The organism is Pantoea sp. ICBG 1758, assembly GCF_002928325.1.
Classification (GTDB): domain Bacteria; phylum Pseudomonadota; class Gammaproteobacteria; order Enterobacterales; family Enterobacteriaceae; genus Pantoea; species Pantoea eucrina.
Window position 1 is genome coordinate 1 of sequence record NZ_POWL01000005.1, and the last position, 57,160, is coordinate 57,160.

A 57,160-nucleotide genomic window follows, 5' to 3' on the forward strand; every position below is an offset into this window, starting at 1 on the left:
ACACAGATTGTCTGATAAATTGTTAAAGAGCGGTGCAGCCAGCGCCTTAAGCGTCTGCTGCGAGGTGGCGTATATTACGCTTTCCTCCTCCGGAGTCAACCACTTTTTTCAGCGTTTTCTCCGGCGGAAGTTCTTACCGAATCTTCCTGTCGACGCCGTTTTCCGTAAGCCGGTGTGCCGTGTCGATGGAGGCGCATTATAGGGAGTTCTTCCGGGCTGACAAGCGTTAAATACAAAAAAAGAATCGTTCGCGCTATTTTTCGCCACAACGCTCTATTTCACAACGATTTGCCTGGTAACTGCGCAAATTCATACGCAAATCTGCTCACTGCAGACCAGTCGGTGTACTCGACTTCTTTAGAGGTATCGGTTTCACCACCGGTCATGCGCATAATTAACTGAATCATTACCCGATCAAACCAGCGATAGCGCGGATAACGTAACGCGCCGGCAAACACAGCGCAGCAGTCGGGCTGCCACGGTGACTGCTCAAGAAATTTGCGGGTATAGGCATTGGTTTGCGGGGAACGCTTGTCAGCTTTGCGCGCCGTCAGATTCACGCTAAAAAATCCGCTTACCCGCTGCTGCAGCGACTGCCGGTGCTGCGTGACAAACTTCATCAGCGCCGTATCAAAATGACCATAGCGAATCGAGGCGCCTATCAGTACGCGATCGTACTGCGACCAGTCAATCTGTCTCGTCTCTGCAAGATCCTGCACATCACATAACTGCTGCGGTACCAGAGTCTGAGCAATACGCGCTGCAATTTCGCGGGTTTGTCCGTCGCGGGTGGAATAAAGTATTAATGCTTTCATTACAGGTTCCTGTTTCTCTTATTCACGCCAGAAAGTCGGCGTGAACAGCACCAGCAGCGTAAAGACCTCAAGACGCCCGAACAGCATCGTCAGGATCAATATCCATTTCGCCACATCATTCATGGTTGTGAAGTTGTCTGCGACTACACCCAGCCCCGGCCCAAGGTTGTTCAGCGTTGCCGCAACGGCAGCAAACGCGGAGAAGTCATCAACGCCGGTCGCGATAATTGCCAGCATGCTGAGCAGAAACACCAGCGCATAGGCGGAGAAGAAACCCCATACCGCTTCCAGAATACGCTCCGGCAGCGCCCGGTTGCCAAGCTTAATGGTGTAAACCGCATTAGGGTGCACCAGACGTTTTAGCTCACGTGAACCCTGCTTGAACAATAGCAGAATACGAATAACCTTCAGGCCGCCCCCGGTTGAGCCAGCCATACCACCGATAAATGCTGAGCAGAGCAGCAGCACCGGCAGGAACAGCGGCCAGCGTGCAATGCTATCTGTGGTGAAGCCCGCCGTTGTTGCCCATGACACTACCTGGAAAAAAGCCTGATTCAGCGTTTGCCAGCCGCTGTCATAAACATTATGCAGCCAGAGCACCAGCGTGCAGATCACCACCAGCGTAAACTGCACGCCAATAAACATCCGGAATTCAGGATCGCGCCAGTAAACCTTCAGGTTACGCCCGCTCAGCAGTGAAAAGTGCAGGCCGTAGTTACAGCCGGAAATCAGCAGAAACACCGCAACAATCGTGTTGATCGTCGGGCTGTTAAAATAGCCGATGCTGGCATCGTGCGTGGAGAAACCGCCAATCGCGATGGTAGAAAAGCTGTGCCCGATAGCGTCAAACATCGGCATGCCGGCCAGCCACAGGGCCAGCGCGCAGGCGATGGTCAGCACAACATAAATCAGCCACAGCGTTTTTGCTGTCTCTGCAATACGCGGCCGCATCTTATTGTCCTTCAGCGGCCCGGGCATTTCGGCGCGATAAAGCTGCATGCCACCAACGCCCAGAATCGGCAGTATGGCAACGGCCAGCACGATAATCCCCATACCGCCCAGCCACTGCAGCATCTGCCGGTAAAACAGAATCGCTTTCGGCAGGGAGTCGAGCCCCACCAGCGTCGTTGCACCCGTCGTCGTCAGGCCGGAAAAGGATTCGAAAAAGGCATCGGTCGCGGAGAGGTGAGGCTGCTCGGCAAAGATAAACGGCATTGCACCGACGCTGCCCAGTACCGTCCAGAACAGCACCACAATCAGAAAGCCTTCGCGCGGTTTAAGTTCGGTCTTCTGTTTACGGTTGGGCCACCAGAGCAGCGAACCAATGACAATCGCCATCAGGAACGTCTGACTGAAGGCGCGGCCGGCACCGTCGCGATAAATCAGCGCCACTAAACCCGGTACAATCATGGTTACCGAGAATAAAATAACCAGCAGACCCACAATGCGGGTAATGGCGCGGAAGTGCATTCAGCCGTGTCCTTTGTTCAGTTATCCAGCGGGAGCAGCGCTAGCGCACCCCGGCTGTAGTCAGAGAGGTTTTGCTTAAAGGCCGCTATCTGCGCATGAGGCAGCGCAATGCGCAGCGTGATGCAATCTTCATAGCGGCTCTCTTCGGTAACGCCGTCAAAACGCTGCAGCAGGCGTTCTATATCGCTCATCTGTGCATAATCACAGCGCAGCATAAAAGATTGCATCGGCACTTTGCGCTGACGCGGCAGCTGTTTCAGTCCCTGCTGCACCCCGCCGCCGTAAGCTTTGACCAGCCCGCCGGTCCCCAGCATGATGCCGCCATAATAGCGTACGACTACGGCAGTGATCTCACCAAGGCCGCTCCCCATCAGCTGCGCCAGCATCGGCTTACCTGCCGTGCCGGAGGGTTCGCCATCGTCGGAGAAGCCCAGTAGCTGTGAATCGTCCGGAGCACCGGCAACCCAGGCCCAGCAGTGATGCCGCGCAGCGGGATGCTCGCTTTTGACCCGCTGCACAAACGCCCGCGCCGCTTCAGCACCCGGCGTATGCGCCAGCAGAGTGATAAAGCGGCTTTTTTTGATCATCTCTTCGCTGCTGCTTATCGCCTCAGCCGGAATATCATAAGCGTCCATCAGGCCAGGTGCAGGTCGCGCGTCATGTTCTCAATGCGATTAGGGTGGATCACCACATTATCTTCAATGCGAATTCCGCCATACGGCTTCAGCGCATCAATCGCCTGCCAGTCAAAGTGCTGGGTGTACTTACCCCCGCGTAGCGGCGCCAGCAGCGAATCGATAATATAGAAGCCCGGCTCAATGGTCAGTACCATGCCGGGCTCCAGCACCCGGGTGCAGCGCAGATAAGGGTATTGCGCCGGCGCAGCCAGATGCGTGCCGCGATCGTCCTGCATAAAACCGGCCACATCATGTACCTGCAGCCCGAGGGGATGACCCAGGCCGTGCGGCATGAAAGGTCCGGTGAGATTCTCTGCCACCAGCGCCTCTTCCGTCAGGCCTTTTACCAGACCAAATTTCAGCAACAAACGCGCAATGCGCTGATGCATCTGCAGATGATAATCGGTATAGCGCACGCCCGCTTTCAGCGTAGCGATCAGCGCCAGCTCCTCTTTATTCATTGCCTCCACCAGCTCGGCATAGCGCGTTTTACTTTGCGCCGCATAGCTGCGGGTTAAATCTGCTGCATATCCTGCATACTCAGCGCCGGCGTCAATCAGGAAGCTGTGACGTTTGGCTGGCGGCTGGTGATCGAGCCGGGTGTAGTGCAGCACGGCTGCATGTTCGTTCAGCGCCACAATATTGCCATACGGCACATCCGTATCCCGGTGCCCGGTAGCGGTAAGATAGGCGAGGTTAATATCGAACTCGCTCATGCCGGAGAAAAACGCCTCTTTAGCCGCGCGATGGCCAGCAACCGCCAGCTTCTGCGCCTGACGCAGGCAGGCGAGCTCATAATCCGTTTTGATACTGCGATGATAATGCAGGAAATCGATGACCGCCTGCGGGTTGATCTGCGCGCTGCTGAAGCCCAGCTGCGCAGCACGTTCCGGTACCGGGCCAATGTAGGCGACGTTTTCACGCGATGCTGGCAGCAGCTGTGCAATCTCATCTGCATTTTTCAGCCCGATGACATCAACATCTCCGGTCCAGAAGCTCTCCGGCAGCGGCTCGACGTTATGCCAGTAGTCGACGGGTGAATAGAACCACAGTTTAGGTTTATTGCTGCCGTCGACCCACAGCCAGCAGTTCGGCACCTGCGTGACCGGCACCCAGGCTTTGAACTGCGGATTCACTTTAAACGGATAGGTGTGATCATCCAGAAAAACGGTCTGTAGCTCGCCGGAGTGGATCAGCAGCGCATCCAGTTTGCCGCGCGCCAGAATCTGTTGCGCCCGCTGCTGCAGCGTTTTGATATGCGCCTGATACAGTGTTTTCAGTGAATCCATGAACGAGTCTCCGATGTCGCGAAAGTGGCCGCAGTGTAGCATAGCCGCGCCGCTATTGGCGCGCCAGCCAGCCTGTGATCGCGGTATCAAATAAGCACACTGCCGTTTGCAAAAGAGGGGCAGGCCGCTCACACTCCTGTTCATCTGGTATGACCAGATCACTTTTCGCGGTTTCAGGAGACGGATATGCTCTACCAAGGCGATACCCTTTCATTACACTGGCTCGAAGACGGCGTTGCCGAGCTGGTTTTCGATGCTCCCGGCTCGGTCAATAAACTTGATATTAAAACCGTCGCCAGCCTGGGAGAGGCGCTGAATGTACTGCAGCAGCAGCCCGGTCTGCGCGGTCTGCTGTTAAGCTCCGCCAAACCCGCTTTTATCGTCGGCGCGGATATCACCGAGTTTCTTTCGCTGTTTGATGCCCCTGAAGAGAAACTGAGCGCGTGGCTGACCTTTGCTAACAGCATTTTTAACCGGCTGGAAGATCTGCCGGTGCCGACCATTGCCGCCATTGATGGCTATGCGCTGGGGGGTGGCTGCGAGTGTGTGCTGGCAACCGATCTGCGCGTCGCGACGCCGGAGACGCGTATTGGCCTGCCGGAAACCCGACTCGGCATCATGCCAGGCTTTGGCGGTAGCGTGCGTTTGCCGCGCCTGCTGGGAGCCGACAGCGCGCTGGAGATCATTGCCGCCGGCAAAGATGTGGATGGATTAAGCGCGCTGAAGCTGGGTCTGGTCGATGCCGTGGTCAGCCGCGACAAACTGCGCAGCGCCGCGCTCACTATGCTGCACGACGCCATTACCCAGCAGAGCTGGCAGGCACGCCGGGCGCCGAAGCTGGCGCCGCTGAAGCTGAGTCCGGTTGAAGCCGCGATGAGCTTTACGCTGGCGAAAAGCATGGTGCTGCAGACGGCAGGTAAACACTACCCTGCCCCGCTGACAGCGGTGAAAACAATTGAAGCTGCCGCCGGGCTGACGCGCGATGATGCGCTTAAGCTTGAAACGGCTGCGTTTGTGCCGCTGGCACAGAGCGATGTTGCCCGCGCGCTGGTCGGCATTTTCCTTAACGATCAATATGTCAAAAGCCTGGCGAAAAAACATAGCGCCCGCGCAGAGCTGCCGCAGCAGGCCGCCGTGCTGGGTGCCGGCATCATGGGGGGCGGGATTGCCTGGCAGTCAGCGTGGAAAGGCGTACCCGTTATCCTGAAAGATATCAGTGAAAAAGCGCTGACGCTGGGTATGAATGAAGCCAGCAAGCTGCTGAATAAGCAGCTGGCGCGCGGCAAAATTGATGGTGCGAAACTTGCTGCCGTGCTGACAACTATCCAGCCGGTGCTGGAGTATAGCGGTTTCCGCCGCGCTGATGTGGTGGTAGAAGCGGTAGTGGAGAATCCGGCGGTCAAAGCGAAAGTGCTCGCTGAGACCGAACAGCAGCTGCGGGACGATGCCATTCTCGCCTCGAACACCTCAACCATCCCGATTAGCGAACTGGCGAAAGCGCTGCAGCGTCCGCAAAATTTCTGCGGTATGCACTTTTTCAATCCGGTACCGCGCATGCCGCTGGTGGAAGTGATCCGCGGCGAACAGACCTCAGAAGCGACCATCAGTAAGGTGGTGGCGTGGGCCAGCAAAATGGGAAAAACAGCGGTCGTGGTTAACGATTGTCCCGGTTTCTTTGTTAACCGGGTACTGTTCCCCTATTTTGCGGCTTTCAGCCTGCTGCTGCGCGACGGCGCTGATTATCGCCAGATTGATAAAGTCATGGAGCAGCAGTTTGGCTGGCCAATGGGGCCGGCGTGGCTGCTGGATGTGGTCGGTATCGATACCGCCCATCATGCGCAGCAGGTCATGGCGCAGGGCTTTCCGGCGCGCATGCAGAAAAACTATCGGGATGCCATCGATGTCCTGTTTGATGCGGGCCGGTTTGGGCAGAAAAACGGCCTCGGCTTCTACCGCTGGGAACAGGATAAAAAAGGCAAACCGCAGAAGATACACGATCCGGACGCCGATACGCTGCTGAGCAGCGTCAGTGAACCAGCACGCGCATTCAGCAATGAAGAGATTATCAACCGTATGATGCTGCCGATGCTGCATGAAGTGGTGCGCTGTCTGGAAGAGAAGATTATCGCCTCACCGGCAGAAGCAGATATGGCGCTGGTCTATGGCCTCGGCTTCCCGCCATTCCGCGGCGGCGCTTTCCGCTATCTTGATACGCTCGGTAACAGCAATGTGGTCGACCAGGCCAGACGCTACGCACATCTCGGCGCGCTTTATACGCTGCCGGAGGCGCTGGTGCAGCGTGCGCACGCGCATCAGAGCTGGTACCCCGCCGTTCAACCTATTGATGAAGCGTCGCTGCAGCGCGCCTGAGGAACAGAGATGGAAAATGTCGTCATTATTGATGCCGCACGCACGCCCATGGGCCGCTCTAAAGGCGGCGCCTTTCGTCAGGTGCGGGCGGAAGATCTCTCAGCACATCTGATGCGGGAGCTGCTGAGCCGCAACCCGGCGATCGACCCCGCCTCGCTGGATGATATCATCTGGGGCTGCGTGCAGCAGACGCTGGAGCAGGGATTTAATATTGCGCGCAACGCGGCGCTGCTGGCGGAAATTCCGCACCGCGTGCCCGCCAGCACGGTGAATCGCCTCTGCGGTTCATCTATGCAGGCGCTGCATGATGCTGCCCGGGCCATTATGACCGGCGATGCGCAGACCTGCCTGATTGGCGGCGTTGAGCATATGGGCCATGTCCCGATGAGCCACGGCGTTGATTTCCATCCCGGCCTGAGCCGGACAGTGGCAAAAGCCGCCGGCATGATGGGCCTGACAGCGGAAATGCTGGCGCGCATGCACCATATCAGCCGCGAACAGCAGGATGCGTTTGCTTTCCGTTCGCATCAGCGTGCATGGGCGGCGACGCAGCGCGGCGATTTTGCCCGCGAAATTATTCCCACCTGGGGGCACGACTCCGATGGCGTGCTGAAGCGCTATGAGAGTGATGAGGTCATCCGTCCGGAGACCAGCCTGGAGGGTCTGGCCGCGCTGCGGCCGGCGTTTGATCCGGTGAGCGGCACGGTGACCGCCGGCAGTTCATCCGCGCTTTCTGACGGCGCTGCCGCCATGCTGATCATGAGTGAAAGCCGCGCCCGTGAACTGGGCATCACCCCGCGTGCGCGTATCCGCAGTATGGCGGTAACCGGCTGCGATCCTTCAATTATGGGATACGGCCCGGTTCCCGCCAGCAAAATGGCGCTGAAGCGTGCCGGACTCAGCGCAGCGGATATCGGACTGTTTGAACTTAATGAGGCTTTTGCTGCGCAAACCCTGCCCTGCATCAAAGATTTAGGGCTTATGGCGCAGATGGATGAGAAAGTAAACCTGAATGGCGGGGCGATTGCGCTGGGGCATCCGCTGGGCTGTTCCGGCGCGCGCATCAGTACCACCCTGCTCAACCAGATGACACAGCATGACGTGCAGTTTGGCCTGGCAACCATGTGTATCGGCCTGGGTCAGGGCATCGCCACCGTATTTGAACGTATCTAAAACAGAGACCTGTGAATCGCACGTGTTCCCGCCCTTCCGGGCGGGCTTTTTTACGGCTGCGCCTCAGATAAACGCAAAGGCATCGCCATACATCTGCGCTTCCAGCGCGCCGCGCTCGCTGCAGAAACGCTCACGGGCAATTTTTGCCATCTCAAAGCGTCCGGCGATATAGATGTCATGGCCGCTCAGATCGGCATGATCCTGCATAACGGCGGTCAGTACCGTCCCGCTGCGCCCCTGCCAGCCATCTGCAGGCTGCTCAACCACTGGAATCACCTTGAGATTCGGGTGTTTTACCGCCAGCGCTTCCAGCTCATCCATATCGTAGAGGTGCTGCAGTTCACGTCCGCCCCAGTAAATGGCGATATCACGATCGGGCTGCTGCGCCAGCGCGGTCAGCAGCAGTGAACGCGCGTAGGAAAAGCCGGTGCCGCCGGCGATCAGAATCACCGGGCGCTCGCTCTCTTCCCGCAGCCACGCATCACCATGCGGCATATCAATCGTTACCTGGCGGTCGCTTCTGATGCGATCCATCACGGCCATAGCGTAAAGATTGAGATCGGATGCGCCAATGTGCAGCTCAATAATCTCTTTCTCCATTGGCGTTGAGGCAATGGAGAAAGGACGCTTGTCGCGCTCATCCATTACCACCATCAGATACTGACCGGCGCGAAAGCTAAATTCCGCTTCCGGGATCAGGCGCACGCGATATACGGTGTCGGTAATCGCCTCAACCGAAGTCACTTTGCAGCTTAACGTCGTCATAATTGCCCTTTCTTATGGTTCTCTGCTGCCGTCAGCGCTGCGGCGGTTCGGCAAAGATTGCTAACTCATCCCAGATTGCGTCAATACGCGCGGTGACCGCCGGATCTTTGACGATCGGCGTGCCCCACTCGCGCTGCGTTTCACCCGGCCATTTATTAGTAGCATCCAGCCCCATTTTGGAGCCCAGCCCCGAAACCGGTGAAGCAAAGTCGAGGTAATCGATCGGCGTATTCTCTACCAGTACGGTATCGCGCGCCGGGTCCATGCGGGTGGTAATCGCCCAAATCACATCATTCCAGTCGCGCGCGTTTACGTCGTCGTCACACACAATAACAAATTTGGTGTACATAAACTGACGCAGAAATGACCAGACGCCAAACATCACCCGCTTGGCATGTCCTGCGTACTGTTTTTTAATCGTCACTACCGCCAGGCGGTAGGAGCAGCCTTCAGGCGGCAGATAAAAATCGACAATTTCCGGAAACTGTTTGATTAAGATTGGCACCAGCACTTCATTCAGTGCCACCCCCAGTACCGCAGGCTCATCGGGTGGACGACCGGTATAGGTGGAATGATAGATCGGTTTACGCCGCTGCGTAACGTGCGTAACGGTAAAGACCGGAAAGCTGTCTACTTCATTATAGTAACCGGTATGGTCGCCATAGGGACCTTCCGGCGCCATGTCGCCCGGTTCAATGTAGCCTTCCAGCACAATTTCCGCGCTGGCGGGCACTTCCAGATCGCAGGAGACGCATTTTACCACTTCGGTTTTATTGCCGCGCAGCAGGCCGGCGAAGGCGTACTCCGAGAGCGTATCCGGCACCGGCGTGACCGCGCCCAGTATGGTGGCGGGATCGGCACCCAGCGCCACCGCGACCGGAAAGCGTTCGCCGGGGTGGGCTTTGCACCACTCCTGAAAATCGAGCGCGCCGCCGCGGTGCGACAGCCAGCGCATAATCAGCCGGTTTTTGCCGATAACCTGCTGGCGGTAGATCCCCAGGTTCTGCCGCTCTTTATGCGGTCCGCGCGAAACGGTCAGCCCCCAGGTAATCAGCGGTGCCGCATCGCCAGGCCAGCACTTCATCACCGGAATACGCGACAAATCAACCTCATCGCCGCTGAAGATCTCTTCCTGACAGGGAGCATTGCGCAGACGCTTTGTTGGCATATTCAGCACCTGCTTAAACTGCGGCATTTTGTCAAAGAGATCGCGGAAGCCTTTGGGCGGCTCCGGCTCCTTCAGAAATGCCAGCAGTTTACCGACGTCGCGCAGCGCGCTGACCTCCTCCTGCCCCATACCCATGGCCACGCGCTTTGGCGTGCCAAACAGGTTACACAGCACCGGCATGTCATACCCTTTGGGGTTTTCAAACAGCAGCGCCGGGCCGCCGGCACGCAGCGTGCGGTCGGCGATTTCGGTCATCTCCAGTTCAGGATCAATCTCCTGAGTGATGCGCTTGAGCTCGCCACGCTGTTCCAGCAGCGAAAGAAAATCTCGTAAGTCCTGGTATTTCATGTGGCTTCAGTTTTCCGGCCAGAGTGAATCGGGAAATCGTGCAGATCCGTAATGGTCTGGCAGTCTGATACAGATGCGCCCTGGTCGTCAATTCTCTTGCCGCAAAGCGCACAGATAACGCACTAATCAGAAAATTCGCAGAGAATTTCTCTGGCCGGTACGGTATACGCCAGCCGATGCGCTATAACTCTGACTGCAGGTTTGTTATTCTTGGCATCCATTATTTGGGGGCAGTTATGGAATCCTGGTACTTACTCTATTGCAAACGCGGACAGCTGCTGCGCGCTAAGGAACATCTTGAGCGTCAGGCAGTAACATGCCTCAGTCCAACGATCGCGATGGAGAAACTGGTGCGCGGTAAACGCACCACTGTCAGTGAGCCGCTGTTCCCTAACTATCTGTTTATCGAATTCGATCCGGAAGCGATTCATACCACCACCATCAGCAGCACGCGCGGCGTCAGCCATTTTGTGCGCTTCGGCGCTATGCCCGCCACGGTGCCCTATGAAGTGATTGAAGCACTGCAGACCGATACACCACAGATTGTTCTGGATCCTGAAACGCCGCAGTCGGGCGATGAAGTGCTTATCACCGACGGCACGTTTGAAGGGCTGCGGGCGATTTTTGCCGAGCCCGACGGAGAAACCCGTTCGATCCTGTTGCTGAACCTGCTGAATAAGCAGGTGATGCGCAGTGTGGATAACAAACTGTTTCGTAAGGTTTAAGCCAGCCTGAACAGCTGACGCGCGTTTGCGTCGGCCTGCGCACTCAGCGCCTCCGCCGTCTCTCCGCGCCAGCCCGCCACCTGCTGTACCAGATGAGGCAGAAAACAGGGTTCATTGCGCCGCGAGGCCGGACGGGGCCGCATATCGCGCGGCAGTAAATAAGGCGCGTCCGTCTCCAGCAGTAAACGCTCCGCCGGGATCAGCGGCAGCATCTCACGCAGCGCCATTCCGCGGCGTTCATCACACACCCAGCCGGTAATGCCCACAGAGAGGCCCAGCGCCAGGCAGGCTTCCAGCTCCGCACGCGTGCCGGTAAAGCAGTGCACCACCGCTCCCGCCAGCTTCGGCAGCCACGGCTCCAGCACCGCAACAAAGCGATCGTGCGCTTCGCGGCAGTGTAAAAATACCGGCAGCTGCAGCTCGGCAGCCAGCGCCAGCTGGGCATCGAATGCATACTCCTGCTGCTGATGCGCAGCCAGATTGCGGTTGAAGTCGAGCCCGCACTCCCCTATGGCAACTACCTGTTCGCTCTCTGCCAGGCGGCGCAGCGTACTGGCTGTTTCTGCGGACCACTCACTGGCGTGATGCGGATGGACGCCGGCCGTAGACCAGCAGTAGCCGGGATGCTGCGCTGCCAGCTGTCGTGCCTGCTGGCTCTCCAGCGCGTTAGTGCCGGTAAGCAGCATGCCGGTGACACCTGCTTCGCGCGCGCGCTTAACCACCTGAGCGCGATCTTTTGCGAATTGCGTGCTGGTCAGGTTTACACCGATATCAAACATCTCTTTCCCCAAATAAAAACCGCCCGGCAGGCGGGCGGTTTGTAAAATGCTTTCACCCCGCGCGCAACGGGGCGTCCTGCGTAAACGCGATCAGGAGTCTTCCTCTGCCGCTTTACGCCCTTTACCCACGTAGTAGCGGGAAAAGAATACGCCGACTTCAAACAGGCAGTACATCGGAATAGCGAGCAAAGTTTGGGAAAAAACGTCTGGCGGTGTGAGCAGCATCCCAACAACGAAAGCGCCGACCAGAATATAAGGCCGTTTTTTTCGCAAATCGTCCGGCGTGGTGATCCCGGTCCAGCAGAGCAGTACGATGGCTATTGGCACTTCAAACGCAACGCCAAACGCCATAAACAGCGTCATGACAAAGTCGAGATAGTTCGTAATGTCGGTCGCAATGGTGACGCCCTGCGGCGCAGTTTTGGCAAAAAAGCCAAACGCCAGCGGAAAGACAATAAAGTAGGCAAAAGCCACACCCACGTAGAACAGCAGCGTACTGGAGAAAAGCAGCGGCATAACCAGCCGGCGTTCATGCCGGTAGAGCGCTGGCGCGATAAATGCCCATACCTGATAGAGGATCACCGGGACCGCCAGAAACACCGAGACAATAAGGGTCAGCTTGATCGGCGTAAAAAATGGCGAGGCAACATCTGTGGCAATCATACTGGCGCCGGCCGGCATCTGGCTGATCAGCGGTGCGGCGACCGCGTGATAGATGTCGTTAGCGAAATAGATCAGGCAGAGAAAAATCGCAAACACGGCAATGATGCAGTTCAGCAGACGCTTACGCAGCTCGATCAGATGGCTGATGAGCGGCTGGGTATCTTCAACAGCCATGGTTATCGTTCATCTTTTGCAGAAAGGGGGGTGGGTGAGTGCGCCGCATCAGCCCGATCGCTGACGGTTTCTGCGGCGGCAGGTGCCTGCGCCGGAGCGCTGGCGTGATGCTCCGCCTGCGCCGGCGTGACGGCAGTAGCCGGCGGCACATCAGGTTTAACCGCGGCAGGCTGATGAATCGTATTCGCTTCATCCTCCGCTTTTTCGATATCAATACTCTGCTGAACAGAGCGCTTCATGGAGTCAGCGGTTTTACGCAGCTCTTCCATTGACTGCTTCAGCTCCGGAGAGAGCGTTCCCTTTCCCGCCTCTTCCACTTTCTTCAGGCTGTCCTGCAACTCCTGCAGCTTTAGCTCCTGCGCCAGCTCGTGCTGCACATTAGCCGCCAGCGAGCGAATTGCCCGGATCCAGCCCACTACCGTTTTTACCGCCACCGGCAGACGTTGCGGCCCGAGTACAATCAGGCCGATCACGAACACCAGAACCAGTTCACTAAAGCCAATATCGAACACAGTTACACCTTACTTATCCCGCGGCTGATCTTTATTCACCGGGTCATGCTGTTTATCTGCCAGCGTTTTGGCATTGAAGTCAGCATCCTGCTCTTTAGGCAGATCTTTTTTCTCATCTTCATCACTCATCGCTTTTTTAAAGCCGCGAATGGATGAGCCAAGATCTGAACCGAGGTTGCGCAGTTTATTGGTGCCGAACAGAAGTACAACGATGACGGCAATGATTAACAATTGCCAGATACTGATACCGCCCATGAGATATGCCTCTGAAATACTTAACAAAACGAAAAACTGTAATGTGGCGGGCCGGGAAACCGGCTCCGGCCTGCGACATTACGCGATTTGCACCAGGCAAACAATTAGTTTGTCTTGCGCCAGCCCACCAGCCAGGTCACGATGCCCGCCGCCATTAACAGCGCCGGGAAGAAGTCCCAGTCAGGCCGGCTCAGGAGTACTGCCGTCCCGCTTAACAGCAGCGTGGCCCCCACGCCAAACAGGTAGCGCGACTGGTGATGCCGGGTGCGCTGCGCGTTCAGTTCATTAACCAGTTTATCAACGCTGTGCTGCAATAACTTATGCTGGCGCATGCTGTCGTAAAACAGTTCCGGCAGTTCTGGCAGTTTCTCTGCCCAGAAAGGCGCTTTCTCTTTAACCTTACGTACCAGCGCCGGAAGACCGATCTGATCTTTGATCCACTCTTCCAGAAACGGCTTCGCGGTTTTCCATAAATCGAGCTGCGGATAGAGCTGACGTCCAATCCCTTCAATATAGAGTAGCGTTTTTTGCAGCAGCACCAGCTGCGGCTGCACTTCCATATTAAAGCGGCGCGCCGTGTTGAACAGGTTCAGCAGCACGTGACCAAATGAGATCTCCGCCAGCGGCTTCTCAAAAATCGGTTCGCAGACGGTGCGGATTGCAAACTCAAAATCTTCAACGTTAGTATCGGGCGGCACCCAGCCGGAATCCACGTGGAGTTCCGCTACCTTGCGGTAGTCGCGGTTAAAAAAGGCAATAAAGTTTTCGGCCAGATAGCGCTTATCTTCTTTGTTAAGCGATCCCACAATCCCGCAGTCGATACCGATATATTGCGGATCTTCCGGACGATCGTAACTGACAAAAATGTTGCCCGGATGCATATCGGCGTGAAAGAAGCTGTCGCGAAATACCTGGGTAAAGAAAACCTGCACGCCGCGTTCAGCCAGCAGCTTCATATTGACGCCGTGCTGCTCCAGCGTGGCGACATCGGAGATCGGGATCCCGTAAATCCGCTCCATCACCAGCATGGTTTCGCTGCAGTAATCGGAGTAGACCTCCGGTACGTAGAGCATGCGGCTCTGATCAAAATTACGGCGCAGCTGAATCGCATTGGCCGCTTCCCGCAGCAGATTGAGTTCATCAATCAGCGTTTTTTCGTAATCGCGGACCACTTCCATCGGACGCAGGCGGCGACCATCCGGCAACAGGCGCGGCACCCAGCGTGCCAGCCGGTAGATCAGCTTCATATCCGCTTTGATTACCGGCAGGATATCAGGGCGGATCACTTTGATGACCACTTTGCGGCCGTTAGATTTCAGCGTCGCGGTGTGGACCTGAGCAATAGAGGCAGAGGCGAGCGGTTTGATATCGAAATCGTCAAACCAGGTCTCAACCGGACCGCCAATCGAGCGCTCAATCTGCGCTTTTGCTTTTACGCCGTCAAACGGCGCGACGCGATCCTGCAGGATTGCCAGCTCGTCGGCAATTTTAGGCGGAAACAGATCGCGACGGGTTGAGAGCATCTGACCAAACTTGATCCAGACCGGGCCAAGCTGCTCCATTGCCAGACGCAGGCGCAGGCCCATCTCCGCTTCTTTATGCCGGTTGGGGATCCAGAATACGCAGCGGCGCCACAGCCGCAGCGGCAGCGTGATGCGCATGTGCGGTATGAGTTCATCCAGCCCGTAGGTCAGAAAAATTTTAACGATAAAATATAAGCGCCGAAGTTCTCCGAGCGTCATTTCGCCTCCCGCTGTGCCAGACGCGCCTCAAAGGCGTTTAGTGAACGCTCCATCGCTTCAACCTCTTCTGCAAACCATGCCAGCTCCAGCGCACCCGGCGCCAGCCGCCACTCTTCGGTTACCACTTGGCTGAGATAGTCCTGACGGCGCGTTACCTGCTGCTGCGCAAAAGCCAGCGCCCGCCTGCCGGCCTGACTGATACCCTGTGCCGCAATATCACCGGTCCAGGGTGCCAGATACTCTGCCGGATCGAGTTCAGCCAGATCCATTAATGCGGAGAACTGCTGTACCACCTGCAGATCGCCCTCAACGTTCAGCTCGCCGCTGCGGATCAGGCCGGTGAGCTGCTGGCGATCGCGCAGTTTAGGCAACGTACTCAGGCGCAGGCTGACGCTGCAGTCGCTGCTGTCCTGCCAGTCGCCCAGCACGTCCAGTCGCGTTTCGCTGAAGACCAGCACAAGGGGAAAATCGAGCTCCTGCAGCCGCAGCAGCAGCACCTTACCTGCCAGGCGCTGCCGGGCGACTTTCAGGCTACGATCGCGATAAAGTACACGATTCAGCGCGGTTTCAAGCGCGCCGGTAATAAGAGGGGTTAGCGTCATGGTCACTCAGAACTTAAAGCCACGATGCAGCGCGACAATGCCGCCAGTCATGTTGTGATACGTGCTGTTTTCAAAACCGGCGTCGTTCATCATCGCTTTCAGGGTCTCCTGATCGGGATGCATACGAATAGATTCAGCCAGATAGCGATAGCTCTCTGCGTCATTCGCCACCAGCTGCCCGATACGCGGCAGAATATGGAATGAATAGGCGTCATACGCCTTGCTCAGCGGATCCAGCACCGGCTTAGAAAACTCCAGCACCAGCAGACGACCGCCCGGCTTCAGCACGCGAAACATTGAAGCCAGCGCTTTCTCTTTTTCCGTGACGTTGCGCAGGCCAAACGAGATGGTGATGCAGTCAAAATAGTTATCCGGGAACGGCAGAGCTTCCGCATTCGCCTGCACATAGCTGACGTTGCCGGTGACCCCAAGATTACGCAGCTTTTCACGGCCCATTTTCAGCATCGAGCTGTTAATATCCGCCAGAACCACCTGCCCGGTTTCACCCACCAGACGGGAAAATTTCGCCGTGAGATCGCCCGTGCCGCCTGCCAGGTCGAGCACGCGCTGACCGCGACGCACGCCGCTGCTGTCAATGGTAAAACGCTTCCATACGCGATGGACGCCGAACGACATCAAATCGTTCATCAGGTCATATTTTGCCGCAACGGAATGAAACACGTCCGCGACTTTATCGGCCTTTTCACTTTTTGCTACGGTCTGGAAGCCAAAGTGAGTAGTTTCCTGCTGTGATTCATCTGCCATCGGTTTTACCTGTTCCACAAATAATTCTCTCCGAAGTGTATCAGAGTCGCGCGATCCGAGCACGTTGCCGCCGGTTATTCATTGATACGGCGCACTTCCGCTGCCGTTTCCGCATCATCCTCTGCCCAGCGCTCATCCGCTTCATCCGGCAGCGCCTGCTGCACCAGCTGCGGATTAATGGGCCGCTTAACTTCGACTCCCAGCGACTTAAACGCCTCGCTCTGGGCGATAAGATTGCCGCGCCCTTCTGCCAGCTTTTTCATCGCCTGCTGATAGCTCTGCTGCGCCTTGTCCAGATTATGTCCGATGCCGCTCATGTCATCGACAAACAGCCGCATTTTGTCATAGAGCCGTGCGGCGCGATCGGCAATCCGCTGGGCGTTGCGGCTCTGATGCTCATAGCGCCACAGATTATTGATAGTACGCAGCGCCACCAGCAGCGTAGTCGGACTGACCAGCATGATATTCTGCTGCAGCGCCTCGCTAATCAGCTCAGGCTGCCGATCGATGGCCAGCAAAAACGCCGGCTCCACCGGTATAAACATCAGCACATAATCCAGCGAGCGTAAACCGGGTAATTGTTGATAATCTTTTCGCCCCAGCAGACGAATATGACCGCGCATCGCCGCAACATGGTCCTGAATAGCCAGCTCCCGTGCGGCATCATCCTCAGCGTTAAAGTAGCGCTCATACGCGACCAGCGTCATCTTGGCATCCACCACCACATCTTTGCCCTGCGGCAGCCGGACAATCACGTCGGGCTGCATGCGCCCCTGCTCCAGCGCGATGTTAACCTGGGTTTCATACTCATACCCCTCACGCAGGCCGGACGCTTCCAGTACCCGACTGAGCACCACTTCGCCCCAGTTACCCTGAATCTTGTTGTCGCCTTTCAGCGCTTTGGTCAGGTTTAACGCCTCCTGCGCCATTTGTGCATTGAGCTGCTGCAGCTGGCGGATCTCATACGTTAACGTATGACGCTCACGCGCCTCCTGACCAAAACTCTCATTGACCTGACGGCGAAAGCCATCCAGCTGATCGCGCAGCGGCGCAATCAGGCTGTTAAGACTCTGACGATTTTGCTCATCAACACGGCGACCGCTGTTTTCAAAAATGCGGTTCGCAAGATTCTCAAACTGGGCGCTCAGACGCTGCTCGCTGCTGGTCAGCAGCCGCTGCTTCTCTTCAGCGGCAAAGCGCGTCTCCTCCAGCCGGATAGTCACCTCGCGCAGCTCCGCTTCCTGTGCGCTGTTGACCTCCAGCTGATTACGCAGCTCGCGGCTGAGCTGTTCACTTTCAGCACGCCAGTAATCCAGCTGCTGCAGGCGCTCCTGCGCCCCGCTCAGGGTGCCATGCAGCTGCCGCAGCTCCTGTTCACGCTGCCGGAGCTGCAGCTGCAGCTGTTCCTGTTCGCGCTGCTGACGCTGCTGCGCCGCTTCCAGCAGGCGATGCTCCGCGGTCAGGCTGGCGTGCTGCTGACCGGCACGCAGCTGCGCCAGCAGCCAGCCGATACCCAGACCGGCCAGTGCCAGTACAAGCGTAATAATAAGTTGCTGATCCATGATCCCCCCGCCCCTCGCGATGCTCAGGGGAAAGGTAAAGTTGGCCTGGAGGAATGTCTACTGAAATCTCTGAACGCCAGGCCGCAGGAGGTCAGCAGGCTCTGACCGTGAGTTCGCCCGCTTTCCAGGCATCGATCAGGAAAAACGGCATCGGCAGCACCCATTCACTCTCATTCACCACGCGCGCCGGATAACACCAGCTCTGGCCGCCACAGGCGAGTTCAACCTGCTGCGCACCGTTGCAGGGGGCAGTGGCCTTACCGGTCATGCTGGCATAGCCGGCGTTACTGCCGACATGAAAATGTTCTGTCTGCCAGCGAACGGGGGCGTGAGCGGGCCACGGCTGCGCCTGATGAAAATGAAAAAGATCGTCATGACTGAGCAGGCTGGCACGAACGGTGGGCCACAGCGCCACTTTGAGGAAATATTGATCGGTGAAGCGCTGATTGCCGGTGTAGCGCGCCATAAAGTCGCGCATCTGCTGCGCAAGGTTGCGGACGACGCCGTGACAGCCGCCCCACATTCCGGCCAGCAGCAGTTCGGTATGGGTAAAGTAGTCACGCATATGATGAAACCAGAACGGCGAGTCGAGCCAGGCCTGCACGGCCGCAGCTTCGCGCTCTGACAGCAGCGAGTCGGCGTCGCGAATGATAAAGCGCCTGACCGTGGGGTCATCCATTACCAGAAAGCGCCAGAGCGTAGGCTGAATCTCTTTTTCGTGCGACATATCCACCAGCTGCGCGCCGGCGTGCTGCAGGCGCTGCCAGACATGCTGCGGCACGCTTTCATCCAGATAGACGCGACACTGCCATGCCGGATAGAGCTCGCGCGCCACTTCAACGTTTTTAATCAGCGTTTCGCAGTAGCGCGGCTGGTTGCCATACAGGCTGAACGCAATACTGTTTTCCGCCGGGTTGTGCGGGTTAAACGCCGGCGGCACATCAGCCGGAAACGGGTGCTTTTGTCCGGCAGAAAAGCGCGCATCGGAGTGCATCAGCGAAGCCAGGCCGTAGCGTGCCACCTCATCCGGCTTATCCAGCCAGCCACAGACCTCGGTCAGGCCATCCAGCCAGGTTTCCGAAGCCTGTGCACGCTGTGCGTCAGGCGCCTGGCAGATTTTCTGATAGATTTTGTACGATTTTTTATAGTCGCCGGTGCGCATCAGCGTCAGTGCATAGTCGCTGAGCACCTGCATATGGTTCGGCATTACCCGCAATACCGCTTCACAGCACTGACGCGCCTGCGCGTAGTCGCCGTCGGCCATCGCCTGGCGAAACTGCGTGGCGGCGTGTTCAACGCGCGCCTGCGCAGCAGCGGGATTATTGACAGCGGCGGAACGGGGAGCGGAGAAGGTTTTGCGCATAAAAGGGATCCCAGAGTTCGCTGAATAGGTGCGCATCCTGATTCGTCAGCGGCTGAGTTCCCTGTGAGGCGGGTCCCGCATCCATTGCCAACTGGCGCGCTACAGTAAGCGACGCGCGGCTTCCACCACAATTTTCACAGCGTCGCTCTCGGTCTGCTTCATGGTTGCCGCGTCCGGGATCTCTTTTTGCGTACGGTTCACAATGACGCCAGCCACCATGCCGGCACGCAGTCCCTGACTGGCGCACATGGTTAACAGTGTAGCGGATTCCATCTCATAGTTAAGTACGCCCATCGCCTGCCACTCCTGCATGGAGCCCTGGAAGCGATTGACCACGCGACCAGAGAAGGTGTCGTAACGCTCCTGCCCCGGATAGAAGGTGTCAGAAGAGGCAGTGATGCCGATATGGGTACGCGCGCCGCACTCTTCTGCCGCCGCGACCAGCGCCGTGGTACAGGCAAAATCGGCCACGGCCGGGAATTCCATCGGAGCAAAGTGCAGGCTGGCGCCATCCAGGCGTACTGAGGCGGTCGTCACCAGCACGTCACCAACGTTAATGTGCGGCTGAATGGCACCGGTGGTGCCGACGCGCAGGAAGGTCCGGACGCCGAGCTGCGCCAGCTCCTCTACCGCAATTGAGGTTGAAGGACCACCGATACCGGTTGAGCAGACCACTACCGGCTTGCCGTCGATCTCCGCCAGCCAGGTGGTGAATTCACGATGCGACGCCAGATGCTGCGGATTCTCCATCAGCGCCGCGATTTTTTTCACCCGCTCCGGGTCGCCCGGGACGATCGCCAGCGTAGCGCCTTTCAGGTCAGCTTTAGTGATACCAAGGTGGAAAACGTCAGACTGGGTCATATCAGACTCCTGCTAATTAAGTATTGTGACGCGCACTCTACGTGAGGCAGCGCGACAAATATGTGATATCTCTCACTTCAAATAATGAAAGTTACATTACCAACCGCACTATTTGTGATTTTTGTCACAATATAACGCGCCGTTTCACACATTTATCCGGCATGGTGCTGCGTAAGCTTCAGCGGCAATGTTAATACAGAAGCCGCATCTGAGAATCTGTTCCTTTTACCCTGTAACCATCCGGCCATCATGACCAGGCTATAGTTACCTGATTGCGCACCTGCCAGCACGGAGAGAACCATGAAAACCACAGAAAATATGGCACAAGAATCGACCCCGGGTGGCTTCGCCTCAGCGGCGCAGCCCGCCGCCAGCAGCACAATCATTACCCAAAGCGATGCGATTCAGTGTGGCGAGACCTCAATTCCCAGCCAGGGGGAAAATCTGCCCGCCTGGTACGCACGACCTAAATCATTCAGCGGTACGCTGCCGGTGGTACTGGTGGTTCAGGAGATTTTCGGCGTACATGAGCATATCCGCGATCTGTGTCGCCGCCTGGCACTGGAGGGCTACCTCGCAGTGGCACCGGAACTCTATTTCCGCGAAGGCGATCCGCAGGAGTATCACGATATCCCGACGCTGCTCAGCGAGCTGGTGAGCAAAGTGCCCGACAGCCAGGTGCTTGCCGATCTCGATCATGCGGCAAACTGGGCTGCACGGCACGATGGCGATATTCGTCGTCTGGCGATTACCGGCTTCTGCTGGGGCGGGCGTATCAGCTGGCTGTTTGCCGCACACAATCCTCAGGTGCGTGCCGCAGCGGCGTGGTATGGCCGCCTGGAAGGAGAAAAAACGCTGAAGCAGCAGAAGCATCCGATTGATGTCGCCGTCGATCTGAACGCGCCGGTGCTCGGCCTGTATGGCGGGCAGGATGAGGGTATTCCGCTGGAGAGTATCGATAAAATGCGTCAGGCGCTGCATGCCGCCAATGCCAAAGCGGAAATTGTGGTCTATCCGGATGCCGGTCACGCGTTTAACGCCGATTATCGTCCAGGCTACCATGCAGAATCGGCCCGGGATGGCTGGCAGCGTATGCTGGCGTGGTTCAAACAGTATGGGGTAGCCCCCAGCGCATAACGTTATCCGGGGCGCTGAGGCGCCCTTTTTCATGCACGTTCTGCTTTTGACGCCCGCGTTTGCTGCCTCTGCGCACAGCAGCCCATCCCATTTAGCCATCCAGATGTTTACACCGCCACAATCTGCGGGTAGTGTATAGCTTACCGCGTTATTCGTTTTGTCCCGCTGTGAAGGATTCTCATGATCGAACTCAAACACCTGCGAACGCTGCAGGCGTTACACAACACCGGCTCGCTCGCCGCCGCTGCGGCGCAGCTGCACCAGACGCAGTCTGCCTTATCGCATCAGTTCAGCGATCTGGAGCAGCGCCTTGGCTTCCGGCTGTTTGTGCGTAAAAGCCAGCCGCTGCGCTTTACGCCGCAGGGTGAGATTTTACTGCAGCTGGCAGAGCAGGTACTGCCGCAGATCCAGCAGGCGCTGCAGGCGTGTCATGAGCCACAGCAGCAGGCCACACTGCGCATCGCTATTGAATGCCACAGCTGTATTCAGTGGCTGACGCCTGCGCTGAATAACTTCCGCAAAAGCTGGCCGCAGGTGGTGATGGATTTTAAATCCGGCGTCACCTTTGATCCGCAGCCGGCGCTGCAGCAGGGCGAGCTTGATGTGGTACTGACCTCAGATATTCTGCCGCGCAGCGGGCTGTTTTATACGCCGATGTTTGATTTTGAGATGCGGCTGGTGCTGGCACCCGATCATCCGCTGGCGCAGCGCACGCATATTACGCCGCAGGATTTCGCTGATGAAGTTCTGATGATCTACCCGGTACAGCGCCAGCGGCTGGATGTCTGGCGTCACTTTCTGCAGCCCGCCGGCGTCAGCCCGGCGCTGAAAAGCGTGGATAATACGCTGCTGCTGATTCAGATGGTTTCGGCGCAGATGGGGATCGCCGCCCTGCCGCACTGGGTGGTTGAGAACTTTGAAAAGCAGGGGCTGGTCGTCACCAAAACGCTGGGCGACGGTCTCTGGAGCCGGCTCTACGCCGCCGTACGCGAAGGCGAACAGCGTCAGCCGGTACTGGAAGCCTTTGTGCGCTTTGCCCGCCAGCACGCCTGCGATCACCTGCCGTTTGTGCGCGACGCTTCGCAGCCGGGCGCGGTATTACCCGGCGCATCCTGATGGTCCGGCGCGGCGTGCGCGCGCCGCGCTGTTATCCCCGCCCCGCCTGCACTATAATGCGCCGCCCTTACTGCATACCCGGAGAGTTTCACCATGACCAATAACGATGTTCTGCGCAGCGTGCGCTATATGCTCGATCTGAGCGATAGCAAAGTGGTGGAGATTTTTGCCCTTGCGGGAAGCGATGTGCCGCTGGAGGATGTGCAGGCCTGGCTGAAAAAAGAGGATGACGCCGCGTTTCGCAAACTGCCTGATGTACTGATGGGCTATTTCCTCAACGGCCTGATCTACTACCGGCGCGGTAAAAGCGACGATGCGCCGGCACCCTCTGTTGAACGCCGCATGAGCAATAACATCTTTCTGAAGAAACTGCGTATCGCGTTTGCGCTGAAAACCACTGATATTCCCGACATCCTGCTGAAAGCCAACTTCAAGGTTTCGCAGGGCGAAATCGGCGCTATCTTCCGCAATCCGGATCACAAGAACTACCGCGAATGTGGCGATCAAATCCTGCGTAATTTCCTGAAAGGATTAACGCTTATCCAGCGTCCGGGAACGCCGGCGAAGAAAAGCTGATCGCACGGCGCAGCCTGCAGGCTGCGCCCGCCACGTGCTCAGGCGTGACGCCTGCCGATCACCCAGCGTTTATGCACATAGAGTGAAGCGAAGATCACCGCAGCGCCCGCAATAAAGCTCGGCCAGTGCGGCTTCTCCTGCCAGATCGCCAGATTTACCAGCAGCCCCGCCGGAACATGCATATTGTTCATAATGCCCAGCGTGCCGGCATCCACCTGCGTGGCTCCATAGTTCCACATAAAATAGCCCAGCCCGGATGCGGCAACGCCCAGCCATATCAGCACGCTCCACTGCAGCGTGGTCGTGGGCAGCTTCTGCGGATTGCCCCACAGCGACCAGGCCAGCGCGGCAATCAGCACCGCTCCGAGATAGAACCAGGAGAACGCCGTATGCTGCGGCATGGGCCGCGTCTCCTGCAGCCGTTTGTATCCCACCATGCCGACAGCAAAGCAGAGATTCGCCGCCTGCACCAGCAGCAGACCCAGCCAGAAATGATCGCTGACTTTGTCATAGCGAATAATGGCTGCCCCCGCTACCGCCAGCAGCGCGCTGAAGGCGTAGCCGATGCGCAGCGGACGCCGGCTCAGCAGGTCATAAATCAGCGTAATATAGAGCGGCGTCATCACCGTAAACAGCAGGAACTCAGATACACTCAGGTAGAGATAGGCTTCAAAACTGAGCAGATACATAATGCCGAGCTGCAGCATTCCCACCAGCATATAAAGCAGCAGCGTTGATGCCCGGTAGCCGCGCCAGCGCAAAAACGGCAGAAAAACCAGCGCGGCCAGGCCCAGGCGCATCAACACGGAAAACCAGCTATCCACCTGGCCGGCCAGATATTCGCCGATCAGGCTAAAAGAAAAAGCCCACAATACAGTGGTGATAATAAGTAACAGCACGGCACACCATTCCCCGATAAACAGAGGCGCTAGTGTAATCAAACCTGCATGAACCAGCTGAATAATCTGGTTTACAACTGAGCATATTTTGCCCGCTTGTGACGGACAGCTGGCGATACGCGCTGGTCAGCTGTTACCTCCTGACACAGGCTCTGGTCAGAATGCGCATGAACACCGGCTTAAAACCTGGCAAAATGCGCGAAATCCAACATTTCCTGGTTTTTTTCGCTCCTGATTGTCATAAAACTGTAACATATGTGTCACACGTCACAGTAACGTGCAGCAACCATCTCTATCCTTTGCGCGATATGGAAACACCAGGTTTCCTTTGCGCTTATGCGTATTTCTGCCCCAACCTGCTGGGAAATTCATAACTATTCTGCGCCCCGGAGGGCCACACTCATGCTGAGTATTTTTAAACCTGCACCGCATCGGCCTCAGGTCGCTGACGATCGTGTTGATCCACTGTATCGCCGGCTGCGCTGGCAGATCTTCCTCGGGATCTTCTTCGGCTATGCGGCTTACTATCTGGTACGCAAAAACTTCGCGCTGGCGATGCCCTATCTGGTTGAACAGGGGTTCTCGCGCGGGGATTTAGGGTTTGCCCTCTCCGGCATCTCTATTGCGTACGGCTTTTCCAAATTTATCATGGGTTCTGTTTCCGATCGCTCAAACCCTCGCGTTTTTCTGCCGGCGGGCCTGATTCTTGCCGCCTCGGTCATGCTGTTTATGGGCTTCGTGCCCTGGGCGACCTCCAGCATTATGGTGATGTTTGTGCTGCTGTTCCTGTGTGGCTGGTTCCAGGGAATGGGCTGGCCGCCGTGTGGCCGCACCATGGTGCACTGGTGGTCACAGAAAGAGCGCGGCGGCATTGTTTCCGTGTGGAACTGCGCGCATAACGTCGGAGGCGGTATCCCGCCACTGCTGTTCCTGCTCGGTATGGCGTGGTTTAACGACTGGAAAGCGGCGCTCTATATGCCCGCGTTTGGCGCCATTCTGATCGCGCTGTTTGCGTTTGCCATGATGCGCGATACACCGCAATCATGCGGTCTGCCGCCGATTGAAGCGTGGAAAAATGACTATCCGCCTGATTACAGCGAGGACCATGAGCAGGAGCTGACCGCAAAGCAGATCTTTATGCAGTACATCCTGCCCAATAAGCTTCTGTGGTATATCGCGCTGGCAAACGTCTTTGTCTATCTGCTGCGCTACGGCATCCTCGACTGGTCGCCGACCTATCTGAAAGAGGTGAAACACTTTACGCTGGATAAATCCTCCTGGGCCTACTTCCTGTATGAGTATGCGGGCATTCCCGGTACGCTGCTGTGCGGCTGGATGTCAGACAAAGTGTTCAGAGGCAATCGCGGCGCGACCGGCGTGTTCTTTATGACGCTGGTGACAATCGCTACCGTGATCTACTGGCTTAACCCGCCGGGCAATCCGGGCATCGATATGCTCTGTATGATTGTGATTGGCTTTCTGATCTACGGCCCGGTGATGCTGATTGGCCTGCACGCGCTGGAACTGGCACCGAAGAAGGCCGCCGGCACCGCAGCGGGCTTTACCGGCCTGTTCGGTTATCTGGGTGGCTCCGTGGCAGCCAGCGCTATCGTTGGCTATACCGTTGATTTCTTCGGCTGGGATGGCGGGTTTATGGTGATGATCGCCGGCTCGGTGCTGGCAGTGGTGCTGCTGCTGCTCACCATGATCAACGAACATAAGCATAAGAAACAGCTCGGATAAGCGAGGCGGGCCGGGAGAGACCGGCCCGTTTTTTTACTCCAGAAAGAGTTTACGCAGCGTGTGCGGCACCGCATCGTCCGCATTGCTGCCAATGATCTCCAGCGACGGCAGCGTATCCTTCAGGCGCTGCTGACCGTTGTGCATAATGCACCCTTTACCGGCCATACTCAGCATCTCAACATCATTCATGCCATCGCCGAATGCGATGCACGCTTTCAGCGAATGCCCCAGCTGTTTTGCCACAGCCTCCAGCGCGTGCCCCTTCGACACGCCGCCCGCCATCACTTCCAGACAGGTTGGCAGCGAGAAACTGACGTTAACGCGATCGCCCCAGCGCGCTTCAATCGCCTGCTCCAGCGGCAGCAGACGAGCCGGATCGCTGCAGGTGAAGAAGACTTTGCTGATGCCATCGGTGGGCAATATTCCCGGCTCATAGAGCTGATACATAAACTCCGACTCCTGAAAATAGTCCTGCTCATCGGGATGGTGACGGTTCATAAACCACTCATCATCGCGATAAACATGGGTCAGGATGTTTTCATCCTGATATTTCAGGGCGTAAAGCTCGCTGGCGATATCGCCGTCAAGATTGTGGCTGAAAATCAGCTCGCCTGCGGCGTTATGCACGCGCGCGCCGTTGGAGGTGATCATATACGCCGGAATGCCAAGCTTGTCGCGCATCTGTCCCACGTCGATATGGTGGCGGCCGGTGGCAAAAACAAAATGGATATCACGCGCCACCAGCGCCTGCAGCGTGGTACGGGCAAACGGCGTCAGACGATGTTGCGGCGAGAGCAGCGTGCCATCCAGATCGGATGCAACGATGTGAAACATGGAAACCTCGGGTTGTAATAACGGAAATAACGTCAGCTGAGATGACGGGCAAAAAAATCCACGGTGGCATTGAGCGCTTCGGCGCGCATTGCATCTGATTCAAACAGAATTTCATGTCGCGCGCCTTCAATGACGCGCGGTGCGTTACCGTCACAGGGATGCCCGGCTGCCGCCAGCGCCTGGCAGAAGAGATCCTGTGAACGGTTGTCCACCACATCATCTTCACTCGCCTGCAGCAGCAGCAGCGGCGTGGTGATATTTGCCGCCTGACGCATGATATTGCGTCCGGCCTGCACGCCTTCACGCACCCAGTGATAGGTCGGACCGCCGACGCGAATAGCCGGATCGTCAGCATAAAAGCGCAGATTGCGTCGATAGCGCTCGCGGCTGTGCGTCAGGCGGTTAATGCCAAACGGATGCGCGCGCCAGCGTCCGGTACCAAGGGCGTATCCGTCGCGCAGCGCCGGCCGCTTCTCTGCCCAGTCAAGAATACGGTGCGCCAGAAAGGGCGGCAGCGGCAGCACAATGCCAAACATAGGTGCGCACAGCACCGCCGCATGAAATGCCCGCGGCTGCCGGGCCAGAAACAGCGCGACAATCGCACCGCCCATTGAGTGAGCGAGGACATAGCGCTGCTGATAATGCTGGCTGACAATCTCTTTCAGGTAGAGCGTCTCCAGATCGTCAACATAATCGCTGAACTCCACCACGTGTCCGCGGTGCGAATCTGCCAGCAGCCGCTCAGAGCGCCCCTGCCCGCGATGGTCAATAATCACCACATCGTAGCCGCAGTGAAACAGGTCGTATGCCAGCTCCGGGTATTTGATATAGCTTTCAATACGCCCCGGCACAATCAGGATCACGCGCGTGTGGTGTGGCGCAGTAAAACGTACATAGCGGAGAGTAAGATTGCCCGTTCCGGTGAACTCACACTCTTCCCGCTGCCGCCAGAAGTCGAGCAGCGGACCGGTAGCAAACGCCGCAAAAGCGCGTTCACGCCTGAGCCAGCTCTCTCTGTGATGCTGCATCTGCCCCTCCCGGAGAGTTCAGTTCGCCCTGCTGGTATGCCATAGCGCAGCGCAATTTTCTGGCGTATTGTGTCATACTTCGCTCGCTTCAGGGAATGTCACACATGACGACAGAATGGTGGTTAACCTACCTGCTTACCACAACCATCCTCAGCCTTTCACCAGGCTCAGGCGCTATCAATACCATGAGCACCGGTATCAGCCACGGCTATCGCGGTGCGGCCGTATCGATTACCGGCTTACAGCTCGGACTGGCGGTGCATATTGTGCTGGTGGGGGCCGGACTCGGCGCGCTATTTTCACAGTCGCTGCTGGCGTTTGAGATCCTCAAATGGGCCGGCGCTGCCTATCTGATCTGGCTGGGTATTCAGCAGTGGCGCGCCGCTGGCAGCCTCGACCTGAACGCCGTTGCCAAAGCGATGCCGCGCCGGCACCTGTTTCAGCGCGCGCTGCTGGTGAACCTGACCAACCCTAAAAGTATCGTGTTTCTCGCCGCGCTGTTTCCGCAGTTTATTCTGCCCCATCAGCCGCAGCTGATGCAGTATCTGATTCTCGGCGTGACCACGATTGTGGTCGATATCATCGTGATGATTGGCTACGCCACGCTGGCGACGCGCATTGCGGGCTGGATCAAAGGCCCGAGACAGATGAAGCTGCTGAACCGCATTTTTGGCGGATTGTTTATGGCGGTCGGCGCGCTGTTAGCCAGCGCGCGTAAAATAGCGTAATAAACGGCCGGGTGTGCAGTCAGCCACACCCGGCGCAGCGTCGCCGTTTCAGGCGACCGGGCCTAGCGCGAAATAATCAGGTGAATGCCAAAACCGGCAAACAGCACGCCCGCCATGCCATCCACCCACTTTGCCATGCGCTGATACTTCTCGCGCATCCACGGCAGGGCAAAGATAGCGGCCACCAGCGCAAACCATGCAAAGGTTTCCGCAATAATCAGCAGGAATAGCCCCCAGCGCGTCGCGGCACCGACATCATTACCGACAAACAGCGAAAAGACGCTGCCAAAATAGATAATGGCTTTGGGATTGGACAGGTTTGTCAGCAGCCCTTTCAGAAAGCTCATGCCGCGCTTCGGCAGCTCCACCTCGGGTGCATCACTCTGCGGCTGCTTATGGCGCTGACGCGCCGAGCGCAGCAGCTGCCAGCCCATCCACAGCAGATAGAGCCCGCCGCCCACCATGATAATTTCATGCAGCCATGCCATTTTGGCCAGCAGCAGGTGCAGCCCCATCAGCGCTACGCCCGCCCAGACAACAATGCCCAGCGTAATGCCCAGCACGCCCATCATCGCCTCTTTACGCGAGCGGCTGGCCGCAGTTTGCGACACAAAAAAGAAGTCAGGGCCGGGGCTCATCAGCGCAACCAGGTGCACCAGCGCGACGGTAGCAAATAATATCAGCATGCGTTTAGTCCTTTATTCGTCATTATCAAGATGTTCCCGGATCATCAGCAGGAACGGCTTACCAAAGCGCTCCAGCTTGCGATGCCCTACGCCGTTTACGCTCAGCATATCTGACGCGCTGACCGGCAACTGTTCCGCCATTTCAATCAGCGTGGCGTCATTAAACACCACGTAAGGCGGAATATTCTCTTCATCAGCTATCGCCTTGCGCAGCTTACGCAGCTTGGCAAACAGCTTGCGATCGTAGTTGCCGCCGTACACTTTTGGTGCACTGCTGCGGCTTTTCGCCGTCACGGTACGCGGTACCGCAAGCATCAGCGGTATTTCAGCGCGCAGTACCGGACGCGCGGCCTCGGTGAGCTGCAGCGCAGAGTGCATGGCGATATTTTGTGTCACCATGCCGAGGTGAATGAGCTGACGCAGTACGCTGATCCAGTGCTCCAGGCTCTGCTCGCGCCCCAGGCCATAGATCGGCAGTTTGTCGTGGCCGTTATCGCGAATACGCTGGCTGGCTGAGCCGCGCAATACTTCCACAATGTAGCTCATGCCAAAACGCTGGCCGGTACGGTAAATGCACGACAGCGCTTTCTGCCCGTCAACCAGCCCGTCATAGCGGCGGGGAGGATCGAGGCAGATATCACAGTTGCCGCAGGGCTGCTGACGCCCTTCGCCAAAGTAGTTCAGCAGTACCAGACGCCGGCAGGTTTGCGCTTCCGCAAACGCGCCCATCGCATTGAGCTTGTGACGCTCGATATCCTGCAGCGGCCCCGGGACTTTCTCTTCCAGGCATTTGCGTAGCCAGACCATATCCGCCGGATCGTAAAGCATCATCGCTTCAGCAGGCAGGCCATCGCGGCCGGCGCGGCCGGTCTCCTGATAGTAGGATTCGATGTTGCGCGGGATATCAAAATGCACCACAAAGCGTACGTTGGGTTTGTTGATCCCCATGCCAAACGCCACGGTAGCGACCACAATCTGCAGATCGTCGCGCTGAAACGCTTCCTGCACATGCGCGCGCTGTGCGCTGTCGATGCCGGCGTGATAGGCGCCCACGCTCAGACCACGGCTCTGCAGACGCGCGGCGGTATCTTCCACTTTTGCCCGGCTGTTGCAGTAGATAATGCCGCTTTTGCCGCGCTGCTCCTGTACGTAGCGCAGCAGCTGATCGGTGGGTTTAAACTTCTCCACCAGGGTATAGCGAATGTTAGGACGATCAAAGCTGCTGACCTGAATCAGCGGATCGCGCATCTGCAGCAAATGAACAATGTCGTTACGCGTGGTTTCATCGGCCGTGGCGGTCAGCGCCATCACCGGCAACTGCGGAAAGCGCTGCCTCAGCTGCCCGAGTGCGCCATACTCCGGCCGGAAGTCATGCCCCCACTGCGAAATACAGTGCGCTTCATCGACGGCCAGCATCACCGGATTCCAGTGCTGCAGCCCCTCGAGGAAGTTGTCCATCATCAACCGTTCCGGAGCGATGTAGAGCAGTTTGAGCTTCCCGGTACGGCAATCGGCAAAAACCTGCTGCTGCTGTTCGCGCGTCTGCGTCGAGTTAAGACACGCCGCCGCCACGCCGTTGGCCAGCAGCTGATCAACCTGATCTTTCATCAGTGAAATCAGCGGGGAGACCACCAGTGTCAGCCCGTCCTGCACCAGCGCCGGGATCTGATAACAGATCGATTTGCCGCCGCCGGTCGGCATGACGACCAGACAGTCGCGCCCCGAGAGCGCTGACTCGATAATGGATTGCTGACCCGGACGAAACTGCTGATAGCCGAAGGTGTCATGTAACACCTGCTGCGCCAGCGTTTCCTGATTGTGCACTGCCGAAATTGCCACGGTAATCCTGTTTTACTGATTAGAACAGATCGTTAAGCGTTACGCCCACGCCTAAACGGGTCTGACGGTGGTTATAGTCGATAAGCGATTCGCCATAGCCGCTGAACAGCTGCGTATAAAAGCGAACGTGTTCAGTGAGAGGATAGCTCCAGGCGAAGGTTGCGCCGCCGTAGCCGCTGTTCCAGTTATAGTTGCCTTCCACGCTGAAAATGCTGTCGCCCATCATATAGCCGAGCTTCGCGCGGTAATAACCCATGTATTTGGTAATGTCCGGGTTATCGTCATTGCTGGCGCTTTCCGGCAGACGATACCAGGGCTTGATCTCCGCAAGGAAGTTGCCGTTTTCTGCCATCAGGCGGGCGTAAAGGCGGTTCCAGCTGCGGGAAGTGGGATCGCTGCGACCATTGGACTGATGATTAACGCCCAGCTCCACATCGCGCAGCGTCCAGCCTGCCAGTGAGTAGTCCGTTGCCCAGCCCAGAAACAGCTGTGGCTCATAGTTCGTTTCGCGGAAGGGTGACGACGCGCCGCGATTCGACAGCTGCCACCATGAACGCTGAGTATACGAGGCGGCCAGTACTGAGTTATCACCTAAAATGCCGCGCCACAGCGGAAACGCCAGGCTGAGCTGGAATTTTACTTCATCTTTTTTCGCTTTGTCTGCCCAGTTGTAAGAGGAAATCGCCTCTTTATTCATGTCGCTGGTGTAGGTGTAAAGCAGGTAGTTGTTTTCATAGGGGTAAAGCACAAACGGATTGTCATGCTTTTCCAGCAGATTTGCGATCACGCTCCCCTTCACCGCAGGTGCGTCGTGAATATTTTTAATCGTGGCTTCATCTGCCTGCGCCAGTGCAGGAACGGTTAATGCCGCGGCCAGCATGACGTATTGCTTACGCATAGTGTTCTCCAGTGCGCTGCGTGGGAAGGTTTTCAGGGCGGTGGTACAAAAAGCAGGCCATTCTACACGCAAAGCGGGGCGTTGATCAGCGCCGATTTCTGAAACTGGAAAGCAGCGCGGGAGCAGCATAATATACACAACTTCTTAACATCTTAAGGCCGTAACTATGTCATCTCCGATGCTGACTCAGCAGGACGCACGCCAGCTGATTGGTGAAATTTTTGTTTATCATATGCCGTTTAATCAGGCGCTGGGCCTGGAACTGGAACACCTTGATGCTGATACGGTCCGGCTGGCATTTGCCAATAAAACCATGCTGGTAGGCAACGCCGCACAGCAAATCCTGCATGGCGGCGTGATTGCCTCAGTACTGGATGTTACCGCCGGGCTGGTTTGCGTCAGCCATGCGCTGACGCGGCAGGAGAGCATCAGCGAAGAGGAGCTGCGGCAGCGGCTGGCGCGAATGGGCACTATCGATCTGCGGGTTGATTATCTGCGCCCGGGCCGCGGCGAGCGTTTTATCGCTACCGGCACTCTGCTGCGTGCCGGTAATAAAGTCGCCGTGGCGCGCGTTGAACTGCATAATGAGCAGCACGATTATATCGCTACGGCCACCGCCACCTACCTGATTGGTTAACCCACGCAGCGCAACCGGTGCGCCGCCTTATGGACAATACAATGGACAGCCAGCAAACGCGGGAGGGCATTTTTTATGCGCTCGGCGCTTATTTTATCTGGGGCGTTGCTCCGGCCTACTTCAAACTGGTCAGGGCAGTGCCGCCCGCCGAAATCATGACCCATCGGGTGATCTGGTCCGTGCTGTTTATGCTGATCCTGATCACGCTGAGCCGCAGCTGGAAGCAGGTGCGCCAGGTGGCCGCTCAGCCGAAAAAAGTTCTGCTGCTGGCGCTGACCGCCGTCACCGTCGGCGGCAACTGGCTGCTGTTTATCTGGGCGGTCAATAATCAGCATATGCTGGAGGCGAGCCTCGGCTACTTTATCAATCCGCTGATTAATGTGGTGTTGGGTATGCTGTTTCTGCGTGAGCGCTTTCGCCGTCTGCAGTGGCTGGCGGTTGTGCTGGCGGCGGCGGGCGTACTGGTGCAGCTGTGGCAGTTTGGCTCGCTGCCGGTAATTGCGCTGGGGCTGGCGCTGAGCTTTGCGCTGTATGGTCTGGTGCGGAAAAAGATCCAGGTTGATGCACAAAGCGGCATGCTGATCGAGACGCTGTGGCTGTTCCCGCTGGCGGCGATCTATCTGTTTGGTATTGCCGACAGCGCGACCAGTCATCTCAGCGCCAATCCGCTCAGCCTCAATCTGATGCTGGTGACCGCCGGCGTGCTGACCACCATTCCGCTGATGCTGTTTGCCGCAGCCTGCGCGCGTCTGCGCCTCTCAACCGTGGGCTTTTTCCAGTATCTTGGCCCGACGCTGATGTTTCTGCTGGCGGTACTGTTTTATGGCGAGCGCCTCACCCCCGATAAGCTGGTCACCTTTGGCTTTATCTGGCTGGCGCTGGCGGTGTTTATTTTTGACGCCGTACTCTTCTCAGCCCGCACGCGGATGCGCAAAGCGTGAGATAAAGCGCGCCAGTGCCGGGCCGGTGAGCAGAATGGTAAACAGACGCAGCGTCTGCAGCGCCATAACAAACGCCATATCGACCCGGCTGCCGGCGGCGATAATAGCGACGGTATCCAGCCCGCCCGGGCTGGTAGCCAGATAGGCGGTCATCAGGTCAATATGCAATACCCGCGTCAGCATCCATGCCAGCGCCGCACACAGCACCATCAGCCCGAGGATTGAGGCGAGCATCTGCGGCAGCGTCCGCAGCGCCAGCAGGAAAATCGGGCGCGTAAAGCGCAGTCCGACGCTCCAGCCAATCAGCGCATAGGCCAGCGCCAGCAGCCACTCCGGCACCTGCAACGTCGCGATTTCGCTCCCCTGCAGCGTGGCCCCAGTCAGCGCCGGCAGCAGCAGCGCACCGGAGGGGATCCGCAGGCGCTGCCCGAGCCAGGCACCGGCGATCATCACCACCAGCGTCAGCAAAAAACCGTGGCCGAGCGCCGGAAACCAGATTAGTCCGGTCGCACCGCCGCTGGTATCCAGACCAATACGCGCCACTACCGCCGCCGCCGTGGCGACGAACAGCACGCGCAGATACTGCATAAACGCGACCAGCCGCACGTCAGCCCCGAAATCCCCCGCCATCGCCACCATCGCCGAGGCGCCGCCGGGCGACGATCCCCAGGCACCGGTAGGCCCCGGCAGGTTACTGAAGCGCACCAGCAGAAAACCTGAGAGACCGCTGGCGGCCAGCGTAAGGATCAATACCGCCAGCACCACCGGCCAGTCGTTTAATAAGGGGGTCAGTATGGCGGGCGACAGGCTCTGAGCGATCATGCAGCCCAGCACCGCCTGCGCCAGAATAAACAGCCGCTTATCGATGCGCAGCGTTGCGCCGCTGAGTCCCATTACGGTTCCGGTAATCATCGGGCCAAGCAGCAGCGCAGCAGGCAGGTGAAGCAGCTGGAGAGCAACGCCCAGCGTCAAAGATGCAACCACCAGCAGCATCCATTGTAAGCGGAGAGAGTAGTGTGACATGAGCAAAATCAGACAAAGATAAGAGTTCAACAGGTTACGCAGGTTGCGCCCCCGGAGCCAGCGCAAATCGTTTTTTAATCAGCAGGCGGGGGCGATGTTTGACCAGGGCGCCATGAATGGCGCCCCTACAGAAATGTAGGGGGCGCATTTATGCGCCCCTGGCGTCAGACGGGTGCGGTGTTCAACCAGGGCGCCATGAATGGCACCCCACGATCACAGCCAGTTTTTGCGTTTGAAATAGAGATAAGGTGCCAGGCCTGCCAGCATCATCAGGCAGATTGCGCCAGGATAGCCGAAGCTCCATTTTAGCTCAGGCATAAACTCAAAGTTCATACCATAGCTGGAAGCCACCAGCGTTGGCGGCAGGAACACCACCGAGACCACCGAGAAGATCTTGATAATGCGGTTCTGTTCGATATTGATAAAGCCCATCGCCGCCTGCATCAGAAAGTTGACCTTCTGGAACAGGGATTCATTGTGCGGCAGCAGCGATTCAATATCGCGCAGGATCTCACGTGCCTGCTCCAGCTGGTTACCTGGCAGGCGCGCCTTACGCACAAGGAAATTGAGCGCACGCTGCGTATCCATCAGGCAGAGACGGACTTTCCAGCCGATATCTTCCAGCTCGGCGAGACGCGACAGCGCCTCGTCATACTCTTCACCCTGCTGGCCTTCCATAATCACGCGGCTCAACTTCTCCAGCGCGCTATAGATATTTTCAATCTCATCCGCCAGCTGCTCAATTTTGGTCTCGAACAGATCCAGCAGCAGCTCGTAAGCGTTGCCGTCGGTCAGCTGCTGATTGCGGGCGCGCATGCGGTAAAGGCGAAAGGCTGGCAGCTCGCGCTCGCGCAGCGTATAGAGGCGATCTTCGCGGATTGTAAAGGCCACGGTGGAGTTGCCGGCGTGATCTTCAGCATCCTCAAAGAAAAAGAACGAGTGGATATGCAGGCCATCTTCATCTTCAAAGAAGCGCGCCGAGGCTTCAATATCTTCCAGCTCCGGACGCGTTGCCAGGCTCTGTCCCAGCTCTGACTGCACGCGCTCGCGCTCGCTGTCATCCGGCTCGATGAGATCGACCCATACCGACGTGTTGAGTTTATCGTTGTTGTCTTCCAGCTCGATGCGCGTCAGGCGATCGCGCTCGAGTTTAAATGCGCTCAGCATAGCAATACTCCCCATTGCAGACCAAATGGGACAGGGCGGTGCCCGTCACGTCCGAAACGTAACGGACACGGCAAAGCCTTAACGCGGAAACTTTCGCTTCAGGGTGTGATCAGTGCTGACTCATGCGACGGATAAGCAAAGGAGGTCGCGGATAACCTTTAAGGCTACCTGCGTAAAGAGGTAGCCTTAGATATTCCTGCTAAACAGGATGTTGAGCCAGCATCGACTGGGCGCGTCCAAGGCATTGTCCTCTCATGATAATAGTGCGCGCATGTTACGCTGAGACGAAAAAGTCGTCAAGGTAGCGCAGCCGCGCTACATCGCCTCCAGCCGCGCATACGCGGCGACCAGCCACTTAATGCCCTGCCCCTGGAAAGCGACCTGCAGGCGACTGTGCTCGCCGCTGCCTTCCAGATTAATAATGGTGCCTTCGCCAAACTTCGCGTGGCGCACCCGCTGACCCAGGGTAAAGCCGCTGTCGCTTTTGCTGGTGGGCGTGCCCATGCGCTGATGGCTGACCGGACGGCTGACGCTGGCGCGCAGGCGCACTTCCTCCACGCACTCTTCCGGCAGTTCGCCAATAAAGCGCGACGGGCGATGATAGACTTCCTTGCCGTAAAGCCGCCGCGTCTCGGCGTAGGTGAGCGTCAGCTTGACCATCGCCCGGGTGACGCCAACATAGGCCAGCCGCCGCTCCTCCTCCAGACGCCCGCCCTCATCCAGCGACATCTGGCTCGGGAACATGCCCTCTTCCATGCCGACAATAAAGACCTGAGTAAACTCCAGCCCTTTTGCCGAGTGTAGCGTCATCAGCTGTACGGCATCCTGCCATTTATCCGCCTGACCTTCGCCCGCCTCCAGCGCGGCGTGCGATAGAAACGCCTGCAGCGGCATCAAATCTTCATCTTCATCCTGATAGCTGAACTGGCGGGTGGCCGTGACCAGCTCCTCTAAGTTCTCGATACGCGCCTGGCCTTTTTCGCCTTTTTCCTGCTCATACATCAGCCACAGACCGGAATCTTTAATCACGCGATCGGTCTGCACATGCAGCGGCATCTCTGCGGTTTCATGCGCCAGCGCATCAACCAGTTCGCAGAAGCGATGCAGTGCCGACGCCGCCCGGCCCGCCAGGGCCCGGTTCTGCAGCAGTTCCCGCGTAGCCTGCCACAGCGTCAGCTGTTTTTCGCGCGCCGTCTGCCGTACCACATCCAGCGTTCTGTCGCCCACGCCGCGCGTCGGCGTATTGACCACGCGTTCAAACGCGGCGTCGTCGTTGCGGTTGGCGATCAGGCGCAGATAGGCGAGCGCATCTTTGATCTCCTGGCGTTCAAAGAAGCGCATACCGCCATAAATACGGTAGGGCATGCTGGCCTGCAGCAGCGCCTCTTCCAGCACGCGCGACTGGGCGTTACTGCGATAGAGAATCGCGCAATCCTGCAGCGCATTGCCGTTCTCATGCCAGGTTTTAATGCGGTTAACCACAAAGCGCGCTTCATCCAGCTCGTTAAACGCGCAGTAGATTGAAATCTTTTCGCCGTCGCTGCCGTCGGTCCAGAGCTCTTTTCCAAGCCGCCCGCTGTTGTTGGCGATCAGGGCATTGGCAGATTTCAGGATATGGTTGGTGGAGCGGTAGTTCTGCTCCAGGCGGATAGTTTCCGCCCCGGGAAAGTCCTGCAGGAAGCGCTGGATATTTTCAACCTGCGCGCCGCGCCAGCCGTAGATGGACTGATCGTCATCGCCGACAATAATTACCCGGCTGCTGTCGCCCGCCAGCATGCGGATCCACGCATACTGAATGTTGTTGGTGTCCTGAAACTCATCGACCAGAATATTGCTAAAGCGCTCGCGATAATGATTCAGGATCTGAGGCTTATGCAGCCACAGCTCATGCGCGCGCAGCAGCAGCTCGGCAAAATCGACCAGGCCGGCGCGATCGCACGCCTCCTGATAGGCCTGATAAATACGCAGCCACGTCTGCTCAACCGGATTGTTGTAGCTTTCGATATGTTTTGGCCGCAGGCCCTCATCTTTCTTGCCGTTGATGTACCACATGCCCTGCCGTGCCGGCCACTGCTTATCATCCAGATTCATTGACTTAATCAGACGCTTCAGCAGCCGCAGCTGATCTTCGCTGTCGAGGATCTGAAAATCCTGCGGCAGTCCGGCATCCAGATGGTGCGCCCGCAGCAGGCGATGCGCCAGGCCATGGAATGTGCCAATCCACATGCCGCCCTGTCCGCTGCCAATCAGCTGATCGATACGATGACGCATCTCAGCCGCCGCTTTATTGGTGAAGGTGACCGCCATGATGGAGTATGGCGAGCAGTTCTCCACCGACAGCAGCCAGGCGATGCGGTGCACCAGCACACGGGTTTTGCCGCTGCCTGCTCCGGCCAGCACCAGCAGATTGCTGCGCGGTGCGGCAACCGCCTCACGCTGTTTGTCATTCAAGCCGTCGAGCAGATCAGAAACGTCCATAAGCACCGTTTTTAAAGAATAGAGTTGCGTACCCTGAGTCATTCGTCCTGCAGCGATGCTGCAGATCTCTGAATGGTCGCGCGCTTACGCAGGTAAGTCGCCAGAGTGAACCGGCACAGCCCGTAAAGCCGTGCGCCGGAGGATACGACTGGATAAATTTACAGCCATTATAGCAGTGAGGTCAGGGATGCCAACCGATGAATTTCAACGTGCGGCAGCAGACGGGCGTCATCAATCTGCATCAGATTGCCACTGTTCAGGTTGATCCAGCACGCCTGCAGGCCGGCGCGCAGCGCGCCTGCAACATCGGTGGTCAGGTCATCGCCAACGTGCAGGATCGCCTCCGGCGCAATAGCAAGACGCTCCGCCGCGAGATGATACATATCCTGCCACGGCTTGGCGCGACCGTGCGGACCGGCACGCAGCGTAAACTGAAAGTAGTGCTGAATGCCGAGCTTTTTCGGATCGGCATTGCCGTTGGTGATCGCCACCAGCGGCACGCGCTCGCCGAGCCAGCGCAGCGTCTGGTGCGTCTCTTCCGGCATCACAACCTGACTGCGCCAGTGGTGAAAGGTGCGCATCACCTCTCCTGCGCCCGCGGCAGCGTCGGCGGCCGGCAGGCCAATATTCAGTAACGCCAGCTCCACCGAACGGCGGCGCCACTCTGAGACGTCATGATAAATATCGGGTTCGCGCGCCAGCAGCTCATCACGCAGCTGCTGATAATCGGCCGGTGTGAATTCACGCAGCGCCGGGTGAAACGCCTGCAGCGCCGCATGCGTCTCCTGCGCGGTCTTACGGATCACCGGGCGGTTGTCATACAGCGTATCATCCAGATCGAAGGTCAGCGCCTTAACCGGATGCAGGGAGCGGTAAAACTTCATTCTGATTTTCCTCGTTTGGCACGCGGATGCGCGGCATCGTAGACCGAGGCCAGATGCTGGAAATCGAGATGGGTATAGATCTGGGTGGTCGAGAGATTGGCATGCCCGAGCAGCTCCTGCACCGCGCGCAGGTCGCCGCTTGACTCCAGCAGGTGGGTGGCGAAAGAGTGGCGCAGCTTATGCGGATGAATATGGCTGGCCACGCCCTGCTTGATGCCCCACTCGGCAAACCGCTTCTGCACGTTGCGCGCGGAAATCCGGCTGCCGCGCGAAGAGACAAACAGCGCATCATCCTGCGGAGCAAAACTGTCGCGCAGCGCCAGCCAGTGCTGCAGCCAGGTCACCGCCGTTGCGCCAACCGGCACGCGCCGCTCTTTACTGCCTTTACCCAGCACCTGGACTTCACCCGACTCCGCATCAAGATCGCGGCAGTTGATCCCGACCAGCTCGCTGAGACGCAGGCCGCCGCCATACATGGTTTCAAGCATTGCGCGATCGCGCACCGCCAGCGGGTCATTAAGGTCAATCTCCAGCAGCTGCGTGACTTCATCCACGTCCATATTCTTTGGCAGATGGCGGGCGTTACGCGGCGTGGCGATACCTTTCGCCGGATTTGCGCTCAGCATGCCCTGGCTGACCTGCCAGTCGAGAAAGCTGCGCAGGGCAGACATCCGCAGCGCCAGACTGCTCGCCTGCAGGCCATCGCGCCGGCTGCGCGCCGCCAGACTGCGCACCTGCGTCGGCTCCAGCTTTGACCATTCGGTTAACTGCATGCTTTCCGCGAGAGTCACAAGCGCCAGCAGCTGGCGACGATAGTTTTTCTGCGTCAGCGGGCTGAGCTGACGTTCAACCTGCAGGTAGCGCAGAAAGGCGTCGACTGCGGGCAGCAGCGTACTCATATGCGCTCGATCCAGCGCGCCAGCAGCGCCGGCAGCATCTGGGCCAGGTGCTGCAGTAAGAGTGTCCCCATGCCGGCCTGATAGTGCTGGTTGTCGCGGCTGCTGAAGATGACGACGCCCGCTTCACCCCGCTCGCCCAGCAGCGACATCGCAACCGAGCCGACGGCTTTCGCCTGCGGCAGCAGCAGCAGCAGCTCCGGCCCGTTCAGGCTGCCAAGATAGTGCTGCTGCTGACCAAAACGCTGAATACGCAGCGGCTCAAACGCCTGTCGCGCCAGACCCAGCTGGATAAAATCAGAGGGTGCGCCGAGGCGCCATTGATCGCTGAACAGCCGCACATTGGCGCCCGCCAGACCCAGCTCGCGCGCCCAGCGCTGCAGGCGGTTCAGCATCTCCTGCAGGCTGTCAGCGGCAGCGAGATGTCCCTGCAGCGCCAGCAGGCGATCGAACAGCTGATGATTGGCGTTGGCCTGCTCCATCAGCAGCGTGATCTCCTCCTCGAGCTGACGGATGTGGTTGCGCTGGCGCGCCATATGCCACTCTACCAGTGAGACGCTACCGCGCACCGCGTGCGGCACCGCCATCTGTTCAACCTGACGTGCGTTGCGGATGAAAAAATCGGGGTTCTGCTGCAGATAAGCGCTGACGGCGCGATCGTCAAGCTGCACCGCGCTGTCAGTCTGCTCTTCCGGGTATTTCATAAATGGATAAATCCGTCATAAACGTGGGTGGCGGGTCCGGTCATATATAGCGGCTGTCCGGCCCCCTTCCAGGCGATATGCAGCGTCCCGCCGGGCAGATCGACACGCACTTTTTCTGCCAGCAGCCCCTGCTGAATACCACAGGCTACCGCTGCACAGGCGCCGCTGCCGCACGCCTGGGTTTCGCCGGCTCCGCGCTCATAAACGCGCAGGCGTACGTGCTCACGGCTGACCACTTCCATAAAGCCGACGTTAACGCGTTCCGGGAAGCGCTCGTGACTCTCCAGCGCCGGCCCCAGCGTCTCAACGGCTGCAGTTATCACGCTCTCCACCTGAATCACACAGTGCGGATTACCCATTGAGACGGCACCAAACATCACGGTCTGCTCAGCGACGCGCTGCAGATAGAGATTCTCCGCCTTGTTAGCGCGCAGCGGCACACGCTGCGGATCAAAATCAGGCTCGCCCATATTGACCCGTACCAGCTCATCGCTGGTCACGCTCAGCACCATACGTCCGGTTTGGGTGCTGACGCGAATGTCATTTTTATTGGTCAGCCCTTTGAGGCGCACAAAGCGGGCGAAACAGCGCGCGCCGTTGCCACACTGCGCCACTTCACTGCCGTCAGCGTTAAATATGCGATAGTGAAAGTCGAGATCCGGATCGTAGGGTGGCTCTACGATCAGCAGCTGATCAAAGCCGATCCCCAGATGCCGATCCGCCAGGCGGCGAATCAATTCCGGCGAAAAAAAGACGTTTTGTGTCACTGCATCCACGACCATAAAGTCGTTGCCGAGACCGTGCATTTTCGAGAACTGCATTTTCTGCTCCGCCGGATTACTCATTAAATTTAGTTTGACTGTACGCCTGATGAGCTGCCGGTGACCAGGCCCCCGGTATCCGCCTGCTGAGCGGCCTGCTGCTGCTGTTCTGTCGGCTTGTCATTCTGCTGCGGCTTATCCGCGGGCGGGAAGTATAACGGGCCTTTCAGGCCGCAGCCTGCCAGGCTGACCAGCATCAGCGCCATGCCCAACTGGCTTATGACTCGTCTCATTTTATCTGCTCGTATTGTCCAATTCTCAGCTGCTTATCATCGCAGCTGATGGTGTAAAAGCAACAGGAAATATCGGACAGGGTGGCCGCACAGGCTGGCTGAAAACCCGCGATCAGTGCACCTGATAACGCGGCATAAAATCGGCGTTGTCGTTATCCGGCGGGGTCGGGCAGAGCTGCGTCAGGGTCTGACTGCGGAACGGGATCACCTGAAAACGGTCGCCGGTGTTCACGATTTGATAAAACTGCGGCAGATTGAAATTGATAAAGCTTGAGCCGTAGGTAAAGCGATCGTGTGATGAAGAGTAGAAACGGCTGACGTCGCGCACCAGCTCCTCTTTACTGCCTTCGCAGTGGTGGTAAATCTCCACGCGATTGCTCTCATCGAGAATATAGATGTTGAATCCGCGATCGTCGCTGGTGTCTTCAAAGAAGAACTGAATAATGCCTTCGCTGGCGTAGCCGTTTACCACCGGCGGCAGCGGAGTCTGATTCGATTCCACCTTGATCGATAACCCATGCAGCTTGTTGTTGGAAATCGCGCCGTAAAACTCTACCGCGTTCTCCAGCTTCTGCACCGAGACGCTCATGCGTTCAAAGAAGAGTCCCCAGGTCTGCCCCGCGACGCGAATCGCTTTGAAGCGGCCCGGCTCCTGCCGCGTACTCGACAGGCGCAGCTCAATGCACTCTGATACCAGCTGCTGTACCCGCGTGCGGATCAGGCCACGCAGATGCTGACTGTAGCAAAATACCTCAACCGTATCGGGCGGCGCCGCATCCTGATGCATCTTGCCCAGAATGGTTTTCAGCGCGTCAATCATCGCCTGTTCACCGCTGAAATGCAGGGTACGTACTTCATTCCACGAGTTGCGGTAGAGCAGATCGACGCTGCCAATCAGGCACTGCTGCTGCTGACCAAAGCTGAATACATCCAGCTTGCGGAAATCAAAGTGCACCACCTGGTTACGGAATGCCGCAGTGGGATCGTGCTCAAGATTGACAATAATCGCCAGATGGCGGATTTCGCACGGGCTGTAGAGCGCTTTTGGCGTAGGCGCCGGCAGGCGCAGCGGAAAGTGGCCGGAGACATCGCTGACCAGCTCCTGCAGACGCGCCAGGTCGCACAGCTCGTTACCTTTAATGTGCAGCCGCGTTTTCTGCGTCAGTAATCCGTTGAACCATGCCCACGCCACCAGCTTGTTCAGATAGCGGTTATATTCCAGCGGCTGATGGCTGATAATCGAACTCATATCCGGCGACTGATTATAGAGATACCAGCCTGGCCGGTTCGCGCGCCCGGCGGGCACGTGGATAAAGGTCAGATTCTCTTCTGACAGATCGGGTGATATTTGCGGGTTGACCAGCGTGACTTTACCCGGCAGCGCTTCAAAAGCGGCATACAGTTTACGCGTCAGTACGCCGATATCCTGCGGGCTGGCACTGACGCTTAAATTGTTCCGGCGCGCAAAGCGGATCAGATTACGATAGCTCTGCATCATCGCATCCAGCAGCTCATTATGCGCCTCGCGCACGCGCTCGATCTTCCACTCCGCCCGATTATCCAGAACGGCGAGTTTCGCTTCGTCCCAGCCCCAGGCTTTTACCAGCTGCAGCAGAATTTCGCGCCGCCAGCCGTTGCGGGCGTGCTGATCGTCACCGGAAAGCTTCTCGCACACTTTCAGATAGAAACAGCGCCGCACCAGATCGAGGCGGGCGTGATCTTCCACACTGGTCAGATAGCGCGTGACCCGCTCCAGCATCATGCAGTAGGGATCCAGCCCGAAGCTGACGATCTCGCCTTCATGCAGACGCTGTCTGATATCCATCGCCAGCAGCTGCGTATTCGGATACTCCCAGCTGTACGCTTCCAGCAGCAGCGTTTTCAGCACCGCTTTATAAGGGGAGTCGATACTTTTATAGAGCTGCCACAGGCTGGCGCCAAAATACTCTTCTGCCGACAGCGTACCGAGGCCGCCTAAATCGAGCCATTCGTTCGGTGTCAGTACGCCCTGTGAATAGAGCGACATGACGTAATCGTCATAGTGATGCTCTTCCTCATTCGGCACCATATTCCACAGGATGCGCTTACCTGCCATACGCACCGCCGTGCGATAGAACTCATCGAGCAGCAAAATATGCTGGGTCGATCCGCAATCCTCACCGCCGAGGCTGCCGCTCTCGTTGTGACGAAAACGGTTTTCATCAATAAGGAAAAAGCTGACTTCCACACCCATTGACACACACCACTTCTGTAACAGCGTACACTTACGCTGCAGGGCCAGACGCTCTTCGTTATCAAGCCAGGAGTGGTGGCACACCCAGATATCCAGATCGGATGCGCTGTTCTGCCCGACCGACGAGGTGCTGCCCATCGAGTAGATAGCGGTAATTGGCCGTTCGCCCCCGGCCGCTGGCGTCAGGTCTGCCGCCGGTTTGCCGGTAACGGTATGCAGCAGCTGCTGTTGCTGTTCATCAGGCGTGAAGAAGCAGACGCCGTGTGGAACGTTACCTTCGAGGTAACCCGGCATCAGAGGATGATGATAGTGCAATAATGTTGGCAGCAGACTGTAGACGTGCTGGAAAGCAGGCCCCATGGCAGCCAGCGCGCGATCTACGCGCAGCTGGTTAATCGCATCCAGTCTCTGTTTAAGTGTCTCAATGTAGAGGTACAAGACGTTTCGCCTGATTGTCCCAGTGTTAAGCACCCTGCTTCCAGCGTTTGCCATTTTAATAATGAGGTATGCAGGCAAATTATTGCTGGAAACGTGATCAATCTAACACCAGAAGGATTGACCGTAAAGAAAGTTGCGCTACATGACAGTTTAGCATCTGCCGCAGAGCAACCCGCTTTTTTTGCGCCACGCCTGCTGAGGTATGGCGAGCCGCAAATGAATAGTGCGGCCTTTTCAATCCGTTGAAACTGACAGCATTCCCCTATCGATGATAGGATAATCGATGAACGATCAAAATGGTTAACGGTATGTTAAACAAAATTTTCAGAATTGCTACCCGTCAAAGTCCTCTCGCACTCTGGCAGGCACAATATGTTCAGCAGCGCCTGATGGCAGCCCATCCGGGCCTGCAGGTAGAGCTGGTGCCGATGGTGACCAAAGGCGATGTTATTCTCGATACACCGCTGGCAAAAGTGGGCGGCAAGGGTTTGTTCGTTAAAGAACTGGAACAGGCCATGCTGGAGAATCGCGCCGATCTGGCGGTGCATTCCATGAAAGATGTGCCGGTTAACTTTCCGGAAGGCCTGGGTCTGGTGACTATCTGCGAGCGTGAAGATCCACGCGACGCCTTTGTCTCTAATCACTATAACGCTATCGATGAGCTGCCTCAGGGTGCAGTAGTTGGCACCTCCAGCCTGCGCCGCCAGTGTCAGCTGAGCTCACGCCGGCCTGACCTGATTATCCGTTCGCTGCGCGGCAATGTCGGCACCCGTCTCGGCAAGCTTGATGCGGGTGAATATGATGCCATCATTCTGGCCGCTGCCGGTCTGAAACGCCTTGGGCTGGAAGATCGCATTCGTCAGGCACTGCCTGCAGAGCTTTCACTGCCCGCCGTGGGACAGGGTGCCGTAGGCATTGAGTGTCGGCTTGATGACAGCGCATTAATTACGCTGCTGCAGGCGCTGAACCACAGTGAGACAGCAGTATGCGTGCGCGCTGAGCGCGCCATGAATACCCGGCTTGAGGGTGGATGTCAGGTGCCGATCGGCAGTTTTGCCGTACTGGAAGATGACCAGCTCTGGCTGCGCGGTCTGGTCGGTGCGCCCGACGGCAGCCAGATGGTAACCGGTGAACGCCGTGGCCCGCGTGAGCAGGCGGAGCAGATGGGCATTTCGCTGGCTGAAGAGCTGCTGAATAAGGGCGCGCGCGAAATTCTGCATGAGGTCTATCAGGGGCAGCCGCCGGTATGACTATTCTCGTGACCCGTCCGGAACCGGCTGCCAGCGAGCTGGTTGCGCGCCTGCGCGGCCTGGGCAAGCTGGCGTGGGCGTTTCCGCTGATTGAATTTACGCCGGGTCGCGATTTAGCACAGTTACCGCAACAGCTGACGGCGCTGCGGCCGGGCGATCTGGTGTTTCTGCTGTCACAGCAGGTAGTGAATTTCGCCCATCCGGCGCTGCAGCACAGCCAGACAGCCTGGCCCGCTACCGCTGACTACTATGCTATTGGCCGCTCAACCGCGCTGGCGCTGCACACCGTCACAAATCTCAAAGTAGACTATCCTCATGCGCGGGAGACCAGCGAAGAGCTGGTTCGCCTGCAGCGCCTGCAGCAGGTCAGCGGCAAGCGCGCGCTGATCCTGCGCGGCACTCCCGGTCGGGAATTATTAGCTGAAACTCTCATCGAACGTGGCGCAGAAGTGCAATACTGTGAGTGCTATCAGCGCAATGAGAAGCACTACGACGGCGCTATTGAGGGTCGGCGCTGGCGCGACCGCGGGATTACCACGCTGGTGGTGACCAGCGGTGAAATGTTAAAACAACTCCATGCACTGTTTCCGCCAATCGATCGGCGGGAGTGGTTACTGCACTGTCGACTGGTGGTCGTCAGTGAACGTTTGGCTACCCAGGCCGCTGAAGCGGGCTGGCAGGAGATAGACGTAGCCGATGGTGCCGATAACGACGCGCTGCTGCGTGCGTTACGCTGAACTTAACAATGGGATGAGCCACAATGACGGAACACAAAGCTTCCTCCGCCATGGTTGAAGAAACTACCCCAGCGGACACTTCCCCGACGCCAGAAAACCAGCCGCCACGCGAAAAACAGCGCGATGGCCGGGTATTAAGCGCCGTGGCAATTGTGATTGCGCTGGCGATTGGCGCAGGCCTTTACCTCAACGGGAAACACCAGGCCGATGTACAGGCTCAGACTAACCAGCAGCTCAGCGAGCAGCTCAGCGCGCTGCAGCAGCAGCTTGGCAGCGACAAACGCCAGCTGACGCAGCAGCTGACTGACGCGGGCACTGCCCTGCAGGAAGCGCGCACGAAGCAGGATAACAGCGCAAAAGAGCTGGAAACGCTGCGCGAAAAAGTCGCCACTATCTCCGGTAATGACACCCGCACCTGGCTGCTGGCGCAGGCTGACTATCTGGTAAAACTGGCGGGCCGCAAACTCTGGAGCGATCAGGATGTCACCACGGCCGCTGCTCTGCTGAAAAGTGCCGATACCAGTCTGGCTGAGATGAACGATCCCAGCATGACCAACGTTCGTCGGGCGCTGACGCAGGATATCAGCTCACTTTCGGCCGTCAGCCAGGTCGACTACGACGGCATCATTCTCAAGCTGAATCAGCTCTCTAACGGCGTAGACAATCTGCGCCTGGCGGACAACGACAACGACGATGCGCCAATGGATAGCGACGGCGGCGAACTCTCCGGCTCGCTGCACGAATGGCGGCAGAATCTGGTGAAGAGCTGGCATAATTTTATGGATGATTTCATTACCATCCGCCGCCGTGATAATACCGCTCAGCCGCTTCTGGCGCCTAATCAGGACGTCTATCTGCGTGAGAATATCCGCTCCCGTCTGCTGGTGGCTGCGCAGGCGGTACCGCGTCATCAGGAGGAGATTTATAAACAGTCGCTGGATGCGGTATCGAGCTGGGTACGCGCCTGGTATGACACCAACGATGCGGCGACCCGGGCGTTTCTTGCACAGCTGGACGAACTGAGCCAGCAAACCATCTCAATGGATGTGCCGGATTCGCTGGAAAGTCAGCCGCTGCTGGAAAAACTGATGCAAACGCGCGTGCGCAATCTGCTGGCGCAGCCATCGGTTGCGGCTGAACAACAGGGAGGCTGACCATGCTAAAAGTACTGGTACTTTTCCTGCTGTTGCTGGCTGGCGTCGTGCTGGGCCCGATGGTAGCCGGGCATCAGGGTTATGTGCTGATCCAGACTGATAACTGGAATATTGAGACCAGCGTGACCGGGCTGGGGATCATCCTGGTCCTGAGCCTGCTGGTGATTCTGCTGGCAGAGTGGATCCTGCGTCGTCTGTTCCGCACCGGCGTCCGTACGCGCGGCTGGTTCACCGGCCGCAAACGTCGCAGCGCGCAGCGTCATACGCAGCATGCGCTGATGAAGCTGGCTGAAGGTGACTATCAGCAGGCAGAGAAGCTGCTGGCGAAGAATGCCGATCACGCCGATCAGCCGGTAGCAAACTATCTGCTTGCGGCTGAAGCGGCACAGCAGCGCGGCGATGAAACCCGTGCTAATCAGCATCTGGAACGCGCTTCTGAACTGGCAGAGAACAATACTATCCCGGTGGAGATCACCCGGGTCCGGCTGCAGCTGGCGCGCAACGAAGATCATGCGGCGCGTCACGGTGTTGACCGTCTGCTGGAAGTTGCGCCGCGCCATCCGGAAGTGCTGCGTCTGGCGGAGCAGGCCTATATTCGTACCGGTGCCTGGGGTGCCCTGCTGGATATTCTGCCGGCGATGCAAAAGGCCAAAATTAACGATGATGCGCAGCGTCATGCGCTGCAGCAGCAGGCGTGGCTGGGGCTGATGAACCAGGCGATGGCCGATCAGGGTAGCGAGGGCCTGAAGCGCTGGTGGCAGAGTCAGAGCCGCAAAACGCGGCAGGAGACTGCGCTGCAGGTCGCCATGAGTGAGCATCTGATCGAGTGCAACGATCCCGACACGGCTCAGGATATCGTGCTGGACGGTCTGAAAAAGCAGTATGACGATCGGCTGGTGCTGCTGATGCCGCGCATTAAAAGCGGCAATCCTGATGCGCTGGAGAAAGCGCTGCGTCAGCAGATCAAACAGCATGGGGCAACGCCACTGCTGCACAGCACGCTGGGGCAGCTGCTGATGCGCCACGGCGAGTGGCAACAGGCGGCCGATGCGTTTGAGCAGGCGCTGGCGCAGCGTCCTGATGCATTTGATTATGCCTGGCTGGCGGATGTCTACGATCGCCTGCAGCGTCCGGAGGATGCGGCCAGCATGCGCCGCGAGGGCCTGCTGCTGACGCTGAAGAACAATCCGGCAACCTGATTTATGCTTGTTGTTTGTCTGCCGGGCTTGTCCCGGCTTTTTTTTGCCTGAACCGTGCCATCCCCGCCGTAAGCAGATAAAAAAACACCTGCCAGAAGCAGGTGTAAGATCAGGTCGTAAGACAACTGATGGTATCCGACTCAACGTAATGTCCGTCTAACTACAGTAGCGCACAGCGTTACTGCCAGGCTGGACAACGGATACCGTAAGGGGCTCTGCATCATTCCCAGGTTTATGTCGCCTGAGCGGACATAAGAGGTGGAATGAGCATCTACGACAGGAAGTATTGCACAAGATGTGCCAGATTGGCATTTTTCTTAAAAAGCTTTTTTGGTTCAGGAAGTTAACGCTGCTGTTCTCTTATCTTAAAAGCGACATGCCGCAGGCAGTATGCGATTGCGGTCATTTCCGTCGCAAAACAGCGACAAATAGTTCTCTTATGGAACAAATTCAATTTATTCAAAGCGTTATCTGTCGCAAAAATACGACAAAAACTGTAGCGGTCGAATGGCGGGTTTAAACCAGGGCGCCATTAATGGCGCCCCTACGGTTTGGTGGGGGCCGCGCATCGTATCGCGGATTTTTTGCAGGGGTCGCATTTATGCGACCCTGGCCGCAGACCGTATCGCGGGTTACGTCATTGCGTATCGTACCCGCCCTTAACCAGGGCGCCATAAATGGCCCCCCTACGGTTTGGTGGGGGCCGCGCATCGTATCGCGGATTTTTTGCAGGGGTCGCATTTATGCGACCCTGGCCGCAGACCGTATCACGGGTTACGTCATTGCGTATCGTACCCGCCCTTAACCAGGGCACCATAAATGGCCCCCCTACGGTTTGGTGGGGGCCGCGCATCGTATCGCGGATTTTTTTGCAGGGGTCGCATTTATGCGACCCTGGCCGCAGACCGTATCGCGGGTTACGTCATTGCGTATCGTACCCGCCCTTAACCAGGGCGCCATAAATGGCGCCCCTACGGTTTGGTGGGGGCCGCGCATCGTATCGCGGATTTTTTGCAGGGGTCGCATTTATGCGACCCTGGCCGCAGATTACACGCAAACGAAAAAAGCCTGCTTTTTCAAGCAGGCTTTTCGAATATGGTCGGCGAGAGAGGATTCGAACCTCCGACCCACTGGTCCCAAACCAGTTGCGCTACCAAGCTGCGCTACTCGCCGATTTTTTACTTCTTTACTTCTGTTACTAAAATTCTGCCTGGTGCGAAGAGAGGGACTTGAACCCTCACGTCCGTAAGAACACTAACACCTGAAGCTAGCGCGTCTACCAATTCCGCCACCTTCGCATGTCCCAGCAAAATCTGGGGTGGCTAATGGGACTCGAACCCACGACAACTGGAATCACAATCCAGGGCTCTACCAACTGAGCTATAGCCACCATAATTCTGGTGCGTAAGCTGTTACGCTTACTATTCACTGCATAACGCGGTTAAAACCAACCACCGAAGCTCTTGCGCCCAAAAGAAAATGGCGCGCCCGACAGGATTCGAACCTGAGACCTCTGCCTCCGGAGGGCAGCGCTCTATCCAGCTGAGCTACGGGCGCGTAGCGCCGTTGCGGATGGGCATACTACGTATTTGGCTTCACCCTGTCCAGTGCTTTTTAAAGAAAAAAACGCGTTTGGTTATGCTTTGTGCATTCCGTCGATAAATAGCGCAATTTCACGCTTATAAGCTAAAAAATTGCTGGATTAATCAGCAGCCTCAGAGATCGCCCCTCCAGTGATAGCGCAAATATTTCAGCAGCTTTAACTGCCGGCGCCAGCGTGAAGGCTGTCGGATCAGCCGATAGAGCCACTCCAGCCCCAGACGCTGCCAGAGACGCGGTGCACGGGTAACGTTGCCGGTAAAAACATCATAGGTGCCGCCTACTCCCATATAGAGTGCGTCGGGCCAGTGCTGGCGGCAGTCACGCATCAGAAGCTCCTGACGTGGTGAACCCTGCGCTACGGTAACGATTTTTGCGCCGCTCGCAGCGATACGTGCAAACAGCGCCTCGCGGTCAGCCGGGGCAAAATAGCCGTTCTGGCTGCCGACAATATTTACGTTCCACTGACGCTGCAGTTTGTCGCAGGTCTCCTGCAGTACCTGCTCGCGGCCGCCAATTAAAAATACCGGAATCCCGGTGCGTCCGGCGCGCTCCATCAGCGCCTCCCACAGATCGGCACCGGCAATGCGGCTGACCTGCAGCTGCGGATACTTTTTGCGCAGCGAGCGGACAATACTGATGCCATCCGGATATTTAAACTCAGCTTCGCTAATCAGAGCGCGCAGCTGCGCATCTTCTTCCAGCGTCAGCATCTTTTCAGCATTGATTGCAATCAGCGTACCGCGCCGGGGCGTGTTATCAGGCAGCAGAAAGCTGACAAAGCTCTCCATATCGTTAAACGCGTGCAGATCAACGCCGCGTATCGCGTAATGCGGCTCAGTGGTCGTCATGGTTTTCATCTTCCGTTTTGCCCGATGATCAGGAGGAACCGCGCAGCGCCTGAACACGACGCGGACGAATAAGCCCTGCGCGCGCCAGCAGCCAGCTGAGCAGCTTTGCCAGGCCTGTACAGGCGGCAAAAATGATGCAGAAAAACACCACGCGCGAGCCGAATGCGTCCAGCCCCTCGCGAGCGAGAACGATCATGTTAAACACCGCACCGAAGCAGAAACTCTGCAGCACCGCGCCGCTATAGCGGTTGTCGCTGTCACGTCCCTGCGTATAAAGCGCGTCAAAGCCTTTCATCAGGAGGCCCACCGCTACCGCACCCAGCGGAATAAACAGCACGCCACCCATGATCAGCAGCGAACCGATCAGCGTCGGCGAAATGGCCAGGCCGGAGTGGTTATTCAGCACTTCCCAGGTAAAGTAGTTAGCGCTGTTCAGGATCGCAGAGGGACGATCGGGCCACAGCCAGCCCGGAATAAAGACATAAAAGTCGCGCCAGAGCGGCGCCAGCCCCTGAAAATCGATTTTGTCATAGTTCTGCAGCAGCAGCGCCAGGTTCTCCCACGGCGAGAACGTATCCCGCGTCAGGTAGAGAAACGTATAAAAGGCCTCTGCCCCGGCCACATCCAGGTTGTAGCGCCGCAGCGCCAGCCAGAACATACCGCAGATTGCCATCGCGCCTGCCCCTGCCAGCATCCAGAGCGTGATCCAGCCGCGCGTAATACCAATAAACAGAAACAGCGCAAAGGCGATGATGATGTTCGCGCGCGTACCGCCCACCAGCGCATAGGTCAGCAAGCCAAACGCCACTGTTACCAGCAGAAACAGCAGCCACTGCCGCTGTGTCGGATGCAGAAAATAGCGGATCAGCATCGCCGGAATAAAGAAATAGAAGAAGCGCTTGAGCGCCACGCCAGAAACCTCACTCGAGAAAATCTGGTTATAGGCCGAGAGCCGGAACAGCAGCAGCCCGTTGTGCATGAAAAACACGGTCACCGTGCCAATCGCCACCAGCGCCAGCAGCAGGCAGGTGAGATGCGTCTCCACCCGATCCATTACCAGCCACGGCTTGCGCGGCGCGGCGCTGGCCGGTCGCAGCCGGACTTTATAACTGACGTAGTAAATAGCGTAGAAGCTGGTGGCTGCCAGCAGCGCCTGCAGCAGAAAGGCGGGCGGTACCACGGCCACATCAAAGCGGAATACCAGTACGCTGGTCAGCGGAAAACCAAAGTAGAAGGTCAGCAGAAACAGCAGCGTAAAGAAGAGATGAAAGTTAAAGCGCACGCGCCTGAACTCACGCCAGGTCAGCGTCAGGATAAAGCCCAGCGAGCAGAGATAAACCACCAGCAGACCACTAAACTGCAGCAGACTCATGATGCACTTCCTTCACTCAGGCTGAGCGCATGGCGCCAGCCGGCAAGATAGCCCGGCGCAAAAAAAGCGATGGCCGGTTTGTCGCACGCCGTCAGCTGGCGCTGCGCTTCCGCGATGCGGCTGGCATCAAGTTCGTCACAGCTGAACAGCACCGGGATGCCCTGCTCGCTGAGATCGCGCCAGAACGGATTTTTACGGTTCAGCACAAAGGGAATGTTAGCCTGAATCAGCAAACAGAGCGTGCCAATCCCCTGCTGCCGCTCAAACATAAAATAGCCAAGCTGGCAGCGTCTGAGCAACTGCAGGTAGGCTGGAAAATCGAGCCTGTCGCGGATCAGCGTAACCTGCCCGGCCGGAAACAGACGCTGCGCCGCCGCATCGATCTCATCAATATAGGCATAGTTGTTGGCCGGGTAGCCGAGCGGAACCAGCACGCTGACCTGCTCGCCAAACTGCCGGCGTATCGCCTGCAATCCTTCAATGTGCCGGTTGCTGCGGTCGCCGGAGTTGCCCAGCAGGATCGTCAGCGCACTGTCCGATGCTGTGGCTGCCGGCAGCGCAATATCAGGCATGCGCGTCGGAAAATAGAGCAGTGACGCCGGCACCTGCGGATGCCGCTGCTGATAAAAAAAGAGATCGCCGCGCGTAGCAAACACCTGTGCCATACGCCCCTGCGCGATGCGGCGCAGCAGATAGAACAGACGATATTTCAGCCCGGCACCCTCTTCATACAGGTCAGCTCCCCAGACATGCCAGAACGCCTGATGGCGGCGGATCTTTCCGCTGAGCAGCGCCAGCCAGATACGCGGGTTAAACTGTCCGTGAAAGAAAAAGCGCCGGGAGCGATCGGCGGCGCGCGCTATTACCGCCTGCGCCAGCGCGGCTTTAGTAGCGAAAGTTTCGATCTGCAGCTGACTACAGGCGGGCAGCGAGCCAGGCGCAGCAACCACCATAAAGCGGCGCGGCGCGGCGGCAGGCAATTCAGTGCCTATAACGTCATTAAAGAAACGCAGCACCGTCTGATTGTGATGCGGGATATCAGATCCCAGCACATGAAATAACGTCATTTTGTCCGGCAATAAATCAGGAAAGCGCCACAGCAAAGGGCAAAATAGAGTATATAGGTCGCCATATACGCCTGCGCTGCGCCAGTCGCGCCGTGAAGCGGGATCAGCCAGCGCGAAAACAGCGTCAGCAAAGCAAACTGGCTGATCTCGGTGAGAATATAGAAGCGCAGCGACGCTTTGGCGATCACCAGATATCCGAAAACATAGGCGCCGACTTTAAAGAGATCGCCACATAACTGCCAGATAAAAAGATCGCGCATGCCGCTAAACTGCGGGGAAAACAGCAGCCAGATCGCCATGTCGCGCAGCAGCCAGACCGCGAAACTGGCGGCCGCTACCGCCGGCAGTACAAACCGCAGCGCGCGGCCTATCTCCCGTGCAATCTGCGGCTTATGCTCCAGGCGTGCCAGCGTCGGCAGCAGCCAGACGCTGAAAGTAGCGGTAATAAACTGCAGATAGGCGTCAGAGATCGTCGTCACGCCCTGCCATAATCCCACCTGCGCCCAGCCCTGCTGTTCCGCCAGCAGATTACGCATCATTACCCACGCAACCGGCAGCGTGATCGACGTTATCAGCGCCATCAGCGTATATTTTGCCAGGTTGCGTGCCAGTTCCGGCTGCCATACTGGCCTGAGCCAGCGCAGCGGCAGCACCGCACGATGGCGCCGCAGCATAATCAGCGCCGGTATCACCAGCAGCGCCGGGACCAGCGCCAGTCCCGCCAGCGCCCCCTGATAACCGCCCAGCCACCAGCAAATAATATAACCGGCCACCCCTGTCAGGCTGCCGGTTATCAGCGCCAGCGCATTGCCGCGCGCATCGCGAAAGCCTTTCAGCAGCGCCAGTGCCAGATTCGCCCAGGCGATGCCAAACTGCAGAAACGCCACGATGCGCACCACGCTCTGGTAGTGCTCGTGCCCAAACAGCATCCGGCTGACCGGTGCCGCACCCAGCAGCAGACCCGCGGCCAGCAGCGCCGAAAAGCCCAGCACCATCGCAGAGGCCGTACCGGTCAGCGCCCGCAGCTGCGCAGGTTCATGCTGCAGCTGCGCCACGCTGGCGGTCACGCCATTAAAAATGCCTGCGCCAGCCAGTACGCCGAGCACGGTAATCAGCTGCCGGAAGTTACCCGCCTGCCCGACGCCTTCCGGGCCGAAACTCAGCGCCAGCAGCTTTATCACCAGCAGGCCAGCCGCAATTTTTACCAGCGTGGAGGCCGCGGTCCAGACCGATGCTTTTGCCAGCGACATCAGGCAAAGTAGCTCAGCAGAGAGCTAATCACGGTACGCTGATTGTTATCTGACAGGTTATAGAACAGCGGCAGGCGCAGCAGGCGCTCGCTGTCGCGCGTGGTGACGCGATCTTCACCGTGGAAGCGGCCAAACCGCTCACCGGCAGGCGACGTATGCAGCGGAATGTAGTGAAACACCGTGAGGATCTCCGCTTCTTTCATCCAGCGTATCAGCGCTTCGCGATCGTCACTATCGCGCAGTTTCAGATAGAACATATGCGCATTATGACGGCAGCTATCCGGCACTGCCGGCAGCGCGATCCGCCCCTGAGCCGCCAGCGGCTGCAGCGCGTCGTAGTAGCGCTGCCACAGTCGCAGTCGCTGCTGGTTGATGGTCTGCGCCGCTTCCAGCTGCGCCCAGAGATAGGCTGCCTGCAGATCGGCCATCAGGTAGCTTGAGCCGATATCGCGCCAGGTGTATTTATCCACCTGACCACGGAAAAACTGACTGCGGTTGGTACCTTTTTCCCGGATAATTTCAGCACGCTCGGTGAGCGCCGCATCATTTATCAGCGTCGCGCCGCCTTCACCTCCGGCGGTGTAATTTTTCGTTTCGTGAAAGCTAAAGCAGCCGATGTGCCCGATGGTGCCAAGCGCGCGGCCTTTATACTGTGACATGACGCCCTGTGCAGCATCTTCAATGACATAAAGCTGATGCTTTGCGGCCAGCGCCATAATGGTGTCCATTTCACACGCCACGCCCGCATAGTGTACCGGTACGATAGCGCGCGTTTTCGGCGTGATCGCAGCCTCAATCAGTGTCTCATCGATGTTCATCGTATCCGGGCGCACGTCAACAAAGACAATGGTGGCGCCGCGCAGCACAAACGCGTTTGCGGTGGAGACAAAGGTATAGCTCGGCATGATCACTTCATCACCGGGCTCGATGTTGATCAGCAGCGCGGCCATCTCCAGCGAGGCGGTGCAGGAGGGCGTCAGCAGCACTTTTTTACTGCCAAAATGCTGCTCCATCCACTGCTGGCAGCGGCGGGTAAAGCCGCCGTCACCGCACAGCTTGCCGCTGGCCATCGCCGACTGCATATAGTCTGTTTCAGTGCCCACCACAGGGGGCGCGTTAAAAGGGATCATGATGCTTTCCTGTAAAACCAGTAGGCGGTGCTTTCCAGCCGGGCACCGCAGCGTAAATAGAGGCGCATCGCTGCAAGATTGCTGAGCTGCGTGGCAACTCGCAGCTGCGCCAGCTGGCGCACCCGGCCCCAGTCAGCCGCAGCCAGCAGCAGACGCTGGCCAATACCCTGCGACCGGGCATCAGGCAGCACCGCCAGCAGTCCGATACGCACATCGCCGTTCACTTCACGCAGGGAGACAAAGCCCTGCAGGCTGCCCTGTTCATCGCAGGCGATCAGACACTGGTGATCGAAGGTGCCGCGCACCGCGTTTTCAATCCACTGCGCATAAAACCGGCCGCTGTCGGCCGCGTCAAACCACGGGGCACGAAACCGGCTCTGGCTGAAGGCTTCTGCAGCGGCGGCACGCAACGCCGGGATTTGCGCCTCACGCGCAATTCGTACGCCAGGCTGACGCGCCGTCTGCGTCAGCGGTAACGTCAGATCGGCTTCTCCCTCAACCAGCTGAAAGCCGTGCTGGCAGACCGCATCAATCGCCGCGGTCTGCTCTGCCGGCACTTTTATCTGCAGCAGGCCTGTCGCCTGCTGCAGCGCCTGCGGCAACGTTAGTTCACCCTGCAGCGTCAGGCGCGCCGTGGGCTGATGAAAGAAGTCACTCTCCCACTCAAGGGGATCAATACTGACGCGGACGGGCATGTAAAATATCCAGCAGATACTGGCCGTAGCCGGTTTTGGTTAACGCCTCGCCTGCCGCCTGTAGCTGAGCATCGCTCAGCCAGCCGTTGCGCCAGGCAATCTCTTCCAGGCAGGCTATCTTGAATCCCTGCCGCTTTTCTACCGTCTGCACAAAGACGCTGGCTTCAACCAGGCTGTCATGCGTACCGGTATCCAGCCAGGCGAACCCGCGACCCAGCAGCTCAACAGAGAGTGAGCCAGCCTCCAGGTACATCTGGTTAATCGCCGTAATCTCCAGCTCACCGCGCGCCGAGGGCTGGACGCGCTTTGCAAACTCCACCACGCGGCGATCGTAAAAATAGAGTCCGGTCACCGCCCAGCGCGATTTTGGCTGCGCCGGCTTCTCTTCGATTGAAAGCGCATTAAACGCCTCATCAAATTCCACCACGCCGAACCGCTCGGGATCCATCACCTGGTAAGCGAAGAGCGTCGCGCCTTCCGTTCGGGCAGCCACTTTTTTCAGCTTCGGACTAAAACCCTGACCAAAGTAGAGATTGTCGCCCAGCACCAGACAGCAGTGGTCGTCACCAATAAACGATTCACCAATAATAAACGCCTGCGCCAGTCCATCGGGGCTTGGCTGTTCAGCATAGGAGAGCCGGACACCAAACTCACTGCCATCCCCCAGCAGACGCTCAAAGTGCGCCCGGTCTTCAGGCGTGGTAATGATCAACACATCGCGGATGCCTGCCAGCATCAGGACAGAAAGGGGATAATAGATCATCGGCTTGTCATACACCGGCAGCAGCTGCTTGGAAATTGCGCGGGTAATCGGATGCAGGCGCGTTCCTGAACCACCC

At 57.8% G+C, this 57,160-nt stretch carries 54 protein-coding genes and 4 tRNA genes (1 of these 58 cut by a window edge); 15 read left to right on the forward strand and 43 right to left on the reverse strand.

Translation table 11 applies throughout. The annotated features are described in order from the left end of the window. A partial coding sequence (locus C1Y41_RS20255; RefSeq protein ID WP_211049661.1) for a hypothetical protein occupies window positions 1–202 on the forward strand: 202 nt, incomplete at its 5' end. Window positions 203–278: 76 nt separating this feature from the next. Here the strand turns inward: C1Y41_RS20255 and hemG are convergent. From hemG to pepQ, 4 genes are read right to left on the reverse strand one after another with little or no spacing between them, the layout of a single operon-like run. After that, entirely contained in the window at window positions 279–815 is a 537-nt protein-coding gene (gene hemG, locus C1Y41_RS15820; protein WP_104085841.1) for a menaquinone-dependent protoporphyrinogen IX dehydrogenase, read from the reverse strand. Between the two features lie 18 nt (window positions 816–833). Beyond that, window positions 834–2,285 (reverse strand): Trk system potassium transporter TrkH, encoded by a 1,452-nt coding sequence (trkH, locus tag C1Y41_RS15825; RefSeq protein WP_065647777.1) that lies wholly within the window; start codon window positions 2,283–2,285, stop codon window positions 834–836. Between the two features lie 17 nt (window positions 2,286–2,302). Next, window positions 2,303–2,920: an IMPACT family protein gene (locus tag C1Y41_RS15830; protein ID WP_104085842.1), complete on the reverse strand. Its 618-nt coding sequence runs from the start codon at window positions 2,918–2,920 to the stop codon at window positions 2,303–2,305. Beyond that, window positions 2,920–4,251, reverse strand: coding sequence for a Xaa-Pro dipeptidase (gene pepQ, locus C1Y41_RS15835; RefSeq protein WP_071668198.1), 1,332 nt, complete (start codon window positions 4,249–4,251; stop codon window positions 2,920–2,922). Before pepQ ends, C1Y41_RS15830 begins: the two co-directional genes overlap by 1 nt. A 186-nt stretch (window positions 4,252–4,437) precedes the next feature. On the opposite strand from pepQ, the gene fadB reads away from it, so the two are divergent. Together fadB and fadA are read left to right on the forward strand one after the other, a co-directional pair. After that, entirely contained in the window at window positions 4,438–6,621 is a 2,184-nt protein-coding gene (fadB, locus tag C1Y41_RS15840) for a fatty acid oxidation complex subunit alpha FadB (RefSeq protein WP_104085843.1), read from the forward strand. Window positions 6,622–6,630: 9 nt separating this feature from the next. After that, complete coding sequence (fadA, locus tag C1Y41_RS15845; RefSeq protein WP_104085844.1) at window positions 6,631–7,794, forward strand: acetyl-CoA C-acyltransferase FadA; 1,164 nt, start codon at window positions 6,631–6,633, stop codon at window positions 7,792–7,794. Between the two features lie 63 nt (window positions 7,795–7,857). Here the strand turns inward: fadA and fre are convergent, their stop codons facing one another. Then, on the reverse strand, window positions 7,858–8,559 hold the full coding sequence (gene fre, locus C1Y41_RS15850; protein ID WP_039381815.1) for an NAD(P)H-flavin reductase: 702 nt from the start codon (window positions 8,557–8,559) through the stop codon (window positions 7,858–7,860). Between the two features lie 31 nt (window positions 8,560–8,590). Beyond that, window positions 8,591–10,075, reverse strand: coding sequence for a 4-hydroxy-3-polyprenylbenzoate decarboxylase (ubiD, locus tag C1Y41_RS15855; protein ID WP_039381814.1), 1,485 nt, complete (start codon window positions 10,073–10,075; stop codon window positions 8,591–8,593). Between the two features lie 236 nt (window positions 10,076–10,311). Between ubiD and rfaH the strand changes: the two genes are divergently transcribed. Then, window positions 10,312–10,800, forward strand: coding sequence for a transcription/translation regulatory transformer protein RfaH (gene rfaH / locus C1Y41_RS15860; RefSeq protein ID WP_039381813.1), 489 nt, complete (start codon window positions 10,312–10,314; stop codon window positions 10,798–10,800). Here the strand turns inward: rfaH and tatD are convergent. From tatD to udp, 10 genes are all read right to left on the reverse strand, one after another. Next, on the reverse strand, window positions 10,797–11,579 hold the full coding sequence (tatD, locus tag C1Y41_RS15865; RefSeq protein ID WP_104085845.1) for a 3'-5' ssDNA/RNA exonuclease TatD: 783 nt from the start codon (window positions 11,577–11,579) through the stop codon (window positions 10,797–10,799). The two genes, rfaH and tatD, sit on opposite strands and share 4 nt — an antisense overlap. 90 nt (window positions 11,580–11,669) lie before the next feature. Further along, window positions 11,670–12,416 carry a Sec-independent protein translocase subunit TatC gene (gene tatC, locus C1Y41_RS15870; RefSeq protein WP_039381808.1) on the reverse strand — a complete coding sequence of 249 codons (747 nt, stop codon included), beginning with the start codon at window positions 12,414–12,416 and terminating at the stop codon, window positions 11,670–11,672. A 2-nt stretch (window positions 12,417–12,418) separates the two neighbouring features. Further along, the gene (gene tatB / locus C1Y41_RS15875; protein WP_104085846.1) at window positions 12,419–12,928 is read right to left on the reverse strand and encodes a Sec-independent protein translocase protein TatB; all 510 of its coding nucleotides are present in this window, start codon (window positions 12,926–12,928) and stop codon (window positions 12,419–12,421) included. 9 nt (window positions 12,929–12,937) lie between these two features. Beyond that, a complete protein-coding gene (tatA, locus tag C1Y41_RS15880) occupies window positions 12,938–13,183 on the reverse strand; it encodes a twin-arginine translocase TatA/TatE family subunit (protein WP_039381803.1) in 246 nt (81 codons plus the stop codon). A gap of 104 nt (window positions 13,184–13,287) precedes the next feature. Further along, a complete protein-coding gene (ubiB, locus tag C1Y41_RS15885; protein ID WP_039381801.1) occupies window positions 13,288–14,925 on the reverse strand; it encodes a ubiquinone biosynthesis regulatory protein kinase UbiB in 1,638 nt (545 codons plus the stop codon). Continuing rightward, window positions 14,922–15,527: an SCP2 domain-containing protein gene (locus C1Y41_RS15890; protein WP_104085847.1), complete on the reverse strand. Its 606-nt coding sequence runs from the start codon at window positions 15,525–15,527 to the stop codon at window positions 14,922–14,924. The genes ubiB and C1Y41_RS15890 overlap by 4 nt, the downstream gene beginning before the upstream one ends. Window positions 15,528–15,533: 6 nt before the next feature. After that, entirely contained in the window at window positions 15,534–16,292 is a 759-nt protein-coding gene (gene ubiE / locus C1Y41_RS15895; RefSeq protein WP_039381797.1) for a bifunctional demethylmenaquinone methyltransferase/2-methoxy-6-polyprenyl-1,4-benzoquinol methylase UbiE, read from the reverse strand. A gap of 74 nt (window positions 16,293–16,366) precedes the next feature. Continuing rightward, window positions 16,367–17,854: a DNA recombination protein RmuC gene (rmuC, locus tag C1Y41_RS15900; protein WP_104085848.1), complete on the reverse strand. Its 1,488-nt coding sequence runs from the start codon at window positions 17,852–17,854 to the stop codon at window positions 16,367–16,369. A gap of 91 nt (window positions 17,855–17,945) precedes the next feature. After that, entirely contained in the window at window positions 17,946–19,217 is a 1,272-nt protein-coding gene (locus C1Y41_RS15905; RefSeq protein WP_104085849.1) for a lipopolysaccharide assembly protein LapB, read from the reverse strand. Window positions 19,218–19,316: 99 nt separating this feature from the next. Further along, entirely contained in the window at window positions 19,317–20,078 is a 762-nt protein-coding gene (gene udp / locus C1Y41_RS15910) for a uridine phosphorylase (RefSeq protein WP_039381790.1), read from the reverse strand. A 300-nt stretch (window positions 20,079–20,378) separates the two neighbouring features. Between udp and C1Y41_RS15915 the strand changes: the two genes are divergently transcribed. From C1Y41_RS15915 to C1Y41_RS15925, 3 genes are all read left to right on the forward strand, one after another. Continuing rightward, window positions 20,379–21,215: a dienelactone hydrolase family protein gene (locus C1Y41_RS15915; protein ID WP_104085850.1), complete on the forward strand. Its 837-nt coding sequence runs from the start codon at window positions 20,379–20,381 to the stop codon at window positions 21,213–21,215. Between the two features lie 180 nt (window positions 21,216–21,395). Further along, a complete protein-coding gene (metR, locus tag C1Y41_RS15920; RefSeq protein WP_039381784.1) occupies window positions 21,396–22,331 on the forward strand; it encodes an HTH-type transcriptional regulator MetR in 936 nt (311 codons plus the stop codon). Between the two features lie 93 nt (window positions 22,332–22,424). After that, the gene (locus C1Y41_RS15925; RefSeq protein ID WP_071668203.1) at window positions 22,425–22,907 is read left to right on the forward strand and encodes a DUF1456 family protein; all 483 of its coding nucleotides are present in this window, start codon (window positions 22,425–22,427) and stop codon (window positions 22,905–22,907) included. 38 nt (window positions 22,908–22,945) lie between these two features. Here C1Y41_RS15925 and C1Y41_RS15930 read toward each other — a convergent pair whose 3' ends face one another. Continuing rightward, the gene (locus tag C1Y41_RS15930) at window positions 22,946–23,806 is read right to left on the reverse strand and encodes a carboxylate/amino acid/amine transporter (protein WP_039385681.1); all 861 of its coding nucleotides are present in this window, start codon (window positions 23,804–23,806) and stop codon (window positions 22,946–22,948) included. A gap of 402 nt (window positions 23,807–24,208) precedes the next feature. Here C1Y41_RS15930 and glpT point away from each other — a divergent pair, with 402 nt between their 5' ends. Then, window positions 24,209–25,549 carry a glycerol-3-phosphate transporter gene (glpT, locus tag C1Y41_RS15935; protein WP_071668204.1) on the forward strand — a complete coding sequence of 447 codons (1,341 nt, stop codon included), beginning with the start codon at window positions 24,209–24,211 and terminating at the stop codon, window positions 25,547–25,549. 33 nt (window positions 25,550–25,582) lie between these two features. On the opposite strand, the gene yigL is transcribed toward glpT, so the two are convergent. Together yigL and pldB are read right to left on the reverse strand one after the other, a co-directional pair. After that, entirely contained in the window at window positions 25,583–26,383 is an 801-nt protein-coding gene (yigL, locus tag C1Y41_RS15940) for a sugar/pyridoxal phosphate phosphatase YigL (protein ID WP_094111152.1), read from the reverse strand. A 32-nt stretch (window positions 26,384–26,415) separates the two neighbouring features. Beyond that, window positions 26,416–27,411 carry a lysophospholipase L2 gene (pldB, locus tag C1Y41_RS15945; protein ID WP_104085851.1) on the reverse strand — a complete coding sequence of 332 codons (996 nt, stop codon included), beginning with the start codon at window positions 27,409–27,411 and terminating at the stop codon, window positions 26,416–26,418. 104 nt (window positions 27,412–27,515) lie between these two features. Here pldB and rhtB point away from each other — a divergent pair, with 104 nt between their 5' ends. Next, window positions 27,516–28,139, forward strand: coding sequence for a homoserine/homoserine lactone efflux protein (gene rhtB, locus C1Y41_RS15950; RefSeq protein ID WP_094111154.1), 624 nt, complete (start codon window positions 27,516–27,518; stop codon window positions 28,137–28,139). 62 nt (window positions 28,140–28,201) lie between these two features. Here the strand turns inward: rhtB and rhtC are convergent, their stop codons facing one another. From rhtC to pldA, 3 genes are read right to left on the reverse strand one after another with little or no spacing between them, the layout of a single operon-like run. Next, window positions 28,202–28,825 carry a threonine export protein RhtC gene (gene rhtC / locus C1Y41_RS15955; protein ID WP_104085852.1) on the reverse strand — a complete coding sequence of 208 codons (624 nt, stop codon included), beginning with the start codon at window positions 28,823–28,825 and terminating at the stop codon, window positions 28,202–28,204. Window positions 28,826–28,837: 12 nt separating this feature from the next. Continuing rightward, a complete protein-coding gene (gene recQ, locus C1Y41_RS15960) occupies window positions 28,838–30,664 on the reverse strand; it encodes an ATP-dependent DNA helicase RecQ (RefSeq protein ID WP_039381770.1) in 1,827 nt (608 codons plus the stop codon). 19 nt (window positions 30,665–30,683) lie between these two features. After that, window positions 30,684–31,562, reverse strand: coding sequence for a phospholipase A (gene pldA, locus C1Y41_RS15965; protein ID WP_039381766.1), 879 nt, complete (start codon window positions 31,560–31,562; stop codon window positions 30,684–30,686). Between the two features lie 166 nt (window positions 31,563–31,728). On the opposite strand from pldA, the gene C1Y41_RS15970 reads away from it, so the two are divergent. Both C1Y41_RS15970 and rarD read left to right on the forward strand, forming a co-directional pair. Continuing rightward, the gene (locus C1Y41_RS15970) at window positions 31,729–32,199 is read left to right on the forward strand and encodes a thioesterase family protein (protein ID WP_039381765.1); all 471 of its coding nucleotides are present in this window, start codon (window positions 31,729–31,731) and stop codon (window positions 32,197–32,199) included. Between the two features lie 41 nt (window positions 32,200–32,240). Continuing rightward, entirely contained in the window at window positions 32,241–33,140 is a 900-nt protein-coding gene (rarD, locus tag C1Y41_RS15975) for an EamA family transporter RarD (RefSeq protein ID WP_104085853.1), read from the forward strand. Here rarD and C1Y41_RS15980 read toward each other — a convergent pair. The 10 genes from C1Y41_RS15980 to C1Y41_RS16020 all read right to left on the reverse strand — a co-directional run bounded on the left by C1Y41_RS15980 (window position 33,111) and on the right by C1Y41_RS16020 (window position 44,017). Next, on the reverse strand, window positions 33,111–34,163 hold the full coding sequence (locus C1Y41_RS15980; protein ID WP_039381762.1) for an AbrB family transcriptional regulator: 1,053 nt from the start codon (window positions 34,161–34,163) through the stop codon (window positions 33,111–33,113). The two genes, rarD and C1Y41_RS15980, sit on opposite strands and share 30 nt — an antisense overlap. Before the next feature lie 213 nt (window positions 34,164–34,376). Beyond that, window positions 34,377–35,330, reverse strand: a complete 954-nt coding sequence (gene corA / locus C1Y41_RS15985) for a magnesium/cobalt transporter CorA (protein WP_039381760.1) — start codon at window positions 35,328–35,330, stop codon at window positions 34,377–34,379. 186 nt (window positions 35,331–35,516) lie between these two features. After that, complete coding sequence (gene ysgD, locus C1Y41_RS20470; RefSeq protein WP_349919670.1) at window positions 35,517–35,570, reverse strand: YsgD/CorL family protein; 54 nt, start codon at window positions 35,568–35,570, stop codon at window positions 35,517–35,519. Between the two features lie 75 nt (window positions 35,571–35,645). Further along, a complete protein-coding gene (gene uvrD, locus C1Y41_RS15990; protein WP_104085900.1) occupies window positions 35,646–37,808 on the reverse strand; it encodes a DNA helicase II in 2,163 nt (720 codons plus the stop codon). Window positions 37,809–37,975: 167 nt separating this feature from the next. After that, a complete protein-coding gene (yigB, locus tag C1Y41_RS15995) occupies window positions 37,976–38,692 on the reverse strand; it encodes a 5-amino-6-(5-phospho-D-ribitylamino)uracil phosphatase YigB (RefSeq protein ID WP_094111158.1) in 717 nt (238 codons plus the stop codon). Beyond that, complete coding sequence (xerC, locus tag C1Y41_RS16000; protein WP_104085854.1) at window positions 38,689–39,591, reverse strand: tyrosine recombinase XerC; 903 nt, start codon at window positions 39,589–39,591, stop codon at window positions 38,689–38,691. The genes yigB and xerC overlap by 4 nt, the downstream gene beginning before the upstream one ends. Then, entirely contained in the window at window positions 39,588–40,292 is a 705-nt protein-coding gene (locus tag C1Y41_RS16005) for a DUF484 domain-containing protein (protein ID WP_104085855.1), read from the reverse strand. Before C1Y41_RS16005 ends, xerC begins: the two co-directional genes overlap by 4 nt. After that, window positions 40,289–41,113 carry a diaminopimelate epimerase gene (gene dapF / locus C1Y41_RS16010; protein ID WP_094111175.1) on the reverse strand — a complete coding sequence of 275 codons (825 nt, stop codon included), beginning with the start codon at window positions 41,111–41,113 and terminating at the stop codon, window positions 40,289–40,291. Before dapF ends, C1Y41_RS16005 begins: the two co-directional genes overlap by 4 nt. Window positions 41,114–41,142: 29 nt before the next feature. Continuing rightward, complete coding sequence (locus tag C1Y41_RS16015; RefSeq protein ID WP_039381747.1) at window positions 41,143–41,346, reverse strand: lipoprotein; 204 nt, start codon at window positions 41,344–41,346, stop codon at window positions 41,143–41,145. 112 nt (window positions 41,347–41,458) lie between these two features. Beyond that, window positions 41,459–44,017, reverse strand: coding sequence for a class I adenylate cyclase (locus C1Y41_RS16020; RefSeq protein WP_104085856.1), 2,559 nt, complete (start codon window positions 44,015–44,017; stop codon window positions 41,459–41,461). Between the two features lie 308 nt (window positions 44,018–44,325). Between C1Y41_RS16020 and hemC the strand changes: the two genes are divergently transcribed. The 4 genes from hemC to hemY are packed head-to-tail and all read left to right on the forward strand — an operon-like array spanning window position 44,326 to window position 48,357. Then, a complete protein-coding gene (gene hemC / locus C1Y41_RS16025; RefSeq protein WP_104085901.1) occupies window positions 44,326–45,267 on the forward strand; it encodes a hydroxymethylbilane synthase in 942 nt (313 codons plus the stop codon). Further along, window positions 45,264–46,004: a uroporphyrinogen-III synthase gene (hemD, locus tag C1Y41_RS16030; RefSeq protein WP_104085857.1), complete on the forward strand. Its 741-nt coding sequence runs from the start codon at window positions 45,264–45,266 to the stop codon at window positions 46,002–46,004. Before hemC ends, hemD begins: the two co-directional genes overlap by 4 nt. A 23-nt stretch (window positions 46,005–46,027) precedes the next feature. Beyond that, on the forward strand, window positions 46,028–47,158 hold the full coding sequence (hemX, locus tag C1Y41_RS16035; RefSeq protein WP_039381739.1) for a uroporphyrinogen-III C-methyltransferase: 1,131 nt from the start codon (window positions 46,028–46,030) through the stop codon (window positions 47,156–47,158). Between the two features lie 2 nt (window positions 47,159–47,160). Further along, window positions 47,161–48,357 carry a protoheme IX biogenesis protein HemY gene (hemY, locus tag C1Y41_RS16040; protein WP_071668214.1) on the forward strand — a complete coding sequence of 399 codons (1,197 nt, stop codon included), beginning with the start codon at window positions 47,161–47,163 and terminating at the stop codon, window positions 48,355–48,357. Window positions 48,358–49,453: 1,096 nt separating this feature from the next. On the opposite strand, the gene C1Y41_RS16050 is transcribed toward hemY, so the two are convergent. The 11 genes from C1Y41_RS16050 to rfbA form a co-directional block, all read right to left on the reverse strand. Further along, window positions 49,454–49,530, reverse strand: a tRNA-Pro gene (locus C1Y41_RS16050). A 38-nt stretch (window positions 49,531–49,568) separates the two neighbouring features. After that, window positions 49,569–49,655 (reverse strand) — tRNA-Leu (locus C1Y41_RS16055). A gap of 16 nt (window positions 49,656–49,671) precedes the next feature. Beyond that, a tRNA-His gene (locus tag C1Y41_RS16060) sits at window positions 49,672–49,747 on the reverse strand. A gap of 90 nt (window positions 49,748–49,837) precedes the next feature. Continuing rightward, window positions 49,838–49,914 (reverse strand) — tRNA-Arg (locus C1Y41_RS16065). A 158-nt stretch (window positions 49,915–50,072) separates the two neighbouring features. After that, a complete protein-coding gene (gene wecG, locus C1Y41_RS16070; protein ID WP_175540443.1) occupies window positions 50,073–50,816 on the reverse strand; it encodes a lipopolysaccharide N-acetylmannosaminouronosyltransferase in 744 nt (247 codons plus the stop codon). A 19-nt stretch (window positions 50,817–50,835) separates the two neighbouring features. After that, window positions 50,836–52,179 carry an ECA oligosaccharide polymerase gene (gene wzyE, locus C1Y41_RS16075; RefSeq protein WP_039381732.1) on the reverse strand — a complete coding sequence of 448 codons (1,344 nt, stop codon included), beginning with the start codon at window positions 52,177–52,179 and terminating at the stop codon, window positions 50,836–50,838. Beyond that, window positions 52,176–53,246, reverse strand: coding sequence for a TDP-N-acetylfucosamine:lipid II N-acetylfucosaminyltransferase (locus C1Y41_RS16080; protein ID WP_039381728.1), 1,071 nt, complete (start codon window positions 53,244–53,246; stop codon window positions 52,176–52,178). Before C1Y41_RS16080 ends, wzyE begins: the two co-directional genes overlap by 4 nt. Then, the gene (gene wzxE / locus C1Y41_RS16085; RefSeq protein ID WP_104085859.1) at window positions 53,243–54,496 is read right to left on the reverse strand and encodes a lipid III flippase WzxE; all 1,254 of its coding nucleotides are present in this window, start codon (window positions 54,494–54,496) and stop codon (window positions 53,243–53,245) included. Before wzxE ends, C1Y41_RS16080 begins: the two co-directional genes overlap by 4 nt. Next, on the reverse strand, window positions 54,496–55,626 hold the full coding sequence (rffA, locus tag C1Y41_RS16090; protein WP_071668217.1) for a dTDP-4-amino-4,6-dideoxygalactose transaminase: 1,131 nt from the start codon (window positions 55,624–55,626) through the stop codon (window positions 54,496–54,498). The genes wzxE and rffA overlap by 1 nt, the downstream gene beginning before the upstream one ends. Further along, a complete protein-coding gene (gene rffC / locus C1Y41_RS16095) occupies window positions 55,623–56,321 on the reverse strand; it encodes a dTDP-4-amino-4,6-dideoxy-D-galactose acyltransferase (protein ID WP_039381720.1) in 699 nt (232 codons plus the stop codon). Before rffC ends, rffA begins: the two co-directional genes overlap by 4 nt. Further along, on the reverse strand, window positions 56,299–57,160 hold the 3' portion of the coding sequence (gene rfbA / locus C1Y41_RS16100) for a glucose-1-phosphate thymidylyltransferase RfbA (RefSeq protein WP_039381718.1). 20 nt of this gene lie beyond the right edge of the window; only the last 862 of its 882 coding nucleotides appear in the window; its start codon lies off the right edge, out of view; its stop codon occupies window positions 56,299–56,301. The genes rffC and rfbA overlap by 23 nt, the downstream gene beginning before the upstream one ends.

Coding starts and splice junctions, on each gene's coding strand:
- corA (WP_039381760.1), bottom strand. CDS start 35,330: ATGCTGAGCGCATTTAAACTCGAGCGCGATCGCCTGACGCGCATCGAG.
- C1Y41_RS16015 (WP_039381747.1), bottom strand. CDS start 41,346: ATGAGACGAGTCATAAGCCAGTTGGGCATGGCGCTGATGCTGGTCAGC.
- rffC (WP_039381720.1), bottom strand. CDS start 56,321: ATGCCCGTCCGCGTCAGTATTGATCCCCTTGAGTGGGAGAGTGACTTC.
- ubiD (WP_039381814.1), bottom strand. CDS start 10,075: ATGAAATACCAGGACTTACGAGATTTTCTTTCGCTGCTGGAACAGCGT.
- ubiE (WP_039381797.1), bottom strand. CDS start 16,292: ATGGCAGATGAATCACAGCAGGAAACTACTCACTTTGGCTTCCAGACC.
- C1Y41_RS16005 (WP_104085855.1), bottom strand. CDS start 40,292: ATGAAATACCCGGAAGAGCAGACTGACAGCGCGGTGCAGCTTGACGAT.
- pldA (WP_039381766.1), bottom strand. CDS start 31,562: ATGCGTAAGCAATACGTCATGCTGGCCGCGGCATTAACCGTTCCTGCA.
- hemD (WP_104085857.1), top strand. CDS start 45,264: ATGACTATTCTCGTGACCCGTCCGGAACCGGCTGCCAGCGAGCTGGTT.
- pldB (WP_104085851.1), bottom strand. CDS start 27,411: ATGCAGCATCACAGAGAGAGCTGGCTCAGGCGTGAACGCGCTTTTGCG.
- C1Y41_RS15980 (WP_039381762.1), bottom strand. CDS start 34,163: ATGTCACACTACTCTCTCCGCTTACAATGGATGCTGCTGGTGGTTGCA.
- fre (WP_039381815.1), bottom strand. CDS start 8,559: ATGACGACGTTAAGCTGCAAAGTGACTTCGGTTGAGGCGATTACCGAC.
- udp (WP_039381790.1), bottom strand. CDS start 20,078: ATGACCCAGTCTGACGTTTTCCACCTTGGTATCACTAAAGCTGACCTG.
- hemX (WP_039381739.1), top strand. CDS start 46,028: ATGACGGAACACAAAGCTTCCTCCGCCATGGTTGAAGAAACTACCCCA.
- hemY (WP_071668214.1), top strand. CDS start 47,161: ATGCTAAAAGTACTGGTACTTTTCCTGCTGTTGCTGGCTGGCGTCGTG.
- rmuC (WP_104085848.1), bottom strand. CDS start 17,854: ATGGATCAGCAACTTATTATTACGCTTGTACTGGCACTGGCCGGTCTG.
- fadB (WP_104085843.1), top strand. CDS start 4,438: ATGCTCTACCAAGGCGATACCCTTTCATTACACTGGCTCGAAGACGGC.
- wecG (WP_175540443.1), bottom strand. CDS start 50,816: ATGAAAACCATGACGACCACTGAGCCGCATTACGCGATACGCGGCGTT.
- C1Y41_RS15905 (WP_104085849.1), bottom strand. CDS start 19,217: ATGCGCAAAACCTTCTCCGCTCCCCGTTCCGCCGCTGTCAATAATCCC.
- rhtB (WP_094111154.1), top strand. CDS start 27,516: ATGACGACAGAATGGTGGTTAACCTACCTGCTTACCACAACCATCCTC.
- hemG (WP_104085841.1), bottom strand. CDS start 815: ATGAAAGCATTAATACTTTATTCCACCCGCGACGGACAAACCCGCGAA.
- trkH (WP_065647777.1), bottom strand. CDS start 2,285: ATGCACTTCCGCGCCATTACCCGCATTGTGGGTCTGCTGGTTATTTTA.
- C1Y41_RS15925 (WP_071668203.1), top strand. CDS start 22,425: ATGACCAATAACGATGTTCTGCGCAGCGTGCGCTATATGCTCGATCTG.
- ubiB (WP_039381801.1), bottom strand. CDS start 14,925: ATGACGCTCGGAGAACTTCGGCGCTTATATTTTATCGTTAAAATTTTT.
- C1Y41_RS16080 (WP_039381728.1), bottom strand. CDS start 53,246: ATGACGTTATTTCATGTGCTGGGATCTGATATCCCGCATCACAATCAG.
- wzxE (WP_104085859.1), bottom strand. CDS start 54,496: ATGTCGCTGGCAAAAGCATCGGTCTGGACCGCGGCCTCCACGCTGGTA.
- rffA (WP_071668217.1), bottom strand. CDS start 55,626: ATGATCCCTTTTAACGCGCCCCCTGTGGTGGGCACTGAAACAGACTAT.
- rfaH (WP_039381813.1), top strand. CDS start 10,312: ATGGAATCCTGGTACTTACTCTATTGCAAACGCGGACAGCTGCTGCGC.
- yigB (WP_094111158.1), bottom strand. CDS start 38,692: ATGAAGTTTTACCGCTCCCTGCATCCGGTTAAGGCGCTGACCTTCGAT.
- C1Y41_RS15830 (WP_104085842.1), bottom strand. CDS start 2,920: ATGGACGCTTATGATATTCCGGCTGAGGCGATAAGCAGCAGCGAAGAG.
- xerC (WP_104085854.1), bottom strand. CDS start 39,591: ATGAGTACGCTGCTGCCCGCAGTCGACGCCTTTCTGCGCTACCTGCAG.
- fadA (WP_104085844.1), top strand. CDS start 6,631: ATGGAAAATGTCGTCATTATTGATGCCGCACGCACGCCCATGGGCCGC.
- wzyE (WP_039381732.1), bottom strand. CDS start 52,179: ATGAGTCTGCTGCAGTTTAGTGGTCTGCTGGTGGTTTATCTCTGCTCG.
- C1Y41_RS15890 (WP_104085847.1), bottom strand. CDS start 15,527: ATGACGCTAACCCCTCTTATTACCGGCGCGCTTGAAACCGCGCTGAAT.
- hemC (WP_104085901.1), top strand. CDS start 44,326: ATGTTAAACAAAATTTTCAGAATTGCTACCCGTCAAAGTCCTCTCGCA.
- metR (WP_039381784.1), top strand. CDS start 21,396: ATGATCGAACTCAAACACCTGCGAACGCTGCAGGCGTTACACAACACC.
- rhtC (WP_104085852.1), bottom strand. CDS start 28,825: ATGCTGATATTATTTGCTACCGTCGCGCTGGTGCACCTGGTTGCGCTG.
- C1Y41_RS15915 (WP_104085850.1), top strand. CDS start 20,379: ATGAAAACCACAGAAAATATGGCACAAGAATCGACCCCGGGTGGCTTC.
- C1Y41_RS15970 (WP_039381765.1), top strand. CDS start 31,729: ATGTCATCTCCGATGCTGACTCAGCAGGACGCACGCCAGCTGATTGGT.
- tatA (WP_039381803.1), bottom strand. CDS start 13,183: ATGGGCGGTATCAGTATCTGGCAATTGTTAATCATTGCCGTCATCGTT.
- pepQ (WP_071668198.1), bottom strand. CDS start 4,251: ATGGATTCACTGAAAACACTGTATCAGGCGCATATCAAAACGCTGCAG.
- tatD (WP_104085845.1), bottom strand. CDS start 11,579: ATGTTTGATATCGGTGTAAACCTGACCAGCACGCAATTCGCAAAAGAT.
- glpT (WP_071668204.1), top strand. CDS start 24,209: ATGCTGAGTATTTTTAAACCTGCACCGCATCGGCCTCAGGTCGCTGAC.
- yigL (WP_094111152.1), bottom strand. CDS start 26,383: ATGTTTCACATCGTTGCATCCGATCTGGATGGCACGCTGCTCTCGCCG.
- uvrD (WP_104085900.1), bottom strand. CDS start 37,808: ATGGACGTTTCTGATCTGCTCGACGGCTTGAATGACAAACAGCGTGAG.
- tatC (WP_039381808.1), bottom strand. CDS start 12,416: ATGGCTGTTGAAGATACCCAGCCGCTCATCAGCCATCTGATCGAGCTG.
- rarD (WP_104085853.1), top strand. CDS start 32,241: ATGGACAGCCAGCAAACGCGGGAGGGCATTTTTTATGCGCTCGGCGCT.
- dapF (WP_094111175.1), bottom strand. CDS start 41,113: ATGCAGTTCTCGAAAATGCACGGTCTCGGCAACGACTTTATGGTCGTG.